The organism is Ruegeria sp. BHSC223, from assembly GCF_059613025.1.
Genome location: NZ_JBXWRR010000004.1, coordinates 55577 through 113247 on the forward strand (window position 1 = coordinate 55577; position 57671 = coordinate 113247).

At 65.0% G+C, this 57671-nt stretch carries 48 protein-coding genes (2 of these 48 running past the window's edge); 24 read left to right on the forward strand and 24 right to left on the reverse strand.

The window, feature by feature from the left end; all coding sequences use genetic code 11:
* The 3 genes in view from ubiE to AC2FNY_RS09365 are tightly spaced (at most 38 nt apart) and all read left to right on the forward strand, a layout consistent with a single transcriptional unit that may run on beyond the window.
* A protein-coding gene (ubiE, locus tag AC2FNY_RS09355) for a bifunctional demethylmenaquinone methyltransferase/2-methoxy-6-polyprenyl-1,4-benzoquinol methylase UbiE (protein ID WP_496802272.1) crosses the window boundary here: on the forward strand, window positions 1–8 show its end. 745 nt of this gene lie to the left of the window's left edge; only the last 8 of its 753 coding nucleotides appear in the window; its start codon lies beyond the left edge, outside the window; the stop codon is at window positions 6–8.
* A 3-nt stretch (window positions 9–11) separates the two neighbouring features.
* Complete coding sequence (gene ubiB, locus AC2FNY_RS09360; protein WP_496802273.1) at window positions 12–1541, forward strand: 2-polyprenylphenol 6-hydroxylase; 1530 nt, start codon at window positions 12–14, stop codon at window positions 1539–1541.
* A 38-nt stretch (window positions 1542–1579) separates the two neighbouring features.
* Window positions 1580–2566, forward strand: coding sequence for a 4Fe-4S dicluster domain-containing protein (locus AC2FNY_RS09365; protein ID WP_496802274.1), 987 nt, complete (start codon window positions 1580–1582; stop codon window positions 2564–2566).
* 68 nt (window positions 2567–2634) lie between these two features.
* Here the strand turns inward: AC2FNY_RS09365 and AC2FNY_RS09370 are convergent, their stop codons facing one another.
* Complete coding sequence (locus tag AC2FNY_RS09370; RefSeq protein WP_496802275.1) at window positions 2635–3810, reverse strand: acetyl-CoA C-acyltransferase family protein; 1176 nt, start codon at window positions 3808–3810, stop codon at window positions 2635–2637.
* A 94-nt stretch (window positions 3811–3904) separates the two neighbouring features.
* Window positions 3905–4201, reverse strand: a complete 297-nt coding sequence (locus AC2FNY_RS09375) for a DUF6525 family protein (protein ID WP_496802276.1) — start codon at window positions 4199–4201, stop codon at window positions 3905–3907.
* A gap of 58 nt (window positions 4202–4259) precedes the next feature.
* Here AC2FNY_RS09375 and AC2FNY_RS09380 point away from each other — a divergent pair, with 58 nt between their 5' ends.
* Window positions 4260–4829: an XRE family transcriptional regulator gene (locus AC2FNY_RS09380; RefSeq protein ID WP_234140365.1), complete on the forward strand. Its 570-nt coding sequence runs from the start codon at window positions 4260–4262 to the stop codon at window positions 4827–4829.
* A gap of 18 nt (window positions 4830–4847) precedes the next feature.
* Here the strand turns inward: AC2FNY_RS09380 and AC2FNY_RS09385 are convergent, their stop codons facing one another.
* Entirely contained in the window at window positions 4848–5429 is a 582-nt protein-coding gene (locus tag AC2FNY_RS09385; protein ID WP_496802277.1) for a DUF1285 domain-containing protein, read from the reverse strand.
* Window positions 5430–5494: 65 nt separating this feature from the next.
* On the opposite strand from AC2FNY_RS09385, the gene AC2FNY_RS09390 reads away from it, so the two are divergent.
* From AC2FNY_RS09390 to AC2FNY_RS09405, 4 genes are read left to right on the forward strand one after another with little or no spacing between them, the layout of a single operon-like run.
* A complete protein-coding gene (locus AC2FNY_RS09390) occupies window positions 5495–6502 on the forward strand; it encodes an AAA family ATPase (RefSeq protein ID WP_234145246.1) in 1008 nt (335 codons plus the stop codon).
* The gene (locus AC2FNY_RS09395) at window positions 6499–7374 is read left to right on the forward strand and encodes a DUF58 domain-containing protein (RefSeq protein WP_234145247.1); all 876 of its coding nucleotides are present in this window, start codon (window positions 6499–6501) and stop codon (window positions 7372–7374) included. Before AC2FNY_RS09390 ends, AC2FNY_RS09395 begins: the two co-directional genes overlap by 4 nt.
* Window positions 7371–10133, forward strand: coding sequence for a DUF4159 domain-containing protein (locus tag AC2FNY_RS09400; protein WP_496802278.1), 2763 nt, complete (start codon window positions 7371–7373; stop codon window positions 10131–10133). Before AC2FNY_RS09395 ends, AC2FNY_RS09400 begins: the two co-directional genes overlap by 4 nt.
* A complete protein-coding gene (locus AC2FNY_RS09405) occupies window positions 10130–12175 on the forward strand; it encodes a hypothetical protein (protein ID WP_496802279.1) in 2046 nt (681 codons plus the stop codon). The genes AC2FNY_RS09400 and AC2FNY_RS09405 overlap by 4 nt, the downstream gene beginning before the upstream one ends.
* A 6-nt stretch (window positions 12176–12181) precedes the next feature.
* On the opposite strand, the gene pbpC is transcribed toward AC2FNY_RS09405, so the two are convergent.
* Genes pbpC through AC2FNY_RS09420 form a run of 3 tightly spaced genes read right to left on the reverse strand, consistent with a single transcriptional unit; the run spans window position 12182 to window position 20200 of the window.
* Complete coding sequence (pbpC, locus tag AC2FNY_RS09410) at window positions 12182–14221, reverse strand: penicillin-binding protein 1C (protein WP_496802280.1); 2040 nt, start codon at window positions 14219–14221, stop codon at window positions 12182–12184.
* The gene (locus AC2FNY_RS09415) at window positions 14211–14777 is read right to left on the reverse strand and encodes a putative glycolipid-binding domain-containing protein (RefSeq protein WP_496802281.1); all 567 of its coding nucleotides are present in this window, start codon (window positions 14775–14777) and stop codon (window positions 14211–14213) included. The genes pbpC and AC2FNY_RS09415 overlap by 11 nt, the downstream gene beginning before the upstream one ends.
* Window positions 14774–20200 (reverse strand): alpha-2-macroglobulin family protein, encoded by a 5427-nt coding sequence (locus AC2FNY_RS09420; RefSeq protein WP_496802282.1) that lies wholly within the window; start codon window positions 20198–20200, stop codon window positions 14774–14776. Before AC2FNY_RS09420 ends, AC2FNY_RS09415 begins: the two co-directional genes overlap by 4 nt.
* A gap of 132 nt (window positions 20201–20332) precedes the next feature.
* Here AC2FNY_RS09420 and AC2FNY_RS09425 point away from each other — a divergent pair, with 132 nt between their 5' ends.
* Complete coding sequence (locus AC2FNY_RS09425) at window positions 20333–22552, forward strand: response regulator (protein ID WP_496802283.1); 2220 nt, start codon at window positions 20333–20335, stop codon at window positions 22550–22552.
* 12 nt (window positions 22553–22564) lie between these two features.
* On the opposite strand, the gene idi is transcribed toward AC2FNY_RS09425, so the two are convergent.
* From idi to AC2FNY_RS09470, 9 genes are all read right to left on the reverse strand, one after another.
* On the reverse strand, window positions 22565–23107 hold the full coding sequence (gene idi, locus AC2FNY_RS09430) for an isopentenyl-diphosphate Delta-isomerase (protein WP_234140347.1): 543 nt from the start codon (window positions 23105–23107) through the stop codon (window positions 22565–22567).
* Window positions 23108–23280: 173 nt separating this feature from the next.
* On the reverse strand, window positions 23281–23694 hold the full coding sequence (locus tag AC2FNY_RS09435; RefSeq protein WP_234140345.1) for a c-type cytochrome: 414 nt from the start codon (window positions 23692–23694) through the stop codon (window positions 23281–23283).
* A 111-nt stretch (window positions 23695–23805) separates the two neighbouring features.
* Window positions 23806–24822, reverse strand: coding sequence for a P1 family peptidase (locus AC2FNY_RS09440; RefSeq protein ID WP_496802284.1), 1017 nt, complete (start codon window positions 24820–24822; stop codon window positions 23806–23808).
* 27 nt (window positions 24823–24849) lie between these two features.
* Window positions 24850–25596, reverse strand: coding sequence for an SDR family oxidoreductase (locus AC2FNY_RS09445; RefSeq protein ID WP_234140342.1), 747 nt, complete (start codon window positions 25594–25596; stop codon window positions 24850–24852).
* Window positions 25597–25649: 53 nt separating this feature from the next.
* Window positions 25650–26069 carry an alternative ribosome rescue aminoacyl-tRNA hydrolase ArfB gene (gene arfB, locus AC2FNY_RS09450; protein ID WP_496802285.1) on the reverse strand — a complete coding sequence of 140 codons (420 nt, stop codon included), beginning with the start codon at window positions 26067–26069 and terminating at the stop codon, window positions 25650–25652.
* Between the two features lie 258 nt (window positions 26070–26327).
* Window positions 26328–26978: a queuosine precursor transporter gene (locus AC2FNY_RS09455; protein WP_496802286.1), complete on the reverse strand. Its 651-nt coding sequence runs from the start codon at window positions 26976–26978 to the stop codon at window positions 26328–26330.
* Window positions 26979–27068: 90 nt separating this feature from the next.
* Window positions 27069–27953: an esterase-like activity of phytase family protein gene (locus tag AC2FNY_RS09460; protein WP_496802287.1), complete on the reverse strand. Its 885-nt coding sequence runs from the start codon at window positions 27951–27953 to the stop codon at window positions 27069–27071.
* Entirely contained in the window at window positions 27926–28774 is an 849-nt protein-coding gene (gene mepA, locus AC2FNY_RS09465; protein ID WP_496802379.1) for a penicillin-insensitive murein endopeptidase, read from the reverse strand. Before mepA ends, AC2FNY_RS09460 begins: the two co-directional genes overlap by 28 nt.
* Before the next feature lie 32 nt (window positions 28775–28806).
* Window positions 28807–30171 carry an MFS transporter gene (locus AC2FNY_RS09470; protein ID WP_496802288.1) on the reverse strand — a complete coding sequence of 455 codons (1365 nt, stop codon included), beginning with the start codon at window positions 30169–30171 and terminating at the stop codon, window positions 28807–28809.
* A gap of 153 nt (window positions 30172–30324) precedes the next feature.
* On the opposite strand from AC2FNY_RS09470, the gene AC2FNY_RS09475 reads away from it, so the two are divergent.
* From AC2FNY_RS09475 to AC2FNY_RS09500, 6 genes are all read left to right on the forward strand, one after another.
* Window positions 30325–30612, forward strand: coding sequence for a YggT family protein (locus AC2FNY_RS09475; protein WP_234140336.1), 288 nt, complete (start codon window positions 30325–30327; stop codon window positions 30610–30612).
* Between the two features lie 304 nt (window positions 30613–30916).
* On the forward strand, window positions 30917–31501 hold the full coding sequence (locus AC2FNY_RS09480) for a TetR/AcrR family transcriptional regulator (protein WP_234164985.1): 585 nt from the start codon (window positions 30917–30919) through the stop codon (window positions 31499–31501).
* Window positions 31502–31519: 18 nt separating this feature from the next.
* Window positions 31520–32743, forward strand: a complete 1224-nt coding sequence (locus tag AC2FNY_RS09485) for a serine hydrolase domain-containing protein (RefSeq protein WP_496802289.1) — start codon at window positions 31520–31522, stop codon at window positions 32741–32743.
* A gap of 395 nt (window positions 32744–33138) precedes the next feature.
* Window positions 33139–35178, forward strand: a complete 2040-nt coding sequence (recQ, locus tag AC2FNY_RS09490; protein ID WP_496802290.1) for a DNA helicase RecQ — start codon at window positions 33139–33141, stop codon at window positions 35176–35178.
* Window positions 35179–35212: 34 nt separating this feature from the next.
* On the forward strand, window positions 35213–35983 hold the full coding sequence (gene yaaA / locus AC2FNY_RS09495) for a peroxide stress protein YaaA (protein WP_496802291.1): 771 nt from the start codon (window positions 35213–35215) through the stop codon (window positions 35981–35983).
* Window positions 35984–36044: 61 nt separating this feature from the next.
* Window positions 36045–37304, forward strand: coding sequence for a flavin-dependent oxidoreductase (locus AC2FNY_RS09500; RefSeq protein ID WP_496802292.1), 1260 nt, complete (start codon window positions 36045–36047; stop codon window positions 37302–37304).
* On the opposite strand, the gene glpK is transcribed toward AC2FNY_RS09500, so the two are convergent.
* The 3 genes from glpK to panB all read right to left on the reverse strand — a co-directional run bounded on the left by glpK (window position 37301) and on the right by panB (window position 40543).
* Window positions 37301–38779: a glycerol kinase GlpK gene (gene glpK / locus AC2FNY_RS09505; RefSeq protein WP_496802293.1), complete on the reverse strand. Its 1479-nt coding sequence runs from the start codon at window positions 38777–38779 to the stop codon at window positions 37301–37303. The two genes, AC2FNY_RS09500 and glpK, sit on opposite strands and share 4 nt — an antisense overlap.
* A gap of 70 nt (window positions 38780–38849) precedes the next feature.
* Window positions 38850–39707, reverse strand: coding sequence for a pantoate--beta-alanine ligase (gene panC, locus AC2FNY_RS09510; protein WP_496802294.1), 858 nt, complete (start codon window positions 39705–39707; stop codon window positions 38850–38852).
* Entirely contained in the window at window positions 39704–40543 is an 840-nt protein-coding gene (gene panB, locus AC2FNY_RS09515) for a 3-methyl-2-oxobutanoate hydroxymethyltransferase (protein WP_496802295.1), read from the reverse strand. The genes panC and panB overlap by 4 nt, the downstream gene beginning before the upstream one ends.
* Window positions 40544–40713: 170 nt before the next feature.
* Here panB and AC2FNY_RS09520 point away from each other — a divergent pair, with 170 nt between their 5' ends.
* The 6 genes from AC2FNY_RS09520 to AC2FNY_RS09545 all read left to right on the forward strand — a co-directional run bounded on the left by AC2FNY_RS09520 (window position 40714) and on the right by AC2FNY_RS09545 (window position 48166).
* A complete protein-coding gene (locus AC2FNY_RS09520; protein WP_496802296.1) occupies window positions 40714–42201 on the forward strand; it encodes an ABC transporter substrate-binding protein in 1488 nt (495 codons plus the stop codon).
* 108 nt (window positions 42202–42309) lie between these two features.
* Window positions 42310–43257, forward strand: coding sequence for an ABC transporter permease (locus AC2FNY_RS09525; protein WP_234216729.1), 948 nt, complete (start codon window positions 42310–42312; stop codon window positions 43255–43257).
* Window positions 43254–44069, forward strand: coding sequence for an ABC transporter permease (locus tag AC2FNY_RS09530; RefSeq protein WP_234139248.1), 816 nt, complete (start codon window positions 43254–43256; stop codon window positions 44067–44069). The genes AC2FNY_RS09525 and AC2FNY_RS09530 overlap by 4 nt, the downstream gene beginning before the upstream one ends.
* Window positions 44066–45664 carry an ABC transporter ATP-binding protein gene (locus AC2FNY_RS09535; RefSeq protein ID WP_496802297.1) on the forward strand — a complete coding sequence of 533 codons (1599 nt, stop codon included), beginning with the start codon at window positions 44066–44068 and terminating at the stop codon, window positions 45662–45664. Before AC2FNY_RS09530 ends, AC2FNY_RS09535 begins: the two co-directional genes overlap by 4 nt.
* 133 nt (window positions 45665–45797) lie before the next feature.
* Complete coding sequence (locus tag AC2FNY_RS09540) at window positions 45798–47249, forward strand: aldehyde dehydrogenase family protein (RefSeq protein WP_496802298.1); 1452 nt, start codon at window positions 45798–45800, stop codon at window positions 47247–47249.
* A gap of 2 nt (window positions 47250–47251) precedes the next feature.
* Window positions 47252–48166, forward strand: a complete 915-nt coding sequence (locus tag AC2FNY_RS09545) for a DMT family transporter (RefSeq protein WP_496802299.1) — start codon at window positions 47252–47254, stop codon at window positions 48164–48166.
* Window positions 48167–48222: 56 nt separating this feature from the next.
* On the opposite strand, the gene pncB is transcribed toward AC2FNY_RS09545, so the two are convergent.
* From pncB to pncA, 3 genes are all read right to left on the reverse strand, one after another.
* Complete coding sequence (gene pncB / locus AC2FNY_RS09550; protein ID WP_496802300.1) at window positions 48223–49566, reverse strand: nicotinate phosphoribosyltransferase; 1344 nt, start codon at window positions 49564–49566, stop codon at window positions 48223–48225.
* A gap of 30 nt (window positions 49567–49596) precedes the next feature.
* Window positions 49597–51828, reverse strand: coding sequence for an ATP-binding protein (locus AC2FNY_RS09555; RefSeq protein ID WP_496802301.1), 2232 nt, complete (start codon window positions 51826–51828; stop codon window positions 49597–49599).
* A 78-nt stretch (window positions 51829–51906) separates the two neighbouring features.
* Window positions 51907–52497, reverse strand: a complete 591-nt coding sequence (gene pncA / locus AC2FNY_RS09560) for a bifunctional nicotinamidase/pyrazinamidase (RefSeq protein ID WP_496802302.1) — start codon at window positions 52495–52497, stop codon at window positions 51907–51909.
* Between the two features lie 147 nt (window positions 52498–52644).
* Between pncA and AC2FNY_RS09565 the strand changes: the two genes are divergently transcribed.
* From AC2FNY_RS09565 to AC2FNY_RS09575, 3 genes are all read left to right on the forward strand, one after another.
* A complete protein-coding gene (locus tag AC2FNY_RS09565; protein ID WP_496802303.1) occupies window positions 52645–53868 on the forward strand; it encodes an Hsp70 family protein in 1224 nt (407 codons plus the stop codon).
* A 76-nt stretch (window positions 53869–53944) separates the two neighbouring features.
* A complete protein-coding gene (gene trhO, locus AC2FNY_RS09570) occupies window positions 53945–54850 on the forward strand; it encodes an oxygen-dependent tRNA uridine(34) hydroxylase TrhO (protein ID WP_496802304.1) in 906 nt (301 codons plus the stop codon).
* A 67-nt stretch (window positions 54851–54917) separates the two neighbouring features.
* Entirely contained in the window at window positions 54918–55424 is a 507-nt protein-coding gene (locus AC2FNY_RS09575) for a potassium channel family protein (RefSeq protein WP_234139239.1), read from the forward strand.
* A gap of 7 nt (window positions 55425–55431) precedes the next feature.
* Here the strand turns inward: AC2FNY_RS09575 and AC2FNY_RS09580 are convergent, their stop codons facing one another.
* The 3 genes in view from AC2FNY_RS09580 to AC2FNY_RS09590 are tightly spaced (at most 3 nt apart) and all read right to left on the reverse strand, a layout consistent with a single transcriptional unit that may run on beyond the window.
* A complete protein-coding gene (locus AC2FNY_RS09580) occupies window positions 55432–56508 on the reverse strand; it encodes a DUF1513 domain-containing protein (protein WP_496802305.1) in 1077 nt (358 codons plus the stop codon).
* 3 nt (window positions 56509–56511) lie between these two features.
* Window positions 56512–57507, reverse strand: coding sequence for an imelysin family protein (locus AC2FNY_RS09585; RefSeq protein WP_496802306.1), 996 nt, complete (start codon window positions 57505–57507; stop codon window positions 56512–56514).
* 1 nt (window position 57508) lies between these two features.
* Window positions 57509–57671, reverse strand: the 3' end of a protein-coding gene (locus tag AC2FNY_RS09590) for a di-heme oxidoreductase family protein (RefSeq protein WP_496802307.1). The gene runs 1250 nt beyond the window's last position; only the last 163 of its 1413 coding nucleotides appear in the window; its start codon lies off the right edge, out of view; the stop codon is at window positions 57509–57511.

A 57671-nucleotide genomic window follows, 5' to 3' on the forward strand; every position in this document is an offset into this window, starting at 1 on the left:
AGATCTGATCCATGCGCGGCCCCCACAATATCATCCGCCTGATCCGCACGGGCGCCACGCTGGAGCGCAACGGCGCCATGGGCGCGGTGCTGGATGCGTTTGACGCGCCGCGCCCGCTGCGCATTCTGGCCCGCGCGCTGGGCAAACCGTTCCAGTGGCTGGGCTTCAAGGGCGACCCCAGCCTGCCGCCCGCCACCCGCGCGCTGATGGCGATGGGACCGGCCTATATCAAGTTCGGTCAGGTGCTTTCGACCCGGCCCGACGTGGTGGGCCAAGTTCTGGCCGATCAACTGCGCGTGTTGCAGGATCAATTGCCGCCCTTTCCCCGCGCCACCGCCATGCGCGAGGTGGAGCGGGAACTGGGCCGCCCCTTGCCCGAGATGTTCAGCGAATTCAGCGAGCCGATCGCGGCGGCGTCCATCGCCCAGGTGCACCGGGCGCGTCTGGCCGACAGCGGCGAGGATGTGGCGGTCAAGGTGCTGCGCCCTGGCATCGAGCGCGCCTTTCGCAAGGATGTGGACGCGTTCTATTTCGCCGCCCGCATCGTCGACCTTTTCGCCCCAGGTGCCCGTCGCCTGCGCCCGATCGAGGTGATCGAGCATTTCGATGGCGTGGTGCGCGGAGAGCTTGATCTGCGGCTGGAAAGTGCCGCCGCCTCGGAATTCGCCGACAACACCAAGGGGGATGCCGGGTTCCGCCTACCGCCGGTGCGCTGGTCGCTCTCGGCGCGACGGGTGATGACGCTGGGCTGGGCCGATGGCGTGCCGCTGGGTGACAATGCCGCGCTGGACGCCGCCGGACACAACCGGCGCGATCTTGGCGAACGGGTGCTGCGCCTGTTCCTGCTGCACGCGCTGCGCGATGGCTATTTCCATGCCGACATGCATCAGGGCAACCTGAAGGTCGCCGCCGATGGCGATATCATCGCCTATGACTTCGGCATCATGGGTCATATCGACGAATATACCCGCCGGGTCTATGCCGAGATCCTGTTCGGCTTCATCCGCCGCGATTACAAGCGCGTGGCCGAGGTGCATTTCGAGGCCGGTTACGTGCCCGCCACCCAGGATGTCGACGAATTCGCCCGCGCCTTGCGCGCGGTGGGCGAGCCGATCTTTGGCATGGATGCGACCCATATCTCGATGGGCCGGCTGCTGAGCTACCTCTTCGAGGTCACCGAACGGTTCGGCATGGAAACCCGGACCGAGCTGATCCTGCTGCAACGTACCATGGTCGTGGTCGAAGGCGTGGCCCGTTCGCTCGACCCGCATATCAACATCTGGGAGGTCGCCCGCCCGGTGGTCGAGGATTACATCAAGCAATCCATCGGACCGCGCGCGGTGCTGGCCGATCTGGGCAAGACCGCGCTGGTGGTGGCCCGCTTCGGCCCGCGCCTGCCCGATCTGGTCGAACGGGCGCTGGTGGCGCAGTCGCAACCGGGTCTGGACGAGAAACCGGGCCGCAGCGCAGCGTTCTGGCCTGCCCTGGGTGGCGCGCTGATCGGTGGCGGCGTGGTGCTGCTGGCGAGCCTGCTCATGTGAGCGAGTGACAGGCGACGCCATCGTGCTAGGCTGCACCCATGGCTCGCACCAATCCACATCGCCCCTTTACCCCCGATCCCGAACAGGCGGCCCTTGCGCCCGAGATCAGCGGCAATGACATCAACGGGCTGGGCGAAACAGCGTTTCGCCGCCCGCGCATGGTCTATTGGGCACCCGATCCGGGCGACATCCCCCACGGGCCGCTGCAACACTATTTCTACCGGCAATCGGCAAAAGAGCCTGACTTTGCCACCAGACGTGCCGCCCGCCAGACGGTGCTGGACGCCCCCCTGCCTCCACTGGCCGGCACCGCCGCCATTCGCGCGCCCGCGGACTGGACCGCCGCGCTGGCGCAATTCGTGGACAGCGGCGCCTGCGACCTGACCGGCGTTGCTGAGATGAACCCCGACTGGGTCTTCGAAGGCCACGAAATAACGCAATCCCGCGTCATCATGATCGGCGTGGCCCATGATTACGACGCCATCGCCACCGCGCCCAAGCCAAGCGCCGGGCTTGAGGTTATGACGCAATATACTCGCGCCGCACAGGCCGCCAAAACCATCGCCGGATGGCTTCGCCTGCAAGGCTGGCAGGCCGAGCCGCTGACCGGCCCGATGACCGGCGCGCTGGCGATGATCCCGCCCGCGCTGGCCTGTGGCTTTGGCGAGTTGGGCAAGCACGGGTCCATCATCAACCCCGATCTCGGCGCCTCGTTCCGCCTGTCGGCGGTGCTGACCGATGCGCCTTTTGCTCCAACGCCGGCGCAGGATCACGGTATCGACGGCTATTGCCAGAACTGCCGCATCTGTCAGGACGCCTGCCCGCCCGAGGCGCTGTTCGCGGACAAGCAGACCGTGCGCGGCGCGCGCAAATGGTATGTCGATTTCGACAAATGCCTGCCCTTCTTCAACCAGACCCATGGCTGCGCCATCTGTATCGCCGAATGCCCCTGGTCGCGTCCGGGCATCGGCCCGAACCTGGCCGCGAAGCTGGCCCGGAAACGAGAAAGGGACGCGACCGGCTGATCGCGCCCCTGCTTCATTTCGCCCAAAATACTCCGGGGGTCTGGGGGCAGCGCCCCCAGCCTCTCGGCTCAGAGCCGCTCGATGGCGATGGCGATGCCCTGACCGCCGCCGATGCACATGGTGATCAGCCCCTTGGACCCGCCCGTACGCTCCAGTTCATAGAGCGTTTTCAGCGTGATGATCGCACCGGTCGCGCCGACCGGGTGACCCAGCGCAATCGCGCCACCATTGGGGTTCACCTTGGCCGCATCCAGACCCAGTTCCTTGTTCACCGCCAGTGCCTGGGCGGCAAAGGCCTCGTTCGATTCGATCACGTCGAGATCACCGATGCTCAGGCCGGTGCGGGCCAGCAGGTTCTGCACCGCCGGAACCGGGCCGATGCCCATCACCTCGGGGCGGACACCGGCATGGGCATAGCCCAGAATGCGGGCCTTGGGCTTCAGCCCGGCCTTTTCCGCCGCATCCGCCGTGGCCAGCACCATCGCCGCCGCACCGTCGTTGATGCCGCTGGCGTTGCCCGCCGTCACCCGGCCATCCTTCTTGAACACCGGCTTCAGCCCGGCCAGCACCTCGACCGAGGTCGCCTTGGGGTGCTCGTCGACCTTGAAATCGACCATGTCGCGCTTGACCTTGACCTGCACCGGCGTGATCTGGCCATCGAAATGCCCCGCCGCAATGGCTGCGGCCGCGCGCTCCTGCGAAGTCATGGCGAACTGGTCCATCTGCTCGCGGCTGATCTGGTGTTCATCGGCGACATTCTCAGCGGTCACACCCATATGTCCGGTACCAAACGGGCAGTTCAGCGCGCCCAGCATCATGTCGAGCGATTTGACGTCGCCCATCTTGGCGCCCCAGCGGGCCTGGGTCATGATGAACGGGCTGCGCGACATGCTTTCGGCACCACCGGCCACGGCAAACTCCGCATCCCCCAGCATCAGCGACTGCACCGCCGAAACGATGGCCTGCGCACCGGACCCGCACAGGCGGTTCACGTTCATCGCGGGCGTGCCGTTCGGGATACCCGCCTGCATCGCGGCAACCCGGCTCAGATACATGTCGCGGGGTTCGGTATTGATCACATGGCCGAACACCACATGGCCGATCTGGGCGCCGTCGACGCCCGAACGTTCCAGCGCCGCCTCGGTCACGACGGTGGCCAAGTCGATGGGCGCAGTCGAGGCCAGCGCCCCACCAAAAGTGCCGATGGCGGTGCGGGCACCGTCCAGAATCACGATATCGGTCATGTTATCCTCCTCAGGGTTTCGCCCATTATGCACCCGCAGCATGGTTTGTCGCCTGAGACGTGTCGTCATTTTGTCGCGCCAGTCGGTCCCGACTTCACGGGCCGGGATGGTCCCCGCCCCAAAGGCGCGGCGCGTCTTTTTCCAGCAGGCATCTCTCGATCTCGTCCAGGCGGCGCAAGGCAGCACCGATGCCTCCGCCATGACGGCGCAACTCCTTGAACCAGACGCGTTCTGCCGATCGGACCGACCAGCACAAGGCGGCCTGGCGCAGCCAACCGCGCAGGTCCGGCGGCAACCGGTCGAACCGGCGCATTGGTGACGCCTTGTGACGGCGCAGTGTTGTCGAGATATTTCGCGGCATCAGGATGGGTATAATGTTATAACATTGCATCCTCTAATATCATGCCCGCAGATTGACAATCCACAACAGCAGGCGCAGAGATTCCGTCATGACGGAAAACCCCGACGATATCCTGAACCGCCTGCCCGCGCGCCTGAAAGAGGCGCGTCGTGCACAGGGTCTTTCGCTTGAGGCGGTCGCCAATCTCAGCGGCGTCTCGCGCTCTATGGTCAGCCAGATCGAACGGGGTGAAAGCAGCCCGACCATCGCCACGCTGTGGAACCTGACGCGCGCGCTTCAGGTCGATTTCGCGGGCCTGCTCGAGGCCGCCGAGGCCGCCGACCGTATCGACACCCTGCGCGCCTCCGAGGTGCCCAGCATTGACAATATGGGCCAGGGTTGCCGCATCCGCATCCTGTCCCCGCCCGAGGATGCCGGCGGGCACGAGGTCTATGACATCAGCTTCAAGCCCGGTGGCACGCTGAACAGCCAGCCCCATGCGCGCGGCACCCGCGAACAGCTGACCGTGCTCGATGGCGCAGTGCGTGTAACCTCGGGCGCCGCGATACAGGATCTGGGCCCGGGCGATACCGCGCGCTATGCCGCTGACATTCCACACAAGATCAGCGCCACCGGCGACGGACCGGCGCGGGTGTTCCTGATCGTCAAGACCGCCTGAGCGCCACGCAGGCGCGGGTCAGCCGCGCTCCAACTCCTCGACCGTCATCAGGGGAAAGAAGCTTCCCGAGGACCACAGGCCGAACCAGCCATCCTCGACCGCGCCCAGATCCATCAGCCGATAGAAACTCTTGCGGTCGATCAGCGCCTCAAGCCCCGTGCGGATATGAACATAAGGCGCGGGTTCCCCGGTCGCGGGGTCCTGCGCCATCCGGATCGGGTTGCCTGCCCCCGCCACCGCGCTGTCGCCCATATGGGTGGTAAAGGTCAGCACCTGATCGCGCCCCTGCCCAGCCGCCTCGACATCCACTGCAACAAAAGGCGCGTCATCGACGCGAATCCCGACCTTTTCGACCGGGGTGACCAGATAGTACCGGTCCTCTTCACGCTTCAGGATCGACGAGAACAGCCGCACCATGGCCGGCCGGTTGATCGGCGTGCCCTGATAGAACCACGTCCCGTCCCGCGCGATGCGCATGTCGATATCGCCGTTGAACGGCGGGTTCCACAGATGCACCGGGGCCGGCCCCTTGGATTTGATCGCCCGGGCCGAGGCAAGAAGGCCGTCTGCCGAAGGTTTCACAGGCTTTTGTCCGCTCATTGTTTTTGCCATTTGCTGTCAGCGCGATACACTCATACCCATATAGTTGCCGCGGAGGGAAAACCATGTCCGAACCTGCCGACCTGCTCGGGGAAATCGACGCGCTTGGCATCAAGCTGCAAGAAGCGCGGGCCTCGATCACCCGCCGCTTCATCGGCCAGGAGCGGGTGGTGGACCTGACCCTGACCGCGCTTTTGTGCGGTGGACATGCGCTGCTGATCGGCCTGCCGGGGCTTGGCAAGACGCGACTGGTCGAGACTCTGTCGACCGTCATGGGCCTGCATGGCAACCGCATCCAGTTCACGCCCGACCTGATGCCCGCCGATATTCTTGGCTCCGAGGTGCTGGACACCGCCGAGGATGGCAGCCGCCGGTTCCGCTTCATTCCCGGTCCAATCTTCTGCCAGCTTCTGATGGCGGACGAGATCAACCGCGCCAGCCCCCGCACCCAGTCGGCGCTGTTGCAGGCGATGCAGGAAAAAACGGTCACCGTGGCGGGCGAGAACCGGCCGCTGGGCACGCCGTTTCACGTGCTGGCGACCCAGAACCCGATCGAGCAGGAAGGCACCTATCCCCTGCCCGAGGCGCAGCTGGACCGGTTCCTGGTACAGATCGACGTCGATTATCCCGACCGCGCGACCGAACGCGAAATTCTGCTTGCCACCACCGGCGCCGAAGAGGCCGAGGCGCATCAGGTGATGACCCAGGCCGATCTGCTGGCCGCGCAGGTGCTGCTGCGGCGGATGCCGGTGGGCGAGTCGGTGGTCGAGATGATCCTCGACCTGGTGCGCGCCTTCCGCCCTGACGAGCCGGGGGTCAGCGACCGGGTGCGCGACACCGTGGCCTGGGGTCCCGGCCCGCGCGCGGCGCAGGCGCTGATGCTGACGGTGCGGGCGCGGGCGCTGCTTCAGGGACGGTTGGCGCCCAGCCCCGAAGATGTTCTGGACATGGCCCGCCCGGTGCTGAGCCACCGGATGGCGTTGAACTTTGCCGCCCGGGCACGAGGCGACACCTTGGCCGACCTGATCGACGAGACAGCAACCAGCCTGACCCGAGCCGAGGCCGCCGCGTGAGCGTCGCCCCCGCCCTCAGGCATCGTGCCGAAACCGCCGCCGCCCCGCTGCCGCCTTTGCTGGCGCGGGCCGAGCATCTGGCGGGCACCGTGCTGCTGGGCGACCACGGGCGCCGCCGCGCCGGGCTGGGCGATGATTTCTGGCAATACCGCCCGGCCCAGCCGGGCGACAGCCGCCGCATGATCGACCATCGCCGCTCGGCCCGTGGCGACCAGCAATATGTGCGCGAACGTGAATGGCAGATCGCGCAATCGGTGATGCTCTGGGTCGATCAGGGCGCCTCGATGCGTTTCAGTTCGGACAAGCGGACCGAGACAAAGGCCGACCGCGCCCGGCTGCTGGCGCTGGCGGTGGCGATCCTGCTGGTGCGAGGCGGCGAGCGCGTCGGCCTGACCGGCACCACCCTGCCGCCACGCCGCGGCAATGCCCAGGTGCACCGGCTGGCCGAAGCCTGGTCGCGCGATGCCGAGGCCGACTATGCCCCACCCGAACACCGGGCCATGATCCCGCACGCCCGCGCATTGTTCGTTTCCGACTTTCTGGGTGATCTCAAAGAGGTTGAGCTTGCCCTGTCCAAGGCCGCCGACCGGGGCGTGCGCGGGGTGTTGATGCAGGTGCTCGACCCCGCCGAGGAAAGCTTTCCCTATCGCGGGCGCACCCTGTTCGAAAGCGTGGGCGGTACGCTCAGGCATGAAACCCTCAAGGCCGGAGAGCTGCGCGAGCGCTACCTGATCCGGCTGGCCGAACGTCGCGACGCATTGATGGCGCTGACCCGGGCGACCGGCTGGCAACTGGGCCTGCACCATACCGGCGACAGCGCGCAATCGGCGCTGTTGTGGCTGTGGCGCGCCCTGGACGGGAGAGTGCGATGACGGTTCTGGGCGGCATCGGATTTACCGCGCCCTGGCTGCTGCTGGCGCTGGTGGCATTGCCGATCCTCTGGCTGATCCTGCGCGCGGTACCGCCCGCACCGATCCGCCGGCTGTTCCCGGCGGTCAGCCTGCTCTTGGGCCTTCGCGACGACGAAAGCGTGTCGGACAGAACGCCCTGGTGGCTGCTCTTGCTGCGGGTTCTGGCGGTGGCGGCGGTGATCCTGGGTCTGGCCGGACCGGTACTCAATCCCCGGCAACAGGCCGACGGAGACCAGCCTCTGCTTGTTGTGCTGGACGCCAGCTGGGCCGGGGCGGCGCGCTGGACGCAACAGATCGACCTGCTCGAAGCACGGCTGACCGAGGCAGGTCGGGCCAACCGTCCGGTCGCTGTGCTGCGGCTGGGTGCGCCTGAGGATCTGGTGTTTCAATCCGCCGCTGCCTGGCGCAGTCGGCTGCCGGGTCTTTCGCCGATGCCCTGGCAACCGGGTCAGGCCGAACTGGCCGCCGCCGCGCAGGCAGTCGGCGCGCAGGCGGGCGGGTTCGATACACTCTGGCTCGGCGACGGGTTGGATTACGCGGGTCGGACCGAGTTGCTCGAAACGCTCAGCGCGCGCGGCGCGGTGACCGTTTATCAGTCCCCCAACCCGGTGCTGGGCTTGCGTCCGGCTACATTCGCCGATGGCGCCGTTCAATTGACGCTGCTGCGGGCCGAACCGGGGCCCGAGCGTATCCAGGCGGTACTGGCGCTGGGTCCTGATCCCGCCGGAACGGTCCGGGTGCTGAACCGCAGCGAGGCGCGCTTTGCCGCAGGTGAAACCGAGGCTCAACTGGCGCTTTCCCTGCCCTCGGAACTGCGCGCCCGCGTCACACGGTTCGAGCTGGAGGGCCAACGCGCCGCCGGGGCGGTGGCCTTGACCGATGACAGCCTGGCCCGGCACGAGGTCGCGCTATTTGCCGGACGGCAGGATCGCGAGGGGCTGGAACTGCTGTCGCCGCTGCACTACCTGACACAGGTGCTGGTGCCCAATTCCGATTTCATCGACGGCGCCTTGTTGGATGTGCTGCCCGCCAATCCCGATATCGTGGTACTGGCAGATGTGGTGACACTGGCCACACTGGAACGGAGCGCGCTGACCGAATGGGTTGAACAGGGCGGCATCCTGGTCCGCTTTGCCGGGCCGCGCATGGCGGCCAGCGATATCGGCCGCGACGAGATCGACCCGCTGCTGCCGGTCCGCCTGCGCAGCGGCGGTCGTACCGTCGGCGGCGCGATGAGCTGGGGCGAGGCCAAGACGCTGGCTCCGTTTGCCGATACTTCGCCTTTCTACGGGCTGACGATCCCAGACGACGTCACCGTTTCGACCCAGGTCATGGCGCAGCCCGATCCCGATCTGGCCGACCGGGTGATCGCCGCGCTCAGCGATGGCACGCCGCTGGTCACCCGCAAGGCGCTGGGGCTGGGGCAGGTGGTGCTGTTTCATGTCACCGCGGACGCGGAATGGTCGAGCCTGCCGCTGTCGGGCCTTTATGTCGAGATGCTGGACCGGCTCGCCGTTTCCTCGGCCGCCAAAAGCGCCGATGCGATCAACCTCGAAGGTACGGTCTGGAGCCCGTTGCGGGTGATGGATGGCTTTGGGCAATTGGACGATGCCGGCAACCTGCCCGGTGTAGACGGCACCGCGCTGGCCAGCGCCGCCATCGGGCCAGAGCTGCGCCCCGGCGTCTATGCAAACGAGAGCCGGCGGCTGGCGCGCAACGTATTGGGCGCCGATAGCCTGCTGACCCCGGCGCAATGGCCCGCATCGATTCCGGTGCTGGGGCTGAGCATCGCGGCAGAGCAACCGCTGGGTGGTTGGCTGTTGTCGCTCGCGCTGGTGTTGCTGGCGCTGGATGTCGCGGCCTCGCTGGCCCTGTCGGGCCGGCTCGGCCCGCTTGGCCGTGCCGCTGCGCTGCTGGGCTTGCTTCTGCATGCGCCCGGGGCCGAGGCGCAACAGGCCGAGGCCGACCGCTTCGCCCGTGACGCCACGCGCGAGATGGTGCTGGCCCATGTGCTGACCGGCAATCGCGCGGTGGACGATCTGGCACTGGCCGGGCTGCGCGGCCTTTCGGACACGTTGTTCTTTCGCACTTCGGTCGAACCCGCAGCCCCGTTCAGCGTCGACCTCGAACGGGACGAGCTGGCCTTTTTCCCGCTGCTCTATTGGCCCGTCACCCCCGATCAGCCGCAGCCGTCGCATGCGGCCTATGCGCGGCTCAACACCTATCTTCGGCTGGGCGGCATGATCCTGTTCGACACCCGCGACGCCGATATCGCTCGCTTTGGCGCTGGCAGCCCGAACGGGCAAAAGCTGCAACAGCTGGCCGCGCCTCTGGACATTCCGCCGCTGGAACCGGTGCCGGGGGATCATGTGCTGACTCGCGCATTCTACCTGCTCCAGGATTTTCCAGGCCGCCACGCCAGCACCGATATCTGGGTCGAGGCCGCCCCCGCCGATGCCGAGCAAATCGAGGGAATGCCCTTTCGCAACCTCAATGATGGGGTCACCCCGGTGGTGATCGGCGGCAACGATTGGGCTGCCGCCTGGGCGGTCGATGACAATGGCCGCTCAATGCTGCCGGTGGGGCGCGGCTACGGGGGCGAGCGGCAGCGCGAGCTTGCCTATCGCTTTGGCGTCAATCTGGTCATGCATGTGCTGACCGGCAATTACAAATCCGATCAGGTCCATGTGCCTGCGCTGCTGGACAGGTTGGGCCAATGACCGGGAACCTCTTGCTTGATCCTCTTGTTCCGCTGCCGCTGCTGATCGCGCTGGCCGTCCTGTCGCTGGCCGGGATTGCGCTGGCGCTGTGGCGAGGTCTGTCGGGCTGGGCCCTGCGCGGGCTGGCGGCGCTGGTGCTGCTGGCCGCGCTCGCCGGTCCGGTCTGGCAGGTCGAGGACCGAGCACCCCTTTCCGATATCGTGCTGATGATCGAGGATCAGAGCGCCAGTCAGGGCCTGTCCGACCGACCGGACCAGACCACAAGCGCCGCCGACCAGCTGGCCGCCAGCATCGAGAACCGCCCCAATACCGAGTTGCGCCGCATCATCGTCGGCGATGGCGAGGGCGATACCGGCACCCAGCTGATGGCGGCCCTGACCGAGGCGTTGAACGAAGAGCCCCGCGCCCGGATCGCAGGTATCCTCGCCCTGTCGGACGGGCAGGTACACGATCTGGACCGCGCCCCCGCCCTGCCGGCGCCGATGCATCTGCTGCTTTCGGGCCGGTCCGATGACTGGGACCGACGCCTGATCGTGCGCAACGCCCCCGCCTTTGCCATCATCGGCGAGCCGGTGACCCTGAGCCTCAGGATCGAGGATTCCGGTGCGGTGCCCGCCGGGCAGGGCGCGTTGGCCGAGGTGCAGATCTCGGTCGATGGCGGTCCGCCCGAGCGGCTGACGCTGCCGGTGGGCCAGGACCTCGAGCTGCCGGTCACCCTGCCTCATGGTGGGCGCAACGTGGTGCAGTTCTCGGTCCCCGTGGCCGAGGGCGAGCTGACCGACCGCAACAACACCGCGCTGATTCAGATGAACGGCGTGCGTGACCGTCTGCGCGTGCTGCTGGTATCGGGACAGCCGCATCCGGGCGGGCGAACATGGCGCAACCTGCTCAAATCGGACAGCTCGGTCGATCTGGTGCATTTCACCATCCTGCGCCCGCCCGAGAAACAGGACGGCGTGCCAGTGGACGAGTTGAGCCTGATCGCCTTTCCCACCCGAGAGCTGTTCCTGGAAAAGATCGACGATTTCGACCTGATCATCTTTGACCGCTACAAGCGGCGCGGCATCCTGCCGGCGATCTATCTGGACAATGTCGCCAATTACGTGAACCGGGGCGGCGCGGTGCTGGTGGCGGCGGGGCCGGATTTTGCCACCGCCGACAGCATCTATCGCACCCCCTTGTCGCCGGTCCTGCCCGCCCATCCGACCGCCCGGGTGATCGAAGAGGCCTATCGCGCGCAGGTTACCGAAGAGGGCGCCCGCCATCCGGTCACCGCCGAGCTGGGCAGTGCCGACGAATGGGGCCGCTGGCTGCGCCAGATCGAGGTCACGCAGGATTCGGGCCACGTGCTGATGAGCGGGGTCGAGGGACGGCCCCTGCTGCTGCTCGACCGGGTCGGCGAGGGGCGGGTGGCGCTGCTGGCCAGCGATCACGCCTGGCTCTGGGGGCGCGGATACGAAGGCGGCGGCCCGCAGCTGGAACTGCTGCGCCGTCTTGCCCATTGGATGATGAAGGAACCCGAACTGGAGGAAGACGCGCTCTGGGCCGAGGCACAGGGCCAGACCATGCGGATCATCCGGCGGACGCTGGAAACCGAGGTCGGTTCGGTCACGATCACCCGCCCCGATGGCGGTGAGGATGTGTTGCCGATGGAGGAGGTGTCTCCGGGTCGGTTCGAGGCCCTGTATCAGGGGCCCGAGATCGGCCTTTACCGGCTGCGCGAAGGCGATCAGAACGCGGTCATCGGCCTTGGGCCCGCCGCCCCGCGCGAGTTCGAGGCGACCATCGCCACCGCCGCCCTGATGGAGCCGCTGATCACCCCGCTCAAGAGCGGTGTCTTTCGTCTGGAGGACGGCTTGCCCACCATCCGCAACGTCCGTGAGGGGCGGCCCGCCGCCGGGCGCGGCTGGCTGGGCCTGACCCCGCGTGGCGCCTATGAAACCCGCGACGTACGGCAGACGCCGCTGGCCCCGGCCTGGCTGGTGCTGCTGCTGGCCTCGGGCTTTGTCATTGCCGGCTGGCTGCGCGAAGGGCGTCGCTAGCGGCCCTCAATCCAGCCGCAGCTCTGCCCGGCTGGCCCGGCCCCGCGCATCCAGCAGGATCAGTGTTGCAAACCCCTTGCCGGGCGAGGGAACATCGAATTCGCGGGCAAAGATGCCTGTGGCCAGCGGCAACCCGTTGGCCAACAGGGTAAAGGGCGCCTGACCGCCCCGCAGCTTGACCGTGACCGACCCGCCGTCGATGGCCAGCACCGCGCCATCGGGCGGAAACAGCAGTTCGGGCGCATCCGGCTCGACCTCGAACACCGCACCTCTCGGGCGATGGCGTTGCAGTGGCAGCGGCAATTCCGCAGTGGGCAGGATCAGCGTGTCGGGCGGCGGCGGAGGCAACGGGTCAAAGGCGGGTTTCAGCCGCCCGAACGCCTCGAACAGGACCGGTGCGGCCAGATCGCCACCAAAGGCGCCGGGCACCGGGGTACCGTCGGCCCGCCCCATCCAGACCCCGATCACATGGGCGCCGTCGAACCCCACCGCCCAGGCATCGCGATGGCCATAAGAAGTGCCGGTCTTATAGGCCAGCACACCACGCCGCGCCCCGGGCGGTGGCGCCAGACCCGCAAGGATATCGCTCACCTGCCACGCGGCAGCGGGGGAAAACAGCCGCCCTGCCGGTTGCCATGCCTCGCCCAGAGCATGGCGCAGAAGCGGCCCCCGCCCGCCCTGCGCCAGACCGGCATAAAGCTGCACCAGATCCTGCAACGTCAAACCGACCCCGCCCAGTGCAATCGCAAGACCCGGCGTGCCGCCGGGCAGGCGCGGCGCGGCCCCACCCCGCCGCAGCGCCGCCATCAGCCGCACCGGGCCCAGATCGTCGGTCAGCCGCACCACGGGGATGTTCAGCGATAGCTGCAACGCCTCGCGCACCCGCAGCTCTCCCCGGAATTCGCCGTCGAAATTGCGCGGCGCATAGCGGCCGAACATCACCGGACTGTCCTGGATCAGGGTTTCAGGATGGGCCAGCCCCTGATCGAAGGCCAACCCATAGACAAAGGGTTTCAAAGTCGAACCGGGCGAGCGCAGCGCCCGGGTCATGTCGACAAAACCCTGCCGCTCGGCGCTGTAACCCGCCGAGCCGACCGAGGCGAGGATCTCTCCGCTGCGGTGATCGGCCACCACCAGCGCCGCCGACAAACGCCCTCCGGCCTCCAGCGCGGCCTTGGCCAGCAGGTTTTCCAGGCGCGACTGCAGGCCCACCTCCAGCGTGACGTCGTGGCGCTGCGCCGTTGGGTCGACCGCGCGCAGACGGTCGGCCAGATGGGGCGCCAACAGCGGGAAGGGGCGCTGTACCTGTGGAACCGCTTCGCCCACCGCCGCCTGTGCCGCATCCACGCTCAGCACACCCTGCGCCTGCATGCGGTGCAACACCCGGTCGCGTGCGGCCCGCGCTGCGCGCGGATGGCGGTCGGGGCGGCGTGCCTCGGGCGCTTGTGGCAGCGCCACCAGCAGCGCCGATTGCGCCGGGGTCAGGCGATGCGGTTCCTTGCCAAACCACGCCAGCGCAGCGGCGCGAACACCTTCGAGATTGCCCCCATAAGGCGCATGCGTCAGGTAGAGCGCCAGGATTTGCTGTTTGTCCAGCCGCCGTTCCAGCGCCAGCGCCACGCGTATCTGTCGCAGCTTACCCGCCCAGCGCCCGGTAGGGCCATCTTCGATCAGCCGCGCCACCTGCATCGTCAGGGTCGACCCGCCCGAGACCGGGCGACGATACCTCAGCGCCTGTCCAGCGGCGCGAAACATCGCCAGCGGATCGACCCCGGCATGATCGGCAAAGCGCTTGTCTTCGTAGCGGATCAGCATGCGTATAAAACCCGGGTCCACCGCCCCCGGCGCCAGCCGCCAGATACCATCCCCCACCTGATAGGCTCGCAACAGGGCGCCGTTGCGGTCGCGTATCTCGATCCCCGTTTCGACCAGAACCGGCGGCAGTTGGGTGGCGTCGATCCAGCGATCCGCCCCATCACGCAGCGCCGCGCTCCCCCACAGGATCAGCGCCAGCACCGACAGCCAGCGCGCGGGCCTAGGCATCATCGACCCAACCCTGCCAGAGCCCGGGATATTGCGTGGCAAAACCGCTTCCATGCAGGTCGAGTTCCGCTGCAAACCCGGCCGAGGCATAATGCACCCGACCATCCGGCAACCGGGTATAGATCTGGTCCAGCCGCGCCACGCAATCCAGATCGGGCATCAACCAGGCAGCCGCAACGCGCAATTCGTCTCCGGCAAAGGCCCCCAGCCGCCGTATCGGCATCAGGTTGGTGGCAGGGGTAAAGCTGAGGTCGAGATCGGTGCAATCCTCGGTTCCCGGTTGCAGCACATCGTCCATCCGCCAGCCCAGCGGCGTTGCCTCGATCCGCATCGACAGGGGGCGACCGCCGCGCTCTCCGGCGACATCCGCCGACAGGCTGCGCCAGTCGGGTGCGCAGCGGATGTCATAGCTGAGCGTGGTATCACAGCCCTCGTCGCGCCAATGGGCGTGGCCCACCATGATCCAACCCTGCGCCACCCGCGACAGGGTGCAGCGGTCGGAGCCTTCGCCATCCAGCCGCCGCCAATGGGCGGTGGCCACCGCCTCGCGCCCGCTCATTGCCCGACACGGATGCGGCCCGTGTCGGTGCGGGCACGATAACGGGGGCGGTACATGTCCTCGACCGAGGCCGCCGGGTGATGGAACTCACCCGGGCTGACCGCACGGGTGACATAGGCCAGCGTGACGGGGCGGGTGCCGGTCAGGTCGATGGCCGCGAGGAACCGGTCGCTGCGGAACTCGGTATGGGTGGCCTCGTCCAGCGACAGCCAGTCCAGCGCCCGCACGTCGCCCGAACGCAACAGCGAGGGGTTGTCGATCTCGAACCCCGCAGGCAGCGGATCGTTCACCATCAGCCGCCCGCCCGAGGCCTCGAACGGGGTCACCGTCAGCACCGTTACGAACCGCTCGCCAATGGCGAAAGCGTCGCGCTGGATGGGCGCCCCGTCCATCGTGTAGCGGGCGCGAGTGATGGTATAGCCGGTGCCACCGGCGGGCGGCGGAACCTCGGGTACACCCAGCATGGTCAGGGTGATATCGGTGGCGCCACCATCGACGGCGGTGATGTTGAGCACCTCGTCGCTGGTCCCTGCAAGCACCTGCACAAAGGGCCCATCCACCGCCGCACCATTCACCCGCAGGCCCGATTGTTCGGGCTGCTTGACCAAGGCCTGCGCCGCAAGCAGGCTCCAGGCTGCTTCCTGGGTCGACATCTCACCCGCGGGCTGGCTGATCCGGCTGATCAGGGAATCCCGGTCGATCACCGCGCTGCCCGCCTCGGCGGCCAGCGTCAACAAGCCCGCCGCATCCCGCAGGCTGGTGCCGTAATCAGCCCGCCAGACAGGTGTCTCGGGCCGCTGCCCCGCAACCATGCGCGCGGCGCGGGCAAACATCGCATCGGCCCGCGTCTGGTCGCCATACATGGCCAGCGCCGACCCCAGCTGTGCCGCGCCCAGCGGCGTGGTAAAGGCATCCGCCTTCACGTCGGCGTAATAGCGCAGATCGCCCATCGCCGCCGCGCCCTCTCGCGCCAGCACCATCAGGGCATAGGCGATATCCTCGCCCCCTTCGTCGAAATCGGAGGCATAGTTCAACCGATTGCGCAGGTTGTCCATCGCCATGGCAAAGGCGCGGTCCGGCACCGAATAGCCCTCGGCCCGCGCCCGGCTGAGAAAGTCCGAGGCATAGGCGTCGAGCCAGAAATCACCGCTCTCGGCACGCCACAGGCCAAAGGCGCCATTGGCGCTTTGTCGGGTCAGGATGCGCCGGATCGCGGCGTCGATCCGCTCGGCCACCTGCGGGCCGGTGCCCAGCCCCGCCGCCTGCGCCACCGCACCAAGGTAAAGCAGCGGCATCGCCTGCGAGGTCACCTGTTCCGTGCAGCCATAGGGGTAGCGGTCGAGCATCCCCAAAAGGCCCGGCGCATCGAAACGCGCCAGCGGACCGGCGGACAGGATGGCGCGCGCCGATCCGGGCCTGAGCCCGGTGAAGACATCACGCGAGAACAGGAAACTGTCACCCGCCCCAAGTGCAAAGCGCCGGGTCTGGGCCACCACCGGGTCATTGGCACGCACCGGCAGTCGCAACACCTGGCGCAGCTCTTGCCCGCCCGGCGTCTCCAATTCGACCGTCAACACCGGATCGCCCAGCGCGGTGGCGGTGACGGGCACCTCGAACACGGCCTTGCCACCCTCGGTCAGGGTGAACCGGTCGGGCGCGGCGCCCAGTTGCAGGCCGGAGGCACTGGCCAGTTTTAACGTCATTTCACCCGGCGGGCCATCGGCATGCACCACCTCCAGCCGCACCCGGCTGCTATCGCCGGGGGCAAGGAAGCGCGGCACCGTCGCCGTCACCACCACCGGGTCGCGCACGATCATGTCCCGCTCGGCCTGTCCCACTGCACGGTCGGACCAGGCCACCGCCATCAGCCGCACGGTGCCGTTGAAGGCGGGCAAGGGCACATCGACCGAAACGCTGCCATCGGCATCCACCTGCACCGGGCCACTGAACACCGCCATCAGGTCCTGGGTCGGCGGCGGCGATTGCATCCGCAGGCCATTATCGGCATCTCCGCCCGAGCGGACGGTCCCCATGGCGCCGTTCATGCCGTCGATCAACCGTCCATAGACATCGCGCATCTCGACCCCCAGCCGCCGCTGGCCGAAATAGTGGCCCTGCGGATCGGGACTTTGGAAGCCGGTGAGGTTCAGAATACCCAGATCGACGGCCGCCAGCGTCAACCAGACCTCGTCACCCGCCTGCGCGCCCGCAACGGTCAGACGCACGGGTTGGGTGGCGCGCGGTTTGGCCACCTCGGGTGCGTCGATTGCAACCGTCAGTGCCTTGCCCACCGGTTCGACCGTCGCATGGGCCAGACCCAGCGCACGCGCCGGGTTCTGCCCGGCGGCGACGTCCATCGGTCGGATCACCGTGGCGGTGACATAGGCGCCGGTACCCCAGTCCTCGGTCACGGTCAGCGGAATCACGCTTTCACCCGCCGCCACCTCGACCGCCTGCCGTGCGATCACCCGGTCCGACAGCACGGTGACCAGCGCGGTACCCGCCATGCGCGGCACGATCCGCAGTCGCGCGGTGTCGCCCGGACGATAGCTGTCCTTGTCCAGCGAAAGCTCCAGCCGGTCTGGCGTCGCCGCCGCATCGGCGGCCTGATACCAGCCGGCATAGAAATCGGCAGACGCGGCGACATAGGCGCCATCCAGCCGCTCGACCAGCAATTCGTATTCGCCCCATTCCACCGGCTGGAACAGCGACAGCGGATCGCTGCCCAGATCGGCCTCGCCGGTGGCGATGCGGGTGCGGCGGGTCACCGGCTCCCAGTTCCAGTTGCCGTAAAGCTGGTACCACTGATACCGCGTCTCGACCCGGTTCAGCGTCCATTTCACCCGCATCGGTTGCGGCGTCAGGTCCGGGGTCAGGCCGATCACCTGGAACCCGGCCTCGGTACCCTCGCTCACCACATCCTCGAACAGCGGCTTGATGCCGATGACGGGGGTGGCGGGCGAAACCGGCACCGAAATCCGGCGTTCGACCGGGCGGGCGGCACCATCGGCCAGCCGCGCCGTCACCACCGCCTCGAGCGGTTTGCCCTCGGCGTCGATCTGCGGGATCTCGACCGCCAGTCGGGCCTGCCCCGCCGCATCGGTGCGGGCGTCGCCGAAATGGCTGGTGCGGGTCTGAAGCGCGGTGTCATGCCGGCCAAACCGGTATCCGGGCCAGCCCGCGATCTGGTCGGCGGCGCGCAGTTGCACCTGCCCCTCGATGCTCAGATCGGCGCCCGGCGCCCCGAACAGGTAACGCGCCTCGATGCTCAGCGGCGGGCTGTCGCCGGGCAGGATCGGCGCATCGGGCAGCGCCAGGTCAAAGTCGATCCGCTCGGGCAGGAAATCCTCGACCAGCAGGGTCTGGCTGGCCAGCGCGGGTCCATCGGGATCGGCCTTGATCTCCAGCCGCCAGGTACCGCGCGGGGCGCTGGCACCGGTGGTGAGGGCAAAGACATGCCCCCCCGCCACACCGCCATCCGAGACCTTGCGGCCATACTCCACCCCGTCGGGCCGGGTCAGGATCGCCGTCAGTGGCAGCCCGGCGATGGCGCGCACGGTGCCGTCGCGGCTGAGCGCTGTGGCATGAATGGTCTCACCCGCGCGATAGGCGCCCCGGTCGGTGGTCAGGAACACATCGACAGGGCCCGCGGGCTTGCGCCCTTCGACGCCCCGGTCGGACAGGTCAAAGGCCGGGTCGATCAGAGACAGGAAACCCAGATCGGCATCCCCCGCCGCCGCCAGGATCAGCGCGGGCGCCGCCGCGCCCGTGCCCCGCGTCAGCCCCGGTTCGAACCGCGCCAGCCCCTGCGCATCGGTCTGGGTCCGGCCCAGCACCGCATTGGCGCGCGAAACCAGGGTCAAGTCGACCTCTGCGCGCGGCGCCGCGTCGGAAAGACCGCGCACCGTCACATGCAAACCGTCATTGCCCGAGATCGAGGACAGGCCCAGATCGGACAGCACGAACCATTGGGTCGCTCCGGGATTGTCATAGGGGTCGGCACCCGGCACCCGCGCCGTCAGCGTATAGATGCCGGCAGGCTGGCCCGAGATCGCCGCGGCCAACGGCAGCCGGGTGGTCATGTCGCGGTTGAGCGTGCTGGCCACCTCGGCACTGCCGGTCCAGACCTCTTGCGCGATATCGGCGGCAAAATACTCGTCCTCCCAATAGGAGAGCGGGCGGGCGAAATACCCCTCCTGCACCGCGCGTAGCAGGTTGCGGTCGCTGACCCGCCGCAAAATCAGGTCAAGCGTGGTGGCGTTCACCGTCTCGACCGGCACGGCGGCATCCGCCGATTTCGGCAGCACATAGGACCGGCCCGGAAAGCGGACCGCCGGGCTGCGGTCGCGCACGTAATGGGTCAGCGTCACGTCCTTCCACAGCGCCTCGCCGGATCCGGCGGGCAGCCCCTCGCGCAGGGTGATGCGATAGCGTTTGCCATGTTCGACACCGTCAAGGCACAGCTGGTTGCCATCGGCCTGTACCACCAGATCCCCTTCGGGCGAGTGCACGAAAGGCTCGTAATCGACCCCGCTGCGCGCCAGCGGGTCCGAGAACTGGGCGCAGATGCGCGGCTGGGCGCTGTCACTTTCAACCGTGGTCTCGACCACGCGGAACCCGTATTTGCCGATCGCCGTATCCAGCGCCGCCAGCACGTCCTCGCGCGGCTGGATGGTACTGGCCAATCGCAGCACCGGCACCATGTCGCGGCCGCGTTCGTCCCGTTCCAGCGCCTGTGCCAGCAGGAACAGCGCCGAAACCTCGGCCCCCGGACCATCGGCCCGCAAATAGGCATTGAGCGCAGCCGAAACCGCACGAAGCGCATGGTCGCGTTTCACGCTGCTGTCATCGCTGCGCACGCTCAGCAACAGACGGGCGTATTCCGCCCACAGATCGGCACGATCCGACAAGGATACCGCCAGCCCGGCCCAACCAGCGGCCTGTGCCCCCGCACCCGCATTGCGCATCGCGGCGATGACCTGGTCCAGCTCCATCCCGCCAGCGGCATGGCGCAGCCCAAGATCGCGCGCCTGCGCGACAGCGCGGGTCACATCGCGGTCGGGCAGAAACGCCAACCGCGCCGCCTGTGCCTGCGCCCGGTCACGCACCGCTGCCGGGCTGGGCAGTTTCACTGCTGACAACGCGCCTTGGTAAGGCGTCTGTTCGCTGACGCCCCGTTTGGGAAAACAGGCGTTCGAGCGCGCGTTGAAGGTGAAGGCATTGCAGGCGTTGTTGGCCGAACAGGCACGAATGCAGGATTGCAGATCGGTGTCGAACAGTGCGTCCAGATCCTCGCCATAGAAATCCATGTCGCGGGTGGCGAGATAGCGAAACCCGGGCGCGGCCTCTTGCGCAGAGAGGCCTGACCCACCGATAAAAGCCAATTGAAGAAAAAGAACCGTAAAAAATCCAAAACGCCGCATGCCGACCTCCTGTTTGGGTCAAGGGTCGCATGGGCGCCTAACCCATTGCAAGGATTCAGGTCCGGCGAGCTTAAGCTCTTTTTCACCGATCTGACGGATGCTGACGCCACTGAGCGTTGGGGACTGTTACGAATGAGCCTGGTAAACAAGCTTGCCGAAGAACGGCGCGCGCGTTTGGCCGCGGAAAGACTGTTGGAACTGAAGCAAGCCGAACTGTCGGCGGCCAACCGCAAGCTGGGGCGCCATGCATTGGCGCTGACCAAGCAGATTGGCGAGAAACAGGCCGAGGTGGCCACCGTTCGTGACGAGAACGAAAAGGTCAAATCGGACCTGACCGTCGCCAATGCCAAGATCGAGGTGGCCGAACGCCGGCTGTGGCACTCGATCCAGACCATTCAGGACGGATTCGCCTTTTTCGATTCCGACAGCAAGCTGATCGGCGCCAATACCGCCTATCTCAACGTGTTTGACGGGCTGGACGAGGTGGCGCCCGGCATCTCGTATATGCGGATTCTGCAACTGATGACCGAGGAAGGCATCATCGACACCGGTGAACTGGCCGCCGATGAATGGCGCCAGATGATGCATGACCGCTGGGTCGCCCCCACCCCCGAACCGGTGGTGATCCGCCTGTGGAACGACCAGTATGTCAAGATGATCGACCAGCGCGGCCACGGCGGCGACGTGGTCAGCCTTGCGCTCAACATCACCTCGACCGTGCGCTACGAGGCCGAACTGCGCGCCGCGCGTGAACGGGCCGAGGCCGCGAACCGTGCCAAATCGGCCTTTCTCGCCAATATGAGCCACGAGATTCGGACGCCGATGAATGGCGTGGTCGGGATGGCCGAACTGCTCTGCGACACCGCTCTGGACGAGGAACAGCAGCTTTATGCCAGCACCATCAAGAATTCGGGCGAGGCGCTGCTGGTGATCATCAACGACGTTCTCGATTACTCCAAGATCGAGGCCGACAAGATGGTGCTCCATCCTGAACCGTTCGATCTGGAACGCTGCATTCACGAGGTCGCGATGCTGATGCAGCCCATCGTACGCGACAAGGGGCTGACCCTCTTGGTGGATTATGACCTGTTCCTGCCCACCCTGTTTGTCGGCGATCCGGGCCGGATGCGGCAGGTGCTGACCAATCTTTTGGGCAATGCAGTCAAGTTCACCGCCAAGGGCCACATCCTGATCCGCGTCACCGGTGTGCCCGATCCCGCAACCGGCCGCTGCGCCATCCATGTGGCGATCGAGGATACCGGGATCGGCATTCCCCGCGAAAAGCTGGCGCATATCTTTGGCGAGTTCAATCAAGTCGAGAACGAGCGTAACCGGCAATTCGACGGCACCGGGCTGGGCCTGGCGATCTCGCAGCGGTTGATCCAGATGATGGGCGGCACCGTCTGGGTCGAAAGCGAAGAGGGGCGCGGATCGTGCTTTGGCTTCCGCGTCACCCTGCCGATGAGCGAGGAACCGCAACCGGTTCTGCCCAACCTGCCAGTCCGCCTCCAACATGTGCTGATCGTCGACGACCTGGCTGTGAACCGCGCGATCCTTGAGAAACAGTTGGCCCAGCTGGGCGTTCGGGTGACCTGCTGCGCTTCAGGCACAGAGGCCCTGAAACAGATGAGCAATTGCGTCGATCTGGTAATTAGTGATCACAACATGCCCGAGATGGATGGGCTGGAACTGGCCGAGGCCCTGCGGGGTGCGGGTTGGTCGGACGTACCGGTATTCCTCCTCTCATCCAATCCCGGTGTGGCCCATGCGGACCCGGCCAAACGATACGTGCAGGGCATTTTGCAAAAGCCGATTCCAAGGGCCGAACTGTTCGCCCGCTTGTCGGATATGACGACCGAGATCACATCGGTGCAGGACCCCAGGAACATAACGGAACCTGAAGCCAAGCCATCCCGGGACGCCGCCGGCGAACCGACCGAGCGCCGGCAGATGCGGGTGCTGGCCGCCGAGGACAACCGCACCAACCAGCTGGTGTTCCGCAAGATGGTCAAGACGCTCGATATCGACCTGCGCTTTGCCAATAACGGGCTCGAGGCGGTGGAGATCTGGCAGGATTTCCAACCCGACCTGATCTTCATGGATATCTCAATGCCCAAGATGGACGGCAAACAGGCCACTGGCGAGATTCGCAGGCTCGAGGCCGGAAACGGCCGTCATGTTCCTATCGTGGCGCTGACCGCACATGCCATGGCCGGCGATGCCGAGGGTATTCTGGCCGCCGGGCTGGACCAGTATCTGACCAAACCCCTGCGTAAGGCGCTGATTCACCAGCACATCGCCGAGGCCTGCCCGGCGGATGCACTACCGGTCAAAACTGAAAACGGAGAGTGAGCCAACCACGGCTCAGGCCTTGGCCGAGATGATCAGATCGGGGCCGAATATCGTGTCGGAATGGTGGTGCAGATAGATCTTGAGCCAGGGCGTGAACCGCTCGGGATAGCGCTGCACCTCGGCCAGCAGGTCGTGATAGCCAATCCAGCGGATCTCCATCACCTCTTCGGGGTTGGGAACCACCTGCAAAGGGCCGCGTACATGGGCAAGGAAGACGTCCACCACCTCGTTCTCGACCATGCCGTTACCCACATCCGCATGGTACTCCAGCCTGTGACGGTACTCGGGATAAAGCCCACCGATCCCCAGCTCCTCGCGCAGACGCCGCACTGCACAGGTCGAGGCGCTCTCACCCCAGTCAGGATGGGTGCAGCAGGTATTCGCCCACAGACCGGGTGTGTGGTATTTGCCCAGCGCCCGGCGCTGGATCAGGATGTCCATATCGCGCACCGCAAAGACCGAAACCGCCTTGTGTTTCAGACCCTTCTCATGCGCTTCCAGCTTGTCCACCGGAACAAGCGTATCGTCGACCCAAGCCGGAATCAGGATGCCCATACCATCCTCATGTCGTGTTCTCCCGTGACCGCGGCGCCAAGGGGCGGCCGCCCTGCCGGTCTCATGCCGACTTGCCGGACAAACCTGTGCGCGTTTCTCGCGACGATCAAGCGTGTAAAAGGCCGCAGTCTGCACTGCGGCCTTGCTGGTACTTTTGTACCTGATCGCGCTACTTAATCGGCAGCGACGCTTTGCAGATAGGCAAACACGTCCTCGCCACCCGATTTCAGCTTGAATGTCATTTTCGACTTGGCCGCCGTTTCACCCAGATAGGTGTTCAGGAAGCTTTTGGGGTCCTGGGTGAAGGCGACAAAGCTCTCTTCGTCCCAGACCAGACCCTTTTCGCCGGCAGCAACCAGGCTGTCACCGTATTTGTACCCTTCATAGGTGCCCGCGGCCCGGCCCACGACGCCATACAGGTTCGGCCCGGTCTTGCCGCCCTTGACGATGGTTTCACCGGCGGGGGTCTCGATCATGTGGCAAGACTTGCACTTGTTGAAACCCTTCTCACCCTTGGCGGCATCGCCCTCTGCAAGGGCGGGAACGGCAAGAACGCAGGCAAAGGCGGCGGCGACAAATCGGTTCATGTTGGGAACTCCACAGGTTTTTGGCTGACCCAAATGAGAAGACAGAGCGCGCCGGAGTCAACACCACCATCGTCGGATTCAGGCACTGTGTCGCACCTTCTCACGCGCTTGTCAGAGGGATTGCGCCTGTTTCCAACAGGGCAACAGGTCACCCGGTGCCGGACGCGCCAGATAGATGGCGCGGCCAATGGCACGGGCAAGGCACAGCGCGGAGGCGTGGCCAAGCAGGGTCAGGTCGCGCTCGGGCGCGGCCATCGGGCGGGCGCCGGTCGAGACCGAGAAAACCAGATCGCCATCGCCCGGTGAATGGGCGGGAACCGTGGCCCGGGCAATGCCGTCATGGGCGGCAACCGCCATGCGCTGACATTGCGCCTTGCTCAGGTCGGCATCGGTGGCGACGATGGCAATGGTGGTGTTGGCCCGGTCCTGCGCCTGGGCGGTCATGGTCCGCATCTTGCGGCTTTCAAACTGCCGACCCAGCCCGCCGCTGGGGTCGGGGCCCAGCCCACCGAACTCGCCATCAATCTCGAACGGGGCGGCCCAGAAATGACGGTCGCCGGGGGTGGTGACGCTGCCCATCGGGTTGGCGGCAACCAGCGCGCCCACCGTGGTTCCGTCGGGCAACACCAGCGAGGCCGAGCCGAGCCCGCCCTTGAGCATCGCGGTCAGCGCCCCGGTACCCGCCCCGGCGGTGCCCAGCGCGAAATCCCTGCCCGCCGCTTCAAACGCGGCGCGGCCCAGCGCACGATAAGGGTTGTCGAGCCAGTCCTTGTCCCCGCCATTGAGCAGGTCAAAGATGATCGCGCCCGGCACGATGGGAATGACCGCATCGGCAATGCGATAGCCGCGCCCGGCAGCGCGCAGCGCATCGGACACGCCCGAACAGGCATCCAGCCCATAGGCCGAGCCGCCCGAGAGCACCAGAGCATCGATTCGCGCCACCGATTTGTCGGGCGCCAGCAGATCGGTCTCGCGCGTGCCCGGCGCCCCGCCCATCACATGGACCGAGGCCATGAACGGCGCATCGGCGGTCAACACGGTCGCGCCGGATTTCAACGCATCGTCCTGCGCATTGCCGACCAACAGGCCGGGCACATCGGTGATCAGGTTGCGGGGGCCGGGAACCATGGCTTGCCTTTCCTCGGAGGCGGGCGCTCAAATGCAGCGGCCGCCATCCACCTCCATCGCGACGCCGGTGATCATCGAGGCCTCGTCCGAACATAGGAAACAGGCGGCATTTCCCATGTCCTGTGGTGTCGAAAAGCGGCCAAGCGGGATGGTGGCTAGGAACTTGGCGCGCATCTCGGGCGTGTCCTCGCCCATGAAGGACTTCAACAGCGGGGTTTCGCCCGCCACGGGGTTGAGCGCGTTGACCCGCACGCCATCCGGCGCAAGCTCTACCGCCATGGTGCGGGTCGCGGTGATCATCCAGCCCTTGGAGGCGTTGTACCAGTTCAGCCGGGGTCGCGGAGAAACGCCAGCGGTCGAGGCGACATTCAGGATCGCGCCCTTGCCGCGTTCCTTCATATGCGGCACCAGCGACCGGGCGGTCAGATAGACCGACTTCATGTTGACGCGAAAGACACGGTCGAAATCCGCCTCGCTGACATCTTCCAATGCGGTTGGAAGGTGAGTTACGCCGGCATTGTTGACCAGAATATCCACATGCCCGAACCTGCGCAGCGCCGCGGCCGCCATCGCATCGACCGAATTTCCATCGGACACATCAACCTGGTGGGCAAAAGCATCGCCATCCATCTGCGCGGCGGTCTCGCGCGCGGTGTCGAGGTTGATATCGGCCACCATGACACGGGCGCCCTCGGACACGAATTTCGCCACGATCCCGGCGCCGAACCCCTGCGCGCCACCGGTGACGATGGCTGTTTTTCCGTCCAGTCTCATATGGTTCACTCCCTCTTGGCCCGAGATTAGCAGCGGCGCGCAGAGACGCCAGCCTATTCGTCGCCGATCTTGCCGCGCAGGGCCTTGACCTCGCTGCGCGCCTTTTTGGAGTCGAGCCGGCGCCGGACCGAGCCGCGCGTCGGCTTGGTCGCGATGCGGCGTTTCGGGGCCACCAGCGCGCGGGCGATCAGCTCGACCAGCCGGGCGCGCACGATCTCGCGATTGCGGGCCTGGCTGCGGGTCTCGTCGCATTGCAGGACGATAGCCCCCTCGCTGGTCCAGCGGCGCCCTGCCAAACGCTTCAGTCGCGCCTTGACCGGTGCGGGCAAGGAGGGCGAGCGCGCCGCCTCGAACCGCAACTCGACGGCTGATGACACCTTGTTCACATTCTGCCCGCCCGGCCCCGAGGCGCGCATGAAGCTCTCGCTCAACTCCCAGTCCTGGATCGCGATTTCGTCGGTCACATACAGCATGGCGGCACCTTAGCGGGCCTTGCGGGTATGAAAAAGGCCGCCCATCGGGCGGCCTTTCGAAAGTTCAGGAAGCTGTGCCAGTGGGCCAACAGGCTCGACCGGGGCGGGGACCCGCCAAGGACTGCCTTGACCGGCGCCTGCCCCTAGGTTCCGGCACCTCTTACCAATCCCTTTCTCGACACTGGACCACCTCCTTTGCTTTGCTGTTGAACTCATCTTCAGCCTGCCACAGGAAGTGATTTGCGCCAAATGAAATCTTCAGGCGGCGACGCGAGAGGGGGCAAGTCGTTGAACGATAAAGCGGAACGGGATCAGCGCGATCAGGGCAAGTGAGAGTTTGACCAGCCAGTCGGCAAAGGCCAGCGTGACCCACAGCGGCATCGGCGCGCCCGTGTTCATGAAGGGCACCGCCTCCCACGCCCAGTTGACGGCGGCGTCGGCATCGGGGCCAAACAGGGTGATGCTGGCCGAAAAGGCGATGGTAAAGAACAGCGCCGTATCCAGCGCCGAGCCGATCAGGGTCGACACCAGCGGCGCCCGCCACCAGCGCCCGCCCCGGAACCGGTTGAACACCGCCACATCGGTCAGTTGCGCGATCAGGAACGCGGTGCCCGAGGCGACCGCGATCCGCAGCGGCACGGCGGCATAGGTATAGCCGTCGCCTTGCAGCATGATCTGGCTGCCGATCAGCGAACAGATAACCCCGGTCACAAAACCGGCAAACACCACGCGCCGCGCGGCCTCGGTTCCATAGACGCGGTTCATCACATCGGTGACCAGAAAAGCCAGCGGATAGGTGAAGGCGCCCCAGGTCAGCAATCCGTCGAGGATCAGGAACTGGACGAGGATGTTCGACGCCACCACGATGGCGGCCATGGCAAGAATGCCGGGAAGGAATGCGCGGGTCATGTTTCGGGGTCCGTTTTGACAAGGGTGCGGCGACTTGGTCCGCCTGTGTCGCGGACAAGCCGGGCGTTTAGCCCGCAACACCCCGTCCTGTCAATCCGGCAGCAGGTATTCGACCAACTCGGTCCGTTGCAGCATCAGGAAATTGTTGTCGGACACCATCGTCGCGCGCAGCCGCCCCTGCCCGTCGCGCCAGACCGACACTCCTTCAAGGTTGTCATGTGCCGTCAGACGGCTCTGGAACAGGATCTCTTCGCCAGTGACCCCGTTGGCTGTCACGTTCCAACGGCGCAGGCGCGAGCGGAACCCGATGGCGCCGGTATCCCGCTCCAGCACATAGAACCGCCCGTCGGGTCCGAAATCGGCAGCCACGGGCAGGTACTCACCCAACTGCTCCAGGTGAAACGCCGTGCGCCAGGCCCGACCGTCCCAACGATAGACCGGGATCGAACCATCGGCGGCGCGGCTGCTTTCAGGCAGGGTATAGAGCCGCCCGCGCGCGTCCATCGCCAACCCCTCGAAGGCGCCGTTGCGGGCCATGTGGCGAAACGCGTCCGGGCGCGGCAGAACCTCGGCCGGGCCATCGGGGCGGGTGTATCGCGCCACCCGCGCCACGCCTTCGAACGAGATGTAGATCACCCCGTCCGGCCCGATCGCCAGCCCCTCGCTGTCGCCGACCCGGCCCTTGAGTACCTTGTTCTTGCTCGACCTGACCTTGTGCACCGTGTCGATCTCGACGCCGGTGATCTGGTCACCGTCGCGCTGCACCCTCGCGGTCAGAATCGTGGCGCGGTCGGACAATACGGTCATACCCATGCCGTCCGGCGTCATTTCGATGGCCGAGAAACCGCCGAACCAGGGCTGCGACCCGCGCCAGGTGAAACTGCCCAGATGCTGTGCCTCGCCCCGGTCGACGGCCAGGCCGGGACCGGACAGCACCAGCGCGGCCGCTATTGCGAGCGCAAGACGGAGGCGCATTGCTTCGGCAGGTCGGCCAGCACGTATTCGCGGCGTTTCTTGGGCGGTGGCGCATTGGGGTCACGCGGCTTCGGCGGCGGCGGGTTCAGGATATTGTTCACCCATTCCTGCGCCTCGGCACAGCCATCCCCCTGCGGCGGCGGGGTCTGGTCGACACAGCCGCGCGAGCCGCGCGGGCAACTCAGCCGAACGTGGAAATGATAGTGATGCCCCCACCAGGGCCGGATCTTGCGCAGATAGGAGCGGTCGCCCTTTTCGTTGTTGCACATCCAGACCTTGGCACCGGGGAAGACAAAGATTCGCGCCACCCGCCTGTCGCGCGCCGCCTCGCGGATGATCGCATGATGCTGGCGGGTCCAGCTGTCGTTGACATAGGCCCCCTTGGCCCGGCGCAGTGAGACCGAGGAGATGTTTTCGCGGTGCTGGCCCGACAGACGCAGATTGTTGGCCTGCAGCATCCAGATGTCGATATCCAGCCCCAGCTGGTGGCTGCGATGCCCGGTCAGCATCGGCCCACCGCGCGGCTGGCTGATATCGCCGATGTAAAGCCCACTCCAGCCTTTCTGCCGGGCGGCAAAACCGCTCAGGTCGCGGATGAAGTCGATGGTCTCGGGGTGGCCCCAGTTGCGGTTGCGGCTCAGCCGCATCGCCTGCCAGGTGGGGCCGGTCTCGGGCAGTTGCTCCAGCCCGGCGGCGCAGCCCTTGGCATAGCTGCCATAAGCGGCGGGTTTCTGCCGAGAGGCCTGCTTTTGCGCCCCGAAAAGCTCTTTGGCCAATGGCTCGGCCTGCGCCGGAGCGGCACCCAGCACCGGACTCAGCATCAATAGAAGAACGGCAATGATCTGAATAAACACTATTTCTGGTCCCCTTTTGGATTCACCCAAATCAACAGGATCAGTCCCAGAATAAACAAGCCGACGACCGGTGAAACCCCCAAGCGCGCAGACCCGGTTGCCGCCGTGGCCGCCCCGATCAACGCAGGCGCAAGAAACGCGGTCGCGCGCCCCGACAGACCGTAAAGACCAAAGCTTTCGGTTGGGGTCGCGGGATCGGTATGGCGCACCATCATCGACCGGCTGGCCGCCTGAACGATACCACCGAACCCGCCGATCAGCACGCCGCAGAAGAAGAAGACGAAATCGGGCAGGCTCGAACCTTCGGCCAGCGGGATACCGAAAACCTGCGTGCGGTCCATGCCCACGATGGTGGCACAGACCAGGATCAGCACCAGGATCGAGCCGACGATGACCGGCTTGGGCCCCAGCCTGCGATCGGCCAGCCCGCCCAGCCAGCTGAACGCCGCCGCCGAAATGGCCGCGATGATGCCGAACACACCGATCATCGTGATCTCCCACCCCAGCACCAGCCGGGCATAGACCCCGCCAAAGCCGTAAAGCCCATTGAGCGCGTCGCGATAGAACATCGACGAGGCCAGATAGCTCGCCAGGCTGCCCCGGTGACGCAGGTTCTTGACCGATTGCACCACCAGCGCCACCGCCTGCCCGAAACTGCCGTGCCGGCCGCTGCCGCCGGGTTCGCGCACCCAGAGGAAATAGGGGATCATGAAGATCACGAACCAGAGCGCGGTGAACGGGCCAACGGCGCGGGTTCCCTCGCGGGTCGCGGGGTCGAGTCCCAATATTGGATCGAGGCCGATCAGCGTCTTGCCATTGCCCTGCTCGACAAAGAGCAGCAGCATGATGAACAGCGCCACCACGCCGCCGAGATAGCCAAAGGCGAAACCCGAGCCCGAGATCTGGCCCACTTCCTCTTTGGTGCCGAGAGAGGGGAGCTGCGCGTTGATGAAGATCAGCGCATACTCGGCGCCGATGAAACCGATGCCGAAACTGGCCATCATCCACCACAGGTTGCCGCCGGTCGGATCCATGTACCACAGGCCCCAGGCGCCCACGACATACATGCCGCAGAACAGGGTGATCCAGGTCATGCGGCGGCCCGAGATATCGGCCATCGCCCCCAGGAAAGGCGCGCCGAAACCGATGATCAGCCCGGTGATGGTCAGGCATTGCGACCAAACCACTTGCGCCTGCGCCTTGGCGGCCTCGTCCGCCATCCCCTGACCCATGAAATAATCCGCCGCTACAGCGGCGAAGAACGGGCTGAATACAAAGGTCACCAGTAGCGTGTGATAAGGCTGGCTGGCCCAGTCAAAGAAATACCAGCCCCAGATACGCTTGCGCGCCGAGATATCCGCCATGCCTGTCCCCGTTTCGATTTGTTTGTGTTTGGTTCGGTTATGAAGGCTGGCTCGGGGGCGAAGCAAGTCTTTCCTGTGCGGGCCCGCTTGAACCCTTGCGTCTTTGCCCTGCTGCTCTTAGGTCTGTTCGCGGTTCGTGCGCGAGGAGGCCCCATGCAGTCGCTGTTTCAAATCCTGATGTTGATCCTGGATGTGGTCTGGTTCTTCATCCTGGCGCATGTGATCATGAGCTGGCTGATCAACTTCCAAGTGCTGAACACGCGCCAGCAACTGGTGGCGCAGATCTGGTACGGGCTGAACCGGGTGCTGGAGCCGATCTATGGCCCGATCCGCCGGATCCTGCCGCCGATGGGCGGGCTCGACCTGACCCCGCTTGTGGTGCTGCTGGCGATCATGGCGCTGCGGATAGTGCTGATCAACAACGCGGCGCTGTTCTATTGAGTTCGGCGAGGGGGTGCCGCCCCCTCTTGGCCTGATGGCCAATTCACCCCTTACCGACTACGAACCTTCACTGCACCGTAGGCAAACAGCAAAGTTGCGGGACGGAGCGGATTTTCGCTATAAACAGATCAACGTCCGCTTTTCAGATCAGTATGGCCGCGTCGGAGGACGCGTACGTCGATATCACATCGTGCTGGTTAGGCACCGGTGACGCAGGGTCGTTTGAATCTGATCTTGTCAAAGTGACAAGAATATTGCATCTCGTTTATTGTCATAGTGACAGGAAACGGTGAGCGGGGTTCTCATGGCGCGTCCGAAGATGGAAGAAGAGCGTAAGGCGCAAATCTTAGACGCACTTGAAACCATGGTTCTTCGGGATGGCTTGGCGCAATTGACGCTGGCAAAAGTGGCGCAAGAGGCGAAACTGCCTCGCTCATTGCTACGCTACTTCGCTGGCAACAAAACTGATCTGATCCTTTTGCTGTTCGAGCGCATGATCGAACGAGGAGAAGCCAAGATAGAGGGGCTGACAACTTCCCAACAGGATGAACTGAGTGTCGAGCAGGTCCTTGATCTCGTGTTGGACGAGCTGCTGGGCGACGAGAATCTAAGCGTCATGGTCGATGAGCTTTGGCCTTACGCAGCATTGGATCGCCGCATTCAGGAACGTCTGCGTGGACTGTACCAACGGCTCTGTCAGGAACTGGTGGATCGCATGAGCTCGGAGCTGATCGGTGCTGATGACGACGATCGCTTTCGCCGTGCTTATGGGATTGTTGCCATGGGTTTCGGCGCCACCTTCTTTTCAGATATCAGCTTTGTTCCCAGGGACCCCGATACAATTCGCAATGTCGCACGAGAATTGCTTCGACCAAACTTATCAACCTGAAAATCGAAGGAGACCATCATGAAGTGGATCAAACGCGGGGTCCTGGCCACTTTGGCACTGGCCCTGATCGGCGGAGCTGTGTTCTGGGGCAAGATTCAAGATGTGCGCGCCCTGATGGCCTATGCTGCCATCTTTGAGCCGGACGCTATCGACCAGAATTTCCGGACGCTCCACAAGGTTTATCCCTCCATCTCCATCGAACGTTCCGGGCCAGTGGCCGAGTTTGAGAACGTGCAACAAGAGGACATCTTTCCCGCGACATACAGCTATGACGGCCAGAGCCTGTCAACGGTTGATCTGTTCGAAGAATTTCACTGGACTGGCATGGCTGTATTGCGTGATGGCAAGCTGATCCACCAAGCTTATGCCCGCGGCAACACCGCTGAAACAAGTCACATCGAAATGTCCGTGACTAAGTCGCTGACCTCGATACTGGTCGGAATTGCGCGCGACGAGGGCGACTTGCCGGATCTGGACGCTCAGGTGACCGATTTTGTTCCGGAACTGAAAGGAACTGGCTACGATGGAGTTACGGTGCAGCAAGTGCTCGATATGACTTCGGGCATTCGGTATGTCGAGGATTACGACGATTTGGATTCGGATATCGTTCAAACCGTCGTGGCGATGCTGCGCGGGTCCCTGGACGAGTTTTCGACCACCATCGTCCGTCAGCGTGAACCCGGCAGTTACAACCAATACGCCAGCATTGAAACGCAGGTTCTGGCTTGGGTTCTACGGCGAGCGACCGGTCAGAAATATGCTGACTACTTCCGAGACAAGCTTTGGAGCAAGATCGGCGCAGAGGCGGACGCGCAGATGCTCGTTGACCAAGAGGGCGAACCGGTGGCTTTCGGAGGAGCGAACCTGCGGCTGCGTGACTTGGCCCGTGTGGGACAGATGGTACTAAATGGCGGTGTCTCCATGACCGGTGAGCGGGTAGTGTCCGAAAGTTGGCTGCGCCAATCGACCACCACGGACACACCGCAATCCAAGGCAGGCAATCATGACAAATCGGACTTCGTACTGGGGTACAAGAACCAGTGGTGGATTCCGGTGGATCGCGATGGGAACGACTTCACTGCTATTGGGATTTATGGGCAGTTTCTCTACATCAACCCCGGTCGTGGCGTGGTAATCGCGATGAACTCGGCTTACCCCGAATACAATGAGAAACCAGAAACTGAACTGAAAATGGTCGTCGCGCTTCAGGCAATTGCCAAGTATGTGAGCCCGGACAGCTAATCAGGTCAACAATCAGGGTGTCGAATACTCAGGCCCGACAACCCGTTTTGGTTCAACGCCGCTTGCCCGATACAACGCTTGCTACCCCGACGGAGCGGAACGGCTCGCATGAGCGCCAGTGATGACGTAACAGTTTCGCTCCAGAATTTCCTTTCTGGCGCATGCTCAGCGGACATTCAGGCAGATCGCAGCATCAGGCACTTTGGGCTCTATCGTTGAATCCGCTGCGCGAAAGACAAATGACTGCGCTGCAGAAAACCGCATGATCAAAGTGACACGATAGATGTTTTCGAACAGAAGAAGACGGGCGCCGGTGCTCTTGTTCCCGGCGCTTTTGCGCGTGTAAGGTGGTCCCAAAGAGCAAAGCGCAAAAATCAGGACAGGCCACCCTCAAGATGTTCGACGCCGCACCGCTGTTGCGAGATGTGTTTGGATTCGACGCCTTCCGCCCCGGACAGGAAGAGATCGCGCGGGCCGTGGCCGAGGGCGAGAACGTGCTGGCGATCATGCCCACGGGGGGCGGCAAGTCGCTGTGTTTCCAACTGCCGGCGCTGATGCGCGACGGGGTGACGGTGGTGATCTCACCGCTGATCGCCCTGATGCGCGACCAGGTGCGCGGCTTGCAGGAGGCGGGTGTCGAGGCGGGGGCCTTGACCTCGGGCAACACAGCTGAAGAGACCGAGGCTGTCTGGGAGGCGCTGGAGGCGGGGCGGCTGAAGCTCCTTTACATGGCCCCCGAACGGCTCGCCTCGGGCGCGGCGATGGGGATGCTGCGGCGGATCGGGGTGAGCCTGATCGCGGTGGACGAAGCCCATTGCGTCAGCCAGTGGGGCCACGATTTCCGCCCCGACTACCTGCGCATCGGAGAGCTGCGCCGGGCGTTGGGCGTGCCGCTGGCCGCCTTCACCGCCACGGCGGATGCCGAGACACAGGCCGAGATCGTCGCGAAACTGTTCGACGGAAAAGCGCCGCGCAGCTTTCTGCGCGGGTTCGACCGGCCCAATATCCACCTCGCCTTTGCCGCCAAGGACAGCCCGCGCCGCCAGATCCTGGATTTCGCGGGCGCCCGGCGCGGCCAGTCGGGCATCGTCTATTGCGGCACCCGCGCCAAGACCGAGACGCTGGCGCAGGCCCTGCGCGAGGACGGCCACAGCGCCTGTCACTATCACGGCGGCATGGAGGCCGAGGACCGCCGCATCGTCGAGACCCGCTTTGCCCGCGAGGACGGGCTGATCGTGGTGGCGACGGTCGCCTTTGGCATGGGCATCGACAAGCCGGATATCCGTTGGGTCGCCCATGCCGATCTGCCGAAATCCATCGAGGCCTATTATCAAGAGATCGGCCGCGCCGGGCGCGATGGCGGGCCGGCCGAGACGCTGACCCTGTTCGGCCCCGACGACATACGCCTGCGCCGCAGCCAGATCGACGAGGGGCTGGCCCCGCCCGAACGCCGCGCCGCCGACCATGCCCGTCTGAACGCGCTTCTGGGGCTGGCCGAGGCGCTGACCTGCCGCCGCCAGACACTGCTGGGTTACTTTGGCGAGACCGAGGTCAGTTGCGGCAAATGCGATCTGTGCGACAGCCCGGCAGAGCGCTTTGATGGAACCACCGCCGTGCGTATGGCGCTGTCGGCGATGCTGCGGACCGAGGAATGGTTCGGCGCGACCCATCTGATCGACATCCTGCTGGGCAACCAGACCGACAAGATTCGCGAACGCCGCCATGATCAGTTGCCCACCTACGGCGTTGGCACCGAATGGAACCGCGCCCAGTGGCAGGCGATCTTTCGTCAGATGATGGGCCGCGATCTGGTGCGCCCCGATCCCGAACGCCATGGCGCGTTGCGGATGACCGAGGCGGCGCTGCCGATCCTGCGCGGCGAGGCCGAAATCGAGTTGCGCAAGGATACGGTGCGCAAGGCGGCGCGGCGTCCGGCCGTCAAGGCCATGGTCAATGACGAGGACGCGCCGCTGCTGTCCGCGCTCAAGGCCAAGCGCCGCGCTCTGGCCGAGGCGGCGCGGGTCCCGGCCTATGTGATCTTTCCCGACCGCACCCTGATCGAGATGGCCGAGAAGCGCCCCGCATCGCTGGACCAGATGGCCCGGATCGGAGGTATCGGCGCCAAGAAGCTGGAGCGTTACGGCGCCTTGTTCCTGGAGGTGGTAGGCGGCGCCGCCGAAGCGCTGCACCCCGCCCGCCGCAAGCTGGCCGGTCGGCAGACCGGCAACATCTATGACCGGCTGCTGGCGGTGCAGGCCGATCTGGCGCGCGGCCCCGACGGAATCGACAAGCCGCTCAGCTGTTCGGCATCGCAGCTGGCCAAGGTGGCGCAGATGCGGCCCGACGACCGGCACGGGTTGGAGGTGCTGTTGGGCGACCGGCGCTGGGAACGTTTTGGTGAGGCCTTTCTGGACGTGCTGGGCCAGGCGTCCTAGATACGTGCGAAACCAAGGACGAGGGGGCAAGGACATGCTGGTGGTGATCTCTCCGGCCAAGCGGCTGGATTGGGCGGAACGTGACATAGCGGCGACCGAACCCGCCTTTCAGGACGATGCGGTGCGGCTGGCCAAGACCGCGCGCAACCTGACGCTGGGCGATCTCAAGAAACTAATGGGGCTGAGCGACGATCTGGCCCGGCTCAACCGCGACCGGTTCCGCGAATTCGCCGATGCGCCTAGCGCTGATGTGACCCGCCCTGCCGCGCTGGCCTTTGCCGGGGACACCTATCAGGGTCTCGAGGCGGCCTCGCTCGACCCCGAGGAAATGGACTGGGCGCAACAGCATCTGCGCATCCTGTCCGGGCTTTATGGCCTGTTGCGTCCGCTGGATGCGATCCAGGCCTATCGGCTGGAAATGGGCAGCCGGTTGAAGACGCGTCGGGGGACCTCTCTCTATGACTATTGGGGCGATCAGCTGTCCAGAACGCTGAATGCGCAGGCGGATGCGATCGGCACCGATGTGCTGGTCAACTGCGCCAGCCAGGAATATTTCGGCGCCGTGGACCCCAAGGCGCTGAAACTGCGGGTGATCACGCCGGTGTTCATGGAGGACAAGGGCGGCGCGCCCAAGATCGTGAGTTTCTATGCCAAGAAGGCGCGCGGGGCGATGGCTCGCTATATCGTGCAACGCCGTCTGACCGATCCGCAAGCGCTGTGTGAATTCGACAGCGGCGGATACCAGTTTAACGCAGAGATGTCCGAACCCGACAAGCCGGTGTTCCTGCGCCCCTATCAGGGCTGATTTTCTCTCGACCTCTTGCGCGGCGCCGGGCAGTCTGTCGCCACGAGAGAGGGAGAAGGCCATGACCGTATTGATCGCCGGTGCCGGTATCGCGGGGCTCAGCCTGGGGCTGACGCTGCACCAGATCGGGGTGCCGTTCCGCATCTACGAGGCGACGGCGGTGCTGCGCCCCATGGGGGTGGGGATCAACCTGCAACCCAATGCGGTGCGCGAATTGCTGGATCTGGGGCTGGAGGCGGAGCTGGACCGGATCGGGGTGCGGACGCGCCAACTGGGGTTCTATTCGAAACTGGGCAAGACCATCTGGGAAGAACCGCGTGGCACCTGGGCCGGTTATGCCTGGCCGCAATATTCGGTGCATCGCGGCGCCTTGCAGATGATGTTGTATGAGGCGCTGGTTGCACGCGCCGGGGCAGATTGCGTGGTGACGGGCGCTCGTGCCACCGGGTTCGAAACCGGGCCAGAGGGCGCCATTCTGATCCTGAGCGATGGGCGCCGGGTCGAGGGGCGATTGCTGATCGCCGCCGATGGCATCCATTCGGCGCTTCGGGCGCAGATGTACCCGGACGAGGGCGAGCCGATCTGGAACGGACGCGTCTTGTGGCGTGCCACCACCCGGGCGCCCGCCTATTTCGGCGGCGGTGCGATGGCGATGATCGGGCATGACGATCTGCGGCTGGTCTCCTATCCGATCTCGGACCCGGATAGCGACGGCATGGTCGAAATGAACTGGATCGCCGAGAAACGCTTTCCCCTCGATGCCGCGTGGAAGAAAGAGGATTGGAACCGTGCCGCCGATATCGGTGACTTCCTGCCCGATTTCGCGGACTGGCGGTTCGACTGGATCGACGTTCCCGCACTGATCCGGGGGGCCGAGGTGGTCTATGAATATCCGATGGTCGACCGCGACCCGCTGCCCCGCTGGACGAATGGTTCGATGACCCTGATGGGCGATGCGGCGCATCCCACTTATCCGGTGGGATCGAACGGGGCCAGTCAGGCGATTCTGGATGCCCGCATCATCGGTGCCCGGCTGCTGGAGCATGGGATTACGCCCAGGGCGCTGGAAGCCTATGAGGCCGACACCCGCCCGGTGACCACCGCCGTTGGCAAGGCCAATCGCGCGGGCGGGGGGCCGGACGGGGTGCTGCAACGGGTCGAGGATCTGTGCGGCGGGGATTTCGACGATATCGACACCGTGATCCCCCACGCGGATCTGGCCGCACATGCGGCCAGGTACAAATCCATCGCCGGGTTTTCGATCGAAGAGCTGAATGCGCGCCCCCGGACCATCGCCGAAGGCGCTCGGGTTACAGCCTAGACCGTCATCGCCGCCGCAACCGCCGCTTTCCAGCGGCGATAAGCGGCCTCGCGGTTGCCCTCGGGCATCTTGGGGGTGAACCGGGCATCCAGCGCCCAGGTCGTGGCAAAGCCCGCCTGATCGGGATAAAGCCCCGCCCGCATCCCGGCCAGCCAAGCCGCGCCCAGCGCCGTGGTCTCCTGCATCACCGGGCGGTCCACCGGCGCGCCCAGACGGTCGGCCAGTCCCTGCATCGCCCAGTCAGACGCGCTCATGCCGCCATCGACGCGCAGGATCACATCCGCATCCGCGCCCCAATCGCCTTGCATCGCCTCCCACAGGTCGCGGGTCTGATAGGCCACGCTTTCCAGCGCCGCCTTGCAGAACTCGGCAGGGCCCGAATTGCGCGTCAGCCCGAACATGGCGCCCCGGCAATCGGGTTTCCAATAGGGGGCACCAAGACCGGTGAAGGCGGGCACAAGAATGACGTTCTGGGCCGGATCGGCGCGGGCGGCCAGTTCACCGCTTTGCGCCGCGGTCTCGATGATCCCCAGCCCGTCGCGCAGCCATTGCACCGCCGCCCCGGCGATGAATATCGACCCTTCCAGCGCATAGGTCCGCTGGCCGTCCAACTGATAGGCAATGGTCGTCAGCAGCCGGTTTTGCGAGGCGACCGGCTGTGTCCCGGTATTGAGCAGCGCGAAACAACCGGTGCCATAGGTGGATTTCATCATGCCGGGCTGGAAACAGGCCTGCCCTATCGTGGCCGCCTGCTGGTCGCCGGCAACGCCCAGGATCGGCACCTGCCCGCCAAACAGATCCGTGATACCGAAATCGGCAGCACAGTCGCGCACCTCGGGCAGCATCGCCATCGGCACGTCGAGCAACTCGCAGATCTCCTTGCTCCATTCCCCCTGATGGATGTCGAACATCAGCGTCCGCGCGGCGTTGGTGGCATCGGTCGCGTGAACCCGCCCGCCGGTCAGCCGCCAGATCAGGAACGAGTCGATGGTGCCAAACAGCAGCTCTCCCGCCGCGGCCCGATCGCGCGCGCCCGGCACGGTGTCGAGGATCCATTTCACCTTGGTGCCCGAGAAATACGGATCGAGCAGCAGGCCGGTCTGGGCGGTAAAGTCATCCTCGCAGCCCGCATTGCGCAACCGCTCGCAGATGGCGGCGGTGCGCCGGTCCTGCCAGACGATGGCGCGATGCACGGGCGCACCGCTGGCCTTGTCCCAGACCACTGTGGTTTCGCGCTGGTTGGTGATGCCGATCCCGGCGATCTGCTCGGGCCCGATCCCCTGAGCAGAGATCACTTCGCGGCAGACCTCGACCGTGGTTTGCCAGATCTCTTCGGCGTCGTGTTCCACCCAGCCCGCTTCGGGAAAATGCTGGGTGAATTCACGCTGAGCGGTCGCCACCCGCCGCATCTCGCCATCGAACAGGATCGCCCGGCTCGAAGTGGTGCCCTGGTCGATCGCCAGAATAAAGGTCATTCTCTGCCCCCTGTCATCGTCTCTTGACCCGGGACTGTAGCCGCATTTCCAGCGTGTCAGGAAGCCCCTACTAATCGTTTAGTTGAGGAACCACGATATTGTCGATCAGCCGCACCCCGTCGAGCCAGGCCGCCACCAGCAGGCGCGCGGGTTCGGTGGACCGGTCAAGCGCGCGCAGACTGTCCGCTGCGCGCAGATCGAAATATTCGATATCGACAAAACCGGCGGCGCCCAGCGCCTCGCGCGCCGCGGGCACCAGATCACCAAATGAGGCGCCAGCCGCCAGCTTCTCGGCCACCTGCCGCATGACGGGATAGAGCCGACCCGCTCGCTCCAGCCCGTCAGCCGAGAGCCTCATGTTGCGTGAGGACATCGCCAGTCCCGAAGGCTCGCGCACCGTGGGACAGCCAATCACCGTGATGGGGATATCCAGATCCTGCGCCATGCGGGTCACCAACATCATCTGCTGGTAATCCTTTTCGCCGAAATAGGCCCGGTCGGCCGCGGTTTGCAGGAACAGTTTCGCCACCACGGTCGCCACGCCGTCGAAATGGCCGGGGCGGCACGCCCCCTCCATCACATCGGTCAGGCCCGAAATCGAGACGGTGGTGGCAAACCCCTCGGGGTAGATCTGGTCGGGATCGGGCACATAGATCGCATCGACCCCATAGGGCGCCAGCTTCGCGGCGTCGGCCTCTTCGGTACGGGGGTATTTGGCCAGATCCTCGGGGCTGTTGAACTGTTTCGGGTTGACGAAAATGGTCACCACCACCCGGTCACAAGCCGCCTTGGCCGCCGCGACCAGCGACAGGTGACCATCATGCAAGGCGCCCATCGTGGGCACCACGCCGATGCTTTCGCCCGCGCGCTTCCAACCGGCGGTGGCGGCGCGCAGATAGGCCAGCTTGCGCAGGATCGGCGCGCTCATGCCTTGGCCCCTTTGACAGGTGCCTGATCGCCAAACACATGTTCCGCCGCCGGAAAGCTGCGCGCGCGGACCTCGGCCGCATATTCGGCAATCGCCGCCTCGGCCATTGGCCCCAGATCGGCATAGCGTTTGACAAATTTCGGTTTGAACGCGGTGAAAAAGCCCAGCATGTCATCCACCACCAATATCTGTCCGTCACACCCGGCCGAGGCCCCGATACCGATGGTGGGAATCGCCACCTCGGCGGTGATCTGGTCGGCCAGCGTCGCGGGCACCTTCTCCAGCACGACCGAGAACGCGCCCGCATCGGCTACCGCATGCGCATCGGCCAGCACCGCCTGGGCCTGATCGTCGCGGCCCTGTACCTTGTAGCCGCCCAATGTGTTGATCGACTGCGGCGTCAGCCCGATATGGGCCATCACCGGAATGCCACGCTTCACCAGAAACCGGATGGTTTCGGCCATCTCGACCCCGCCTTCCAGCTTGACCGCGCCGGCGCCGGTCTCGGCCATCAGCCGGGCAGCATTGCGGAACGCCTGCGCCGGACCCTCCTCGTAGCTGCCGAATGGCATGTCGATGACCAGCATCGCGCGTTCCAGCCCGCGCGCCACCGCCTGCCCGTGCAGGATCATCATCTCCATGGTCACACCCAGGGTGGAACTGAGCCCATGCAGCACCATGCCGACGCTGTCGCCCACCAGCACGAAATCGCAATGCCCATCCATCAGCCGCGCCATCGGCGTGGTATAGGCGGTCAGGCTGACCAGCGGCACGCCCCCCTTTTGCGCCCGGATATCCTGGGCATTGGGGGCGGTCTTGCGGGCAGTCACACTCATTTCCAGTCCTCCACGGAAAATGTTGCATCGCAGCATAGATATTTCGCAACCGCAGCGAAAGCCCGATTGCGCCAACAATTCCTTGATTGCCCCGGGATTTGCGGAAACAGTGAGGCAAGCCGTGACGGGGTCACGATCCCGTCAGACGAAACCAAACGGGGAGAGTTGGAATGAAACGGTTTGTAAAACAGGGGTTTGTCTCTGGTCTGGCGCTGAGTGCCGCTTTGATCGCCGGGGCCGCCTGGGCCAAGGATGACATCACCATCGCAATGCAGTTGGAGCCGCCGCATCTGGACCCAACCAGCGCTGCGGCGCAGGCCATCGACTCGGTGGTCTATGTGAATATTTTCGAGGGATTGACCCGCTTTATGGGCGATGGATCGATCGTCCCCGCCCTGGCCGAAAGCTGGGAGATCTCGGAGGATGGCACCGTCTACACCTTCAAGCTGCACGAGGGCGTGACCTTCCACGACGGCTCGGCGATGGATGCCGAGGACGTCAAGTTCAGCCTGGATCGCGCCCGCGCCGAAGACAGCGCCAATGCGCAAAAGGCGCTGTTCGCCGGGATCGACAGCGTTGATGTGGTCGATCCGCTGACCGTCAAGGTGACGCTGACCGAACCCAACGGCAATTTCCTGTTCAACATGGCCTGGGGCGATGCGGTGATCGTGGCGCCCGAGAGCATCGAGAACATCAAGACCGCGCCGGTGGGCACCGGCCCCTATACGTTTGGCGAATGGGTGCAGGGCGACAAGATCGTGCTGAACCGCAACACCGGTTACTGGGGCCACCAGCCGGCGCTCGCACAAGCGACGTTCAAGTTCATTTCGGACCCCACAGCCGCCTTCGCCGCAATGATGGCCGAGGATGTGGACGTGTTCGACGTGTTCCCCGCGCCGGAAAACCTGCCGCAATTCGAAGCGGATCCGCGGTTCCAGGTGTTGATCGGGTCGACCGAGGGGGAAACCATCCTGTCGACCAACAACAAGCAGGCGCCCTTTGACAACGTCAAGGTACGTCAGGCGATGGCCCATGCCATCGATCGTCAGGCGATCATCGATGGGGCGATGTTTGGATATGGCACCCCGATCGGCACGCATTTCGCACCGCACAACCCGGCCTATGTCGATCTGACCGGCAACTCTGCCTATGACCCGGACAAGGCCAAGGCACTGTTGGCCGAGGCCGGTCTGCCGGATGGGTTCGAAACCACGCTGCACTTGCCGCCCCCCTCTTACGCGCGGCGCGGCGGCGAGATCATTGCGGCCCAGCTGGCCGAGGTCGGCATCAAGGCCGAGATCATCAATGTCGAATGGGCGCAATGGCTGGAAACCGTGTTCAAGGGCAAGAACTTTGGCCTGACCATCGTCAGCCATACCGAACCGATGGATATCGGCATCTATGCCCGGCCTGAGTATTATTTCCAGTATGACAACGCGACCTTCCAGGAGCTGATGGGTACGCTGAACTCCACCACCGATCCGGACAAGCGGACCGAGCTGCTGCAACAGGCTCAGAGGATCATCTCCGAAGATTACGTGAACGGCTATCTGTTCCAACTTGCCAAAACCGGTGTTGCCAAGGTCGGCGTGCAGGGCCTGTGGGCAAACGCCCCCACCGCCGCCATCGACCTATCGGCGATCAGCTGGTCCGAATAGGGCGCGGGACCATTTTCTGACACAGAAAATGGTTCAGAAAATCTGCGATTTTCTGGCTCGCCGCTCCGGTGGCGGGTCTTTTTTCCGAATGGGTGGCATCGACCCGACATGCTCCGCTACAGCCTGAAACGCGCGCTCTCGCTGACGATCAGCCTGGCCATTGCAAGCCTGGTCATCTTTGCGGTGATCGAGATCGCCCCGGGGGATCCGGCCTCGTTCATGCTGGGCGTCAACGCGCAACCCGATACGCTGGCCGCGCTGCGCACAGAGCTGGGTCTGGATCAGTCAAAGGCCGAACGCTATGTCAGCTGGGTGACCGGCATGCTGCGCGGCGATTTCGGTACCTCTTATACCTATCGCACCCCTGTCTCGCAGATGATCGCGGACCGGCTCTGGGTGTCGCTGCCGCTCGCGCTCTACGCGCTGGCGCTGTCCACCGCCATCGCCCTGCCCGCCGGTATCTATGCCGCAGCCCGCCGGGGCAAACCCGGCGATCTGGCGGTGATGGGCGCGACCCAGCTGGGCGTCGCGGTGCCTAATTTCTGGTTCGCCATGATGCTGGTGCTGATTTTTGCGATCAACCTGCGCTGGTTCAACGCGGGCGGCTTTGCCGGCTGGGACAAGGGGCTCGTCGCGGGCCTGCACTCGCTGACCCTGCCCGCCATTGCGCTGGCCCTGCCTCAGGCGGCGATCCTGGCTCGGGTGATGCGCTCGGCCCTGCTCGACATTCTGGGCGAGGATTTCATGCGCACCGCGCGGGCCAAGGGCCTGACCCGCCGCCAGGCGCTGTGGCGGCACGGGCTGCGCAATGCGCTGATCCCGGTGCTGACCATCATCGGCCTGCAATTCTCGTTCCTGCTGGCGGGATCGATCATCATCGAGCAGGTGTTCTATCTGCCCGGCCTCGGACGGCTGGTATTTCAGGCCATCTCGGCGCGCGACCTGATCGTGGTGGAATCGGTTGTCATGCTGTTGGTCTTTGCCGTGATCGTGGTCAATTTCCTGGTCGACCTGGCCTATGCTCTCGTCGACCCGCGCCTGAGGTCCCGGACATGAGCCGCAACCTGATCCTGGGCACGGGCCTTTCCTCGCTGGTGGTACTGGCAGCGCTCATCTCTTTCATCTGGACTCCCTACGACCACACCGCGCTGAACATCCCGGCCAAACTGCAAACACCGAATGCGCAACACTGGTTCGGTACCGATCATTTCGGACGTGACATGTTTTCGATGATCATGGTCGGTGCGCGCACCTCGATTGCGGTGGCCCTGTTGGCCGTGGGCATCGGCATGAGCCTGGGCGTACCGCTGGGCCTGACCGCCGCGGCGCGCAAGGGGTCGTGGCTGGACGAGTTGATCATGCGCGGCAACGATCTGGTCTTTGCCTTCCCCTCGCTGGTGATCGCCATCCTGATCACCGCGGTCTTTGGCGCTGGCGCCGTCAACGCCATCATCGCGATCGGCATCTTCAACATCCCCGTCTTTGCCCGCATCACCCGTGGCGCGGCGCTCAGCCTGTGGGAGCGCGAGTTCATCCTGGCCGCGCGCGTCGCGGGTAAGGGTGCGGCGCGCATTTCGGCCGAACATATCCTGCCCAACGTGGCCAACCTGTTGATCGTGCAGGGCACCATCCAGTTCTCGCTGGGCATTCTGGCCGAAGCGGGGCTGAGCTATGTCGGACTTGGCGCGCAACCGCCGACGCCCAGCTGGGGCCGGATGCTGGCCGATGCACAGACCATGGTCAGTTTCGCGCCGCATCTCGCACTGATTCCGGGGCTGGCCATCATCCTGACCGTGCTGGGGCTGAACCTGATGGGTGACGGGCTGCGCGACTGGCTTGACCCCCGGCTCAGGGTGGCCCGCACATGAGCCTGTTGCAGATCACCGACCTGTCGCTCTCGATCCATGCCTATGAGATCCTCAAGCGCGTGAACCTGACCATCGCGCCGGGTGAGATCGTCGCCGTCACCGGCGAGAGCGGCTCGGGCAAGTCGATGACGGCGCTGGCAGTGATGCAGCTGTTGCCCGGAGGCGCGCGCGCCAGCGGCTCGATCCAGCTGGACGGTCAAGAAATTCTGACCCTGCCCGAGGCGCAGATGTGCGCCCTGCGCGGCGCGGCGGTCGGCATGGTGTTTCAGGAACCGATGACGGCGCTGAACCCGGTCAAGACCATCGGCGATCAGGTGATGGAGACGATCCTGATCCACGAGGCGATGACGCCCGACAGGGCCGAAGAGCGCGCGCGCGAGGTTCTGACCCGCGTCGGCCTGCCGCCCGACCGGTTCCCGCTGTCGCGCTATCCGCACGAACTCAGCGGCGGCCAGCGCCAGCGCGTGGTCATCGCCATGGCCATCGCGCTGCGCCCGAAACTGCTGATCGCGGACGAGCCGACCACCGCGCTCGACGTCACCACGCAGGCGCAGATCCTCGACCTGCTCAAGGGGCTGGTGCAGGAATACGGCATGGGCATGCTGATGATCACCCATGATCTGGCCGTGGTGGCCGATATGGCCGACCATATCACCGTCATGCGCCATGGCGAGGTGGTCGAGGCCGCCCCGACCCAGCGGCTGCTGACCGGTATGAGCCACCCCTATACAAGGATGCTGTTCGCCGCCTCGGATCACCGCGTGACCCTGCCCGCGCCACCGCCACCTGCGCCGCTGCTGGAAGTGTCGGATGTCGTGCGCGACTATGCCCTGCCGCGCACCCGGCTGTTTGCGCGCCCGGGCCATCACCGCGCCGTCGATCATGTCAGCTTTACCCTGAACCGGGGCGAACGGCTGGGGCTGGTCGGCGAATCCGGTTGTGGCAAGTCCACCCTGACACGTGCCATCCTGGGGCTGGAACCGGTTCAGGGCGGCGAAATCCGTCTGGCGGGGCAACCGGTCTTTGACGGCAAACGTGCCAATCCCGAAATCCGCCGCCGCATGCAGGTGGTGTTTCAGGATCCTTACGGCAGCTTCAACCCGCGTCACCGGGTCGACCGGCTGGTGACCGAACCGTTTCACCTGCTCGATGCGCCACCAACCGGGTCGGACCGCAGCGACCGCATTGCCGAGATGCTGAACGCCGTCGGCCTGTCGCCCGACGATGCGGGCAAGTACATCCACGAGTTTTCCGGCGGCCAGCGCCAGCGCATCGCCATCGCCCGCGCGCTGATCATCCGGCCGCAGTTGATCCTGTTCGACGAGGCGGTTTCGGCGCTTGATGTCTCGGTCCGGGCGCAGATCCTCGACCTGCTGGCGCAGCTTTGCTCCGAATATGACCTGACCTATCTGTTCATCAGCCATGACCTGAGCGTTGTGCGCACGATCACCGACCGGGTGCTGGTGATGCAATCGGGCCGCATCGTGGAGCAAGGAGATACAGAACAGGTCTTTTCCGACCCCGCGCATCCCTATACCCGCGCCTTGATCGCCGCCGCGCCACAGCTTCCCGAAACCGGAGCGCGACAGGCATGACCCTTCTTCTGGCAATTATTCCCCAAGCCAGGGAACACAGCCGCGCAACTGCTCTGACCAATCAGTCCGACCTGCCCCCGAACGATAGCCGATTTCGAAAACCTATTGCTTTGCCATCGACAAGGAGACCGCAATGACCCTTCCCCTCTGGTTCGATCCCACGCTCTGCCTCATCCGTGGCCAATGGCAATCGGCTGCCAGCAGTGACACACTGCCACTGATCAACCCCTCTGACGGCTCCGAGATCTGTCGCATCGCCCGTGGCACCGCGCCTGATATCGACGCTGCCGTAATCGCGGCAGAGACTGCACTGGCTGGTGACTGGGGCCGGATGACCGCGACCGAACGGGGCCGTATCCTGTCTCGGCTGGGCCAGTTGGTGCTGGAGCGGGTCGAGGATCTGGCAGTGATCGAGGCCGCGGACGTGGGCAAGCCGCTGACCCAGGCCCGCGCCGATGCGGTCGCGCTGGCGCGGTATTGCGAATTCTACGGCGGTGCCGCCGACAAGGTGATGGGCGAGACCATTCCCTATCTCGACGGCTATACCGTCTATACCCTGCGCGAGCCGCACGGGGTCACCGGCCATATCGTACCCTGGAACTATCCGATGCAGATCATCGGCCGCTCGGTCGGGGCGGCGCTGGCCATGGGCAATGCCTGCGTGTTGAAACCGGCGGAAGAGGCCTGTCTGACCGCGCTGGCCTTTGCCGATCTGGCGATGCAGGCGGGACTACCCGCCGGCGCGCTGAACGTGGTTCCGGGGCTGGGGGCCGAGGCGGGCGCGGCACTGTCGGCGCATCCCGGCGTGCATCATATCTCGTTCACCGGATCGGTCGCCACCGGCGCGCTGGTGCAACAGGCGGCGGGGCGCAACGTGGTGCCGGTGACGCTGGAGCTTGGGGGCAAGTCGCCGCAACTGGTGTTCGACGATGCCGATCTGGAAGCTGCGCTGCCGTTCCTGGTGAATGCCGGATGCCAGAATGCCGGCCAGACCTGCTCTGCCTCTTCGCGGATTCTGGCCCAGCGCGGTGTGTATGAAGAGGTCAAGGCGCGGATGGTTGCCGCCTATTCCGAGCTGACCGTAGGCCCGGCGATGGAAGACTTGCGCGTCGGTCCGCTGATCTCGGCCCGTCAAAAGGAGATCGTGACCGGGTTTCTGGGCAAGGGCGCCGACCTGACCATCGCGGCGCAGGGCCGGATCGTGGATCACGCGCCGGCGTCGGGGGCTTATGTCCGCCCGACGCTTTTCGCCGATGTGCCTCCCGATCATGCGCTGGCCCGGGACGAGATCTTTGGCCCGGTGCAGGTCCTGATCCCGTTTGACACCGAAGAACAGGCCGTCGAGATCGCCAATGGCACCGATTACGGGCTGGTCGCGAGCATCTGGACCCGCGACGGCGCGCGCCAGATGCGGCTGGCCAAGCGGTTGCGGGCCGGACAGGTCTTTATCAACAATTACGGTGCTGGCGGCGGGGTCGAGTTACCCTTTGGCGGGGTTGGGAAATCCGGTCACGGGCGCGAGAAAGGGTTCGAGGCGCTTTACGGCTTTTCGCAGCTCAAGACAGTCGCCGCACGGCACGGCTGAGGATGAGCGCGCGCAGCGGAGATAACGTGGTTCTTGCCATCCTGCTGTCGCTGCTGGCGCTGGTCCTGTTCGACATGATGGGGCTGATCATCAAGTACCTGTCGCCGCGCTATGGGGCGGCGGAACTTTCGGCCTATCGCAACTTTTTCGGGGTCTTTCCCAGCGTGATTGCGCTGTGGTCATCGCGTGCCTGGCACAGTGCAGGGCGGCCTCTGCGGATCCGGCAGTGGCGCCTGGGGCTGATGCGCGGGGTCTATGTGACCTTTGCCCAGTTCCTGTTCTACTATTCGCTGGGCAAGTTGGCCTTTGCGACCGCCTCGACCATCACCTATGCCAATGCGGTGTTCATGACCGCGCTTGCGGTGCCTCTGCTGGGTGAGCGTGTCGGCCTGATGCGCTGGGCCGCGGTGCTGCTGGGCTTTGCCGGGGTGCTGATGGTGATGAAGCCTGGCAGCGACAGTTTCTCGCCGGATGCGCTGGCGCCGCTGGGGGCTGCGTTCCTCTATGCGCTGACCGGGGTGTCGGCGCGGCAGATGGACAGCGCGGTGCCAAGCGCGCTGATCAACCTCTATTCGGTTGTGGCCGCTCTTTTCGGGGCGCTGGCGCTGGCGCTGCTGAGCGGCGGGTTCACCCCGCTTGTCCAATGGTCAGACCTGGGATGGATCGCTGCAATGGGAGGGTTCGGAGGAACAGCGGTGCTGTGTCTGGTGGCCTCCTACCGGATGACCGAGCAGAGCAATCTGGCCCCCTTCAGCTATTTCGGCATTCCCATCGCCTTTGTCGCGGGCTGGCTGGTGTTCGACGAAACCCCTTGGGCCGATCTGTTCCCTGGCGCGTTTCTCATCGCGGGTGGTGGGCTGATGATCGTTTGGCGCGAAAGGATCAGATCGCGGGCAGGGCGACGAATTTCAGAATGAAATTCGTCCCGTTTTCCGGGTCGGAAAACGACCCGAAATCCGTGCCGGATTTCGGTTCACACCTCTACGGCATAACTGGTTTGCTGCCCCACCCCGAACACCCGCTTGTAGCGCGCGACCTCGTTGGCGGGACCCATCGCCTTTTCCGGATTGTCGCTCAACTTTACAGTCGGGCGCCCATTGGCCGAGACCGCCTTGCACACCAGCGAGAACGGTGCCAGCCCATCGTCCGGTACCAGCCCCCTGAAGTCATTGGTCAGCAAAGTGCCCCAGCCGAAGGATATCTTGGCCCGCCCGGCAAACCGGGCATGCAGTTCGGCTATCTTGTCCACGTCGAGCCCGTCCGAGAAGATGATACGCTTCTCGGTTGGATCCTCACCGCGATCCCGCCACCAGGCAATGGCGGTTTCGGCCCCTTCAGCCGGATCACCGCTGTCGATCCGGATGCCGGTCCAGCCCGCCAGCCAATCCGGCGCACGCTCCAGAAACCCCTTGGTGCCATAGGTATCGGGCAGGATGATACGCAGGTTGCCGTCATGCTCCTCGTGCCAGTCGCTCAGCACGTCGTAAGGCGCGCGCGCCAGTTCAGTGTCGGTCTCGGCCAGGGCGCTATAGACCATCGGCAATTCATGCGCGTTGGTGCCGATCGCCTCGACCTCGCGCCGCATTGCGATCAGGCAATTTGATGTGCCGGTGAATTTCGCCCCCAACCCTTCGATCATGGCTTGCACACACCAATCCTGCCACAGAAAGGAGTGCCGCCGACGGGTGCCAAAATCAGCGATTGTCAGCCCATCGATCCCGCGCAGGCGTTCGATCTTCTCCCAGACCCGGGTCATCGCGCGGGCATAGAGGATCTGCAATTCGAACCGGCGCATATCATGCAGTACCGCGCGCGAGCGCAGTTCCATCAGCACTGCCAGCGCCGGTATCTCCCACAGCATCACCTCGGGCCAATTGCCCTCGAAGGTCAGCTCATATTGATCGTCACGGCGTTCCAGATGGTAGGGCGGCAATTGCAGCCCCTCGAACCATTCCATGAAATCCGGACGGAACATCTGGCGTTTGCCATAGAATGTGTTTCCGCGCAGCCATGTGCTTTCACCCCGGCTCAGGCGCAGAGACCGGATGTGGTCAAGTTGTTCGCGCAACTCTCCCTCGTCGATCAGCCGGGCCAGCGGGATCCGCGTCGTGCGATTGATCAGGGAAAAGGTGACCTGAGTGTCGGGCTTGTTGCGGAACACCGATTGGCACATCAGCAACTTATAGAAATCGGTATCAATCAGCGACCGGACGATCGGATCGATCTTCCATTTGTGATTATAGACGCGGGTTGCGATGTCCACGGATAGCCCTCGTTCGGAAAAGGTCACCCATGGATACGCCAGCCGAACCGCCATGGCAATTCACCCGGGAATTGCGGTGCGTGCTCAGCCAGATGCGGTTTTTGGGTTCGCGTCAGGGGGCGGCAAATGGTGCAATAGGCAACGAAACAGATCGGCCCGACCCACCGGTTTGCTGAGGAAATCATCCATCCCGGCGGCAAGACAGGCCTCGCGGTCGCTGTCGAACGTGTTTGCGGTCAACGCTACGATCAGCGGTTGCCTACCCTCTGAGGCGCGGATCTGCCGGGTCGCCTCAATACCGCTCATCACCGGCATCGACATATCCATGAACACGATATCCGGCTTTTGCCGCTGCGCCATGGCAACCGCCTGCTGACCGTCATGGGCAAAATCCAGACGAATCGGCAGGTCGGCCAGGAACTTGCCCATGAGCAATCGGTTGACCCGGTTGTCGTCGGCAACCAGCACGCACAGGCCGCGAAACCGGTCAATCTCTCCCTGTGACAGCAGTTGTCCGCCCGATTGCCCGGCGTTGTCGCCGGGCGGTCCCAACGGCAAGCGGAGCGTAAAGCACGACCCCCGCCCAAGCGTCGAGTCAACGGTGATCCGCCCGCCCATCAACGCGACCAATTCGCGCGAGATTGTCAGCCCAAGACCGGTTCCGCCGTAAAGGCGCGTGGTGTCGGCATCCGCCTGCGAGAACCGCTCGAACACCCGCTCGATCTTGTCAGCGGCGATGCCAATGCCGGTATCCTCGACCTCAAGCGTCAACAGATATCCCTCGCCCTGCGCCTCGGACCGCAAACGCAGGACCACACCGCCGCGTTCAGTGAACTTGATCGCGTTACCAAGCAGGTTGATCAGAACCTGACGCAAGCGCCCATCGTCACCAAGCACGAGGGGAGGAACCTCGGCCCCCGTTTCAAGCGCCAGCCGCAACCCCTTGGCCTGGGCCTGCGGCCTAAGCAGGCGCATAGTATCCCTGACACAGGCCACCGGATCGAAATTCACCGGATTCAGTTCCATTTTGCTGGCATCCAGACGCGACAGTTCCAGAACGTCATTGATGATCGCCAACAAGGCGGTCGAAGAGCTTCGGATCGTATCGACATATTGCCGCTGCTCGATAGAAAGCTTGGTTTCCGACAACAGCTCGGCCATGCCCACGACACCGTTCATAGGCGTCCTGATCTCGTGGCTCATCGTGGCCAGAAACTCGGCCTTGGCGCGCGCGCCCTCTTCGGCGGCGACACGCGCGGCGGCCAACTCCTCAGCCTGTGCCTTGGCGGCTGTTACGTCACGCTCGATGGCAACGGTGACTTCGACCTTGCCGTCCTTATCCAGCACCGGCACCAGATTGGTTTCCATCCAGATCTCGCGGCCGTCCTTGGTCACATTCAAAATCTCGGTCCGAAATGGGCGGCCGGCCTCAACGGCAACGGCTATCGCATTCGAGACCTCAAGGTCTGTCTTGTCGCCATTCAGCAACTCGCCGGGATAGCGCCCCTTGGCCTCGTCCAGAGTGTAACCGGTGGTTCGGGTAAAGGTCTCGTTGGTCCAGACGATATGTCCCTGGTTATCGGCCAGAATGACACTGTCATTGGCATTGCGGGCAACCAGCGACAACAGTTGCGCCTCTTTCTGATGCCGGACCAGATCGCGCCCTTGTTCAATCAGGTCCAGCGTGGTGCGCCGGTGCTGACGAAAGCCCCAGTTCACGAAGTTCAGGAACAACCCTACCATAAAGGCCAGCATCACCGCGCCGGCCGCGTTCAGGAACAGGGCATCCCCGGCCCTGCCCGGCTTTATCGCTTCGATCAGGAAGAGGTATTGCGTGATCCCGGCGTAGACCGCCAGCCGCGCCACGGCGGCGGGGCGATGAAACGGCAGCACAAGCCCGGCATTGATGGCCGCCCCCGCCAGGAACGAGCCGATGAACAGCGGTGACACCCCGCTGCGCGCACCCGTCCATGCCAGCCAGACGCAATAGCTGATCGTCAGAGCCTGAACGAAGGCGGTGAGGGTGCTGCCGATCAGAAGCCGGCGATATCCGTACCCGTTGCGCAATCGTTCCGGCAAACGATTGAGGTACAGACAATCTATCACCTCGCCCAACAGGGCAACGATCACCGCCAGGCTGGCGGTACGCAGCCCCTCGGTCATGGCAAGGACGAAACCACCTGCAAAAGTCATGATCTGGCGACTGGCGAAATTCTTGACCCGCCCGCGCGCGTAGCGGATCAGCAGGCCGCGCCTGCTGTATCTTCGTTCATAGTCAGATAGGTGGTCGACATCGGGCGACCCGGCAACATGCATCGGCGACCCCAAGGATAGATCATGACCTTTCGCTCCGAATCTATACCTTTCAGTCCGTTAACAAATCGCAACCGTGCCTCAGGTCAGCGTGACTCCGGCCGCCTTCATCGCGGAAACAGCCGCGGCCAGAGAGCCGTCCAGATCAATCGCGCGGCAGGCCTGCATCCGCACCTCGACGGCAAAGCCCAACCGCGCTGCATCCAATGCGGAATACTGAACGCAGAAATCGGTGGCGAGCCCGACAAGCGTCAGCCGGGTGATGCCCCGGCTGCGCAGATAGCCCTCCAGGCCCGTGGGCGTGCTGCGATCGTTTTCGAAAAACCCCGAATAGCTGTCGATCGCGACCCGGAACCCCTTGCGCAGGATCAGGTCGGCATCGGTCCGCAGCGCCGGGTGAAACGCGGCGCCCGGGCTGCCCTGCACGCAATGGTCGGGCCACAGCACCTGCGGCCCATAGGCCATGTCGATCATCTCGAACGGAGCCTTGCCCGGATGGGACGAAGCGAAAGAGGAATGCCCAGCCGGGTGCCAATCCTGCGTCAGGAGCACCGCATCGAAATCCGCCATCATGGCGTTGATCGGCGCCACCACCGCGTCGCCCTCGGGCACCGCCAGCGCGCCGCCGGGGCAGAAATCGTTCTGGACGTCGATCACGATCAAGCCATGCATTTGCGCCTCCCTTTTGGGGCCGAGCCTAGCGCGTGGCGTGATCGCCGAAAAGCTCCCTTTGCGCCGGGCGGTGTGTGAAAACCCCCGTTGCCTTGTCTGTCGCCCTGCGATATCCGGGCGCCTTTCGCAAAAACCGGGAGGGAAGTCATGGCACGTCTTGGCGTGGATTTCGGAACGTCCAACACCGCTGCGGGACTGGTGCAGGCGGGGCACCCCCGGGTGCTGCCGCTGGAACCGGGCGCGCAGACCCTGCCGACCGCCGTCTTCATCGACTTTGCCGCGCGCCGCTATGTCTATGGCAGCGACGCCGCCCGCGCCATGATGGACGGGCAAGAGGGCCGTTTTCTGCGCGGGCTGAAAAGCATTCTGGGCACCCCGCTGGCCCGCGAACCGCGCATGTTCCTGAACGAGCGGCTGACCCTGATCGAGGTTATCGCCCGTTTTCTGGCCGAGATCCGGACGCGTGCCGAACGGCTGAGCGGAGAGCGCTTTGACCGCGCCCTGTCGGGCCGACCGGTGCATTTCCACTCTGCCTCTGCCGCGCGCGACGCGCAGGCCTGTACCGACCTGCGCGACGCCTATCTGCTGGCCGGGTTTCGCGAGGTGAGCTTTCTGCCCGAACCCGAGGCGGCGGCGCTGGCGGTGGCGGGTCAGGGCCGCATACTGATCGTCGATATCGGTGGTGGCACCTCGGATTTCACCCTGTGCGACCGCCAGGGAACGGCCACACAAGTGTTGGCCAGCCGGGGTCTGCGCATCGGCGGGACCGATTTCGACCGGATACTCAGCCTTGATCACGCCATGCCCTTGATGGGGTACGAGACCCGGATCGGGGCAGAGCTGGGCGAGGCCAGCCACAGCGCCCCCCGGGCCCTGTTCCACGATCTGGCCAGCTGGGAAAAGATCGCCTTTGTCTATGACCCCGCCACCCTGCGCGAGGTGCGGCGCTGGGTCCGTCTGGCCGAACAGCCCCGCCTGTTCGAACGGCTGGCCGATGTGCTGGAATCGCATCTGGGCCATGACGTGGCCTATGCGGTCGAGGCGGGCAAGATCGCCGCAAATGGGGCCGAGGCGGGCCGCATCGCGCTGGATGTCGTCGAACGTGGGCTGGGCGCCGATCTGAGCAATGCGGCGATGCAGGCGGCATTGGCCGGTTGCGCCGATGATATCGCCACCTGCGCCATGCAGACGGTACAAGATGCGGGTGTTGCCCCGGACAGCGTCGATCAGGTCGTGTTTGTCGGCGGCTCCAGCCTGATGGGGGTGATCCGCGCCGCGCTGGGGCGCGTCCTGCCGGGCGCCCAACAACAGGATTCCGAAGTATTCACCGCCGTGGTTCACGGCCTCGCACTGGCCAGCGAAGACCAATAAAACAACATCGAAAACGCATGTTTCACCCCTTGCCGCGCCTCTTGAAATCGGGCGCGGCGCGGCGTATGGCGCGGGCATGTACACGATCGCCGCACTCTACCACTTCACCCGTTTCGCCGACCCGGCCACCCTGAAACCCGCCCTGCTTGACCTGTGTCTGGCGCAGGAGGTCAAGGGCACGCTGCTGCTGGCCAAAGAGGGGATCAACGGCACCATCGCCGGACCGCGCACCGGGATCGACGCGGTGCTGGCCCACATCCGCGCCTTGCCGGGTTGCTCTGATCTTGAGTGGAAAGAGGCGACCAGCGACCACCCGCCCTTTGGCAAGATGAAGGTGCGGCTGAAGCAAGAGATCGTCACCATGGGCCAGCCGGATGTCGACCCGCGCGCGCGCGTCGGCCACTATGTCGAGCCTGAGGATTGGAACGACCTGATCCGCTCGGACGATGTGGTGCTGATCGACACCCGCAACGATTACGAGGTCGCCATCGGCACCTTCGAAGGCGCCATCGACCCGATGACCGAAAGCTTTCGCGACTTTCCCGCCTGGTGGGAAGCCAACAAGGAGCGGTTCCACAACAAGCGGGTGGCGATGTTCTGCACCGGCGGCATCCGCTGCGAGAAATCGACCAATTACCTGCTGGGTCAGGGGGTCGAGGATGTCTATCACCTCAAGGGCGGCATCCTGCGCTATCTCGAAGAGATACCCGCCGACAACAGCACCTGGCAGGGCGAATGTTTCGTCTTCGACAACCGGGTCTCGGTCGGGCATGGGCTGGTCGAGGGGCCGCACGAGCTGTGCCATGGCTGCCGCCGCCCGATCCTGCCCGAGGATCGCAATCGCCCGGAATACGAGCATGGGGTCAGCTGCCACCTGTGCATCGACGAGACCTCGGAGGCTGACAAGATGCGGTTCCGAGAGCGGCAGAAACAGATCGCCCTGGCCCGTGCGCGGGGCGAGGAGCATCTGGCCTCGCATTAAGCTTCTGAATGCTTGCTTGAACTCGGCCGGCAAGAGATGATCGAAGCCGGAAATCGAGGAACAGCACATGACCAAACCGCACTCCCTGACGCGCGAGTGGCGCGGCACCATGATCGCCGCGGCCGGAATGGTCATCGTCAGCAGCTTGGCCTTCCGTATCCTGTCACAGGTAGACGAAGGGGTCGCGGGCGGGACCTTGGGTTCCATTTCCACGATCGTTCTGGCGGCATGGCTGCTGATGCAGCTTTGGACCTATGTCGTTCGGATCGGTCAGCCCAAGCATCAGGTCGTGCTGATGGGCATATCCTTCATCCAGTCCGTGCCTTTTCTCTATGCTGCCGTCTATGCGTCCTTCGGGTATTCGGACAATTGCATTATCGGAGCGCAGCGTCCCTCGGAACTGCTGTACTTCTCGTATGTCACGTTTACCACGGTCGGCTACGGCGATCTGCAACCAGTCGGGACGTGCCGCGGCCTGGCTGTAGCCGAGGCTGTGACCGGTTACATTCTGCTCGGCCTGTTTGTGTCGGCGGCGGTGGCTGTCGCCTCGCACGAAAGGAATTCCAAAGAATAGCGCGGCCTCATCCTCCGTTGACCGCCACCAGGTGATTGTCCCAGGCAATCGCGGACCGGCTGGCGACCTCGCCGCCGACGCGGGTGAAGACACCGCTGCCCGACGAGGCGACCAGCGCGCCGCCGGTCACGCCCAGCCCGCAGGCATCGGTGATCGCGACCCCTCCGGCGATCCGGCCCGTCGCGACATCGCTCAGTTGCACCAGCCCGCCGCGGGGGGAGGACACCGCGACGCGCCTGCCCCCGTCGTAGAAGATGACGCTGCCGCCATAGCCGCTCATGGCGCGCATCTCTGCCTCGGACCCTGTCACCGCAATCGGCGGAGCGCCGCGCCGGTGCAGACCCAGAACCGGGCGCAAATCGCTCGTCTCGCCCTGCCATTGCATGGCAAATGCCACCAGCCCGTCGGCGCGCAGATCAAGGTGACGGATCGAGTTCATCCGGTGCTCGGGAGGCATCTGGGCCACCTCCAGCACCTCGCCCGACAGCGAAAGATAACTCAGGTTGGGCTGCATCACCGGCAGGTTCAGCTTGACCCGGCCGGTGTCGGGATGGGTTTCCACCCCGCCATTGGCCACCACCAGAGACTTGCCGTCCGGCATCAGGCGGATGTCATGTGGGCCGACCCCGCCTGAACCAAACTCGCCGATCCGGCGATAGCCTGCGCTGGCGTCCCACAGCCCGATCCGGCCCTGTCCGGCCTCGTAATCGTTTTCGGTGGTGAACAGGGTCCGGCCCTCGGCATCAAAGGCGCCATGCCCGTAGAAATGCCGCCCCTCGGGCGCGCTCAGCCGGGCGATTTCCGCTCCGCTCACACAGTTCAGCACCAACGCGAACCGACCCGGTCGGCGCGCAAAGGCCACCGCCTCGGCCCGTTCGGGATGGGCGGCGGCGGCATGGCCCCGGTCCGGGATCGGCAACTGGAACAGCGGCCTGCCATCTGTATCCAGACCATAGAGGTTATAGCTGCCATCCGCGGCGCGTCCGGCGGTCAGGAAAGCGGGCGCACCCGCATCGGCCCAACTGGCGCGCGGGGTCAGACCCGCCGCCGCCAACCCGACCAGAAATCCGCGTCGTGTGGTCATCGCTCAATCCCCGTCCAATGCGTTGAAACCGGCCGAAACCCCCAGTTCCGGCCCCAGCTCCTGCGCCACCAATTCACGGATCTCGTTGACCCGTTGTTGCAGCGCCTCAACCCGGACACGTCCGTCAGGTGTGGCGACACCAGCTAAGGCGGGATCGTCCAAGGCCGCCGCGCTGGCCAATGCACGGTCAAAGGTTGCGCCAAGCCGCTCTTGCAGCCCGGCGTCCCCCTCCGCCAGCATCAGGGCAAGCTGCTTCTGAGAGTTCAAAGCGGCGATCACCAGAGACAGGGAAAGACCTGCGCGCCAGGCCTCGGCCCGCTTTGGGCGCGGCTTGTCGAATGTCCCCATTGGCCGCCCCAGACGCAGATCGGCGGTGATCTGCAACCCGGTGCCCAGCGCCTTGAACAGCTCCTGCATCGCCTCGTCTTGGCTGCGATAGGGGCTGTCCGGCCCCGGTGCGCGCATCAGCGCCGCGTAGCGGTCATGCCAATCCGCCGCCATGGCCTGTGCCAGCCCGGCACTGTCGCGCGCGATGGCGCGGATCAGCGCGCAGCGATAGGCGTCGCTGCCCGCCGGATCCTCGTCATAGAGCAGGAACTCAAGCGCATAGAGCCCGCGCGCAGCGACCGAGACCTGGGCAAACGTCTGTGCATCCTGCACCACCGGATCCTCTGCCGCGATCAGCCCGGCCAACGCCTTGGGGGTCATACCCCGGCTGTCGGGCCAGAAGGCCAGCGCAAAGGCGCGGTTCTCTGCCTCGGTCGGGCCAAAGCGCAGATGACTGACCCCGGCCCAGGCGCGAAGCGCGCCGTTGAGCGCCGCGCGCAAATCAGGGTCGCGCTCGTCGCACGCGACCTCGGCAGCAGCGGCCAGCGACGCTGTCTCTTTCGCCAGCCGCGCGAACCCCGGTAACACATGAGAGTCAAGCACCCGACCGACCGGGTCGGCGGATGCCGTTGCGGCGACAAGGCATAGGATCAGGGCAACAAGCTGTTTCATCTCAAAGACTCTCCAGAAACCGGATCAGGGCGACGCGGTCCTCGGGCGTCAGGTCAATCACACGATCGCGCTGCGCCGCTGCTTCGCCCCCGTGCCAGAGCACCGCTTCAAGCAATGTGCGCGCCCGCCCGTCATGCAGGAAACGCGCCTCTCCGCTGACCTGT

Coding starts and splice junctions, on each gene's coding strand:
- ubiB (WP_496802273.1), top strand. CDS start 12: ATGCGCGGCCCCCACAATATCATCCGCCTGATCCGCACGGGCGCCACG.
- AC2FNY_RS09365 (WP_496802274.1), top strand. CDS start 1,580: ATGGCTCGCACCAATCCACATCGCCCCTTTACCCCCGATCCCGAACAG.
- AC2FNY_RS09370 (WP_496802275.1), bottom strand. CDS start 3,810: ATGACCGATATCGTGATTCTGGACGGTGCCCGCACCGCCATCGGCACT.
- AC2FNY_RS09375 (WP_496802276.1), bottom strand. CDS start 4,201: ATGCAATGTTATAACATTATACCCATCCTGATGCCGCGAAATATCTCG.
- AC2FNY_RS09380 (WP_234140365.1), top strand. CDS start 4,260: ATGACGGAAAACCCCGACGATATCCTGAACCGCCTGCCCGCGCGCCTG.
- AC2FNY_RS09385 (WP_496802277.1), bottom strand. CDS start 5,429: ATGAGCGGACAAAAGCCTGTGAAACCTTCGGCAGACGGCCTTCTTGCC.
- AC2FNY_RS09390 (WP_234145246.1), top strand. CDS start 5,495: ATGTCCGAACCTGCCGACCTGCTCGGGGAAATCGACGCGCTTGGCATC.
- AC2FNY_RS09400 (WP_496802278.1), top strand. CDS start 7,371: ATGACGGTTCTGGGCGGCATCGGATTTACCGCGCCCTGGCTGCTGCTG.
- AC2FNY_RS09405 (WP_496802279.1), top strand. CDS start 10,130: ATGACCGGGAACCTCTTGCTTGATCCTCTTGTTCCGCTGCCGCTGCTG.
- pbpC (WP_496802280.1), bottom strand. CDS start 14,221: ATGATGCCTAGGCCCGCGCGCTGGCTGTCGGTGCTGGCGCTGATCCTG.
- AC2FNY_RS09415 (WP_496802281.1), bottom strand. CDS start 14,777: ATGAGCGGGCGCGAGGCGGTGGCCACCGCCCATTGGCGGCGGCTGGAT.
- AC2FNY_RS09420 (WP_496802282.1), bottom strand. CDS start 20,200: ATGCGGCGTTTTGGATTTTTTACGGTTCTTTTTCTTCAATTGGCTTTT.
- AC2FNY_RS09425 (WP_496802283.1), top strand. CDS start 20,333: ATGAGCCTGGTAAACAAGCTTGCCGAAGAACGGCGCGCGCGTTTGGCC.
- idi (WP_234140347.1), bottom strand. CDS start 23,107: ATGGGCATCCTGATTCCGGCTTGGGTCGACGATACGCTTGTTCCGGTG.
- AC2FNY_RS09435 (WP_234140345.1), bottom strand. CDS start 23,694: ATGAACCGATTTGTCGCCGCCGCCTTTGCCTGCGTTCTTGCCGTTCCC.
- AC2FNY_RS09440 (WP_496802284.1), bottom strand. CDS start 24,822: ATGGTTCCCGGCCCCCGCAACCTGATCACCGATGTGCCCGGCCTGTTG.
- AC2FNY_RS09445 (WP_234140342.1), bottom strand. CDS start 25,596: ATGAGACTGGACGGAAAAACAGCCATCGTCACCGGTGGCGCGCAGGGG.
- arfB (WP_496802285.1), bottom strand. CDS start 26,069: ATGCTGTATGTGACCGACGAAATCGCGATCCAGGACTGGGAGTTGAGC.
- AC2FNY_RS09455 (WP_496802286.1), bottom strand. CDS start 26,978: ATGACCCGCGCATTCCTTCCCGGCATTCTTGCCATGGCCGCCATCGTG.
- AC2FNY_RS09460 (WP_496802287.1), bottom strand. CDS start 27,953: ATGCGCCTCCGTCTTGCGCTCGCAATAGCGGCCGCGCTGGTGCTGTCC.
- mepA (WP_496802379.1), bottom strand. CDS start 28,774: ATGCTGAGTCCGGTGCTGGGTGCCGCTCCGGCGCAGGCCGAGCCATTG.
- AC2FNY_RS09470 (WP_496802288.1), bottom strand. CDS start 30,171: ATGGCGGATATCTCGGCGCGCAAGCGTATCTGGGGCTGGTATTTCTTT.
- AC2FNY_RS09475 (WP_234140336.1), top strand. CDS start 30,325: ATGCAGTCGCTGTTTCAAATCCTGATGTTGATCCTGGATGTGGTCTGG.
- AC2FNY_RS09480 (WP_234164985.1), top strand. CDS start 30,917: ATGGCGCGTCCGAAGATGGAAGAAGAGCGTAAGGCGCAAATCTTAGAC.
- AC2FNY_RS09485 (WP_496802289.1), top strand. CDS start 31,520: ATGAAGTGGATCAAACGCGGGGTCCTGGCCACTTTGGCACTGGCCCTG.
- recQ (WP_496802290.1), top strand. CDS start 33,139: ATGTTCGACGCCGCACCGCTGTTGCGAGATGTGTTTGGATTCGACGCC.
- yaaA (WP_496802291.1), top strand. CDS start 35,213: ATGCTGGTGGTGATCTCTCCGGCCAAGCGGCTGGATTGGGCGGAACGT.
- AC2FNY_RS09500 (WP_496802292.1), top strand. CDS start 36,045: ATGACCGTATTGATCGCCGGTGCCGGTATCGCGGGGCTCAGCCTGGGG.
- glpK (WP_496802293.1), bottom strand. CDS start 38,779: ATGACCTTTATTCTGGCGATCGACCAGGGCACCACTTCGAGCCGGGCG.
- panC (WP_496802294.1), bottom strand. CDS start 39,707: ATGAGCGCGCCGATCCTGCGCAAGCTGGCCTATCTGCGCGCCGCCACC.
- panB (WP_496802295.1), bottom strand. CDS start 40,543: ATGAGTGTGACTGCCCGCAAGACCGCCCCCAATGCCCAGGATATCCGG.
- AC2FNY_RS09520 (WP_496802296.1), top strand. CDS start 40,714: ATGAAACGGTTTGTAAAACAGGGGTTTGTCTCTGGTCTGGCGCTGAGT.
- AC2FNY_RS09525 (WP_234216729.1), top strand. CDS start 42,310: ATGCTCCGCTACAGCCTGAAACGCGCGCTCTCGCTGACGATCAGCCTG.
- AC2FNY_RS09530 (WP_234139248.1), top strand. CDS start 43,254: ATGAGCCGCAACCTGATCCTGGGCACGGGCCTTTCCTCGCTGGTGGTA.
- AC2FNY_RS09535 (WP_496802297.1), top strand. CDS start 44,066: ATGAGCCTGTTGCAGATCACCGACCTGTCGCTCTCGATCCATGCCTAT.
- AC2FNY_RS09540 (WP_496802298.1), top strand. CDS start 45,798: ATGACCCTTCCCCTCTGGTTCGATCCCACGCTCTGCCTCATCCGTGGC.
- AC2FNY_RS09545 (WP_496802299.1), top strand. CDS start 47,252: ATGAGCGCGCGCAGCGGAGATAACGTGGTTCTTGCCATCCTGCTGTCG.
- pncB (WP_496802300.1), bottom strand. CDS start 49,566: ATGGCGGTTCGGCTGGCGTATCCATGGGTGACCTTTTCCGAACGAGGG.
- AC2FNY_RS09555 (WP_496802301.1), bottom strand. CDS start 51,828: ATGCATGTTGCCGGGTCGCCCGATGTCGACCACCTATCTGACTATGAA.
- pncA (WP_496802302.1), bottom strand. CDS start 52,497: ATGCATGGCTTGATCGTGATCGACGTCCAGAACGATTTCTGCCCCGGC.
- AC2FNY_RS09565 (WP_496802303.1), top strand. CDS start 52,645: ATGGCACGTCTTGGCGTGGATTTCGGAACGTCCAACACCGCTGCGGGA.
- trhO (WP_496802304.1), top strand. CDS start 53,945: ATGTACACGATCGCCGCACTCTACCACTTCACCCGTTTCGCCGACCCG.
- AC2FNY_RS09575 (WP_234139239.1), top strand. CDS start 54,918: ATGACCAAACCGCACTCCCTGACGCGCGAGTGGCGCGGCACCATGATC.
- AC2FNY_RS09580 (WP_496802305.1), bottom strand. CDS start 56,508: ATGACCACACGACGCGGATTTCTGGTCGGGTTGGCGGCGGCGGGTCTG.
- AC2FNY_RS09585 (WP_496802306.1), bottom strand. CDS start 57,507: ATGAAACAGCTTGTTGCCCTGATCCTATGCCTTGTCGCCGCAACGGCA.